The 57,671-nt window shown below is 63.1% G+C and carries 48 protein-coding genes (1 of these 48 running past the window's edge); 35 read left to right on the top strand and 13 right to left on the bottom strand.

What is annotated here, in order from left to right:
* Nucleotides 1-1,460: threonine ammonia-lyase, biosynthetic (ilvA, locus tag BCY88_RS28625; protein ID WP_259461540.1), on the bottom strand; the 1,460-nt coding region annotated here is incomplete at its 3' end.
* A 512-nt stretch (nucleotides 1,461-1,972) separates the two neighbouring features.
* Here ilvA and BCY88_RS28635 point away from each other — a divergent pair.
* The 18 genes from BCY88_RS28635 to BCY88_RS28720 all read left to right on the top strand — a co-directional run bounded on the left by BCY88_RS28635 (nucleotide 1,973) and on the right by BCY88_RS28720 (nucleotide 24,448).
* Nucleotides 1,973-6,028, top strand: a complete 4,056-nt coding sequence (locus BCY88_RS28635; protein WP_120347534.1) for a DUF3683 domain-containing protein — start codon at nucleotides 1,973-1,975, stop codon at nucleotides 6,026-6,028.
* 34 nt (nucleotides 6,029-6,062) lie between these two features.
* The gene (locus tag BCY88_RS28640) at nucleotides 6,063-6,491 is read left to right on the top strand and encodes an HIT family protein (protein ID WP_120347535.1); all 429 of its coding nucleotides are present in this window, start codon (nucleotides 6,063-6,065) and stop codon (nucleotides 6,489-6,491) included.
* A gap of 144 nt (nucleotides 6,492-6,635) precedes the next feature.
* Entirely contained in the window at nucleotides 6,636-7,049 is a 414-nt protein-coding gene (locus tag BCY88_RS28645; RefSeq protein ID WP_120347536.1) for a gamma-butyrobetaine hydroxylase family protein, read from the top strand.
* A 69-nt stretch (nucleotides 7,050-7,118) separates the two neighbouring features.
* The gene (gene ubiE, locus BCY88_RS28650; RefSeq protein WP_120347537.1) at nucleotides 7,119-7,850 is read left to right on the top strand and encodes a bifunctional demethylmenaquinone methyltransferase/2-methoxy-6-polyprenyl-1,4-benzoquinol methylase UbiE; all 732 of its coding nucleotides are present in this window, start codon (nucleotides 7,119-7,121) and stop codon (nucleotides 7,848-7,850) included.
* A gap of 38 nt (nucleotides 7,851-7,888) precedes the next feature.
* On the top strand, nucleotides 7,889-8,881 hold the full coding sequence (locus tag BCY88_RS28655; RefSeq protein WP_120347538.1) for a Tim44 domain-containing protein: 993 nt from the start codon (nucleotides 7,889-7,891) through the stop codon (nucleotides 8,879-8,881).
* A gap of 153 nt (nucleotides 8,882-9,034) precedes the next feature.
* Nucleotides 9,035-9,679 carry a ubiquinone biosynthesis accessory factor UbiJ gene (locus BCY88_RS28660; protein WP_120347539.1) on the top strand — a complete coding sequence of 215 codons (645 nt, stop codon included), beginning with the start codon at nucleotides 9,035-9,037 and terminating at the stop codon, nucleotides 9,677-9,679.
* A 15-nt stretch (nucleotides 9,680-9,694) separates the two neighbouring features.
* The gene (gene ubiB / locus BCY88_RS28665; protein ID WP_120347540.1) at nucleotides 9,695-11,272 is read left to right on the top strand and encodes a ubiquinone biosynthesis regulatory protein kinase UbiB; all 1,578 of its coding nucleotides are present in this window, start codon (nucleotides 9,695-9,697) and stop codon (nucleotides 11,270-11,272) included.
* 23 nt (nucleotides 11,273-11,295) lie between these two features.
* Nucleotides 11,296-11,919 carry a class I SAM-dependent methyltransferase gene (locus BCY88_RS28670; RefSeq protein ID WP_120347541.1) on the top strand — a complete coding sequence of 208 codons (624 nt, stop codon included), beginning with the start codon at nucleotides 11,296-11,298 and terminating at the stop codon, nucleotides 11,917-11,919.
* A gap of 180 nt (nucleotides 11,920-12,099) precedes the next feature.
* Nucleotides 12,100-12,504, top strand: a complete 405-nt coding sequence (locus tag BCY88_RS28675) for an FmdB family zinc ribbon protein (RefSeq protein WP_120347542.1) — start codon at nucleotides 12,100-12,102, stop codon at nucleotides 12,502-12,504.
* A 75-nt stretch (nucleotides 12,505-12,579) separates the two neighbouring features.
* Nucleotides 12,580-13,233, top strand: a complete 654-nt coding sequence (locus BCY88_RS28680) for a DUF502 domain-containing protein (protein ID WP_120347543.1) — start codon at nucleotides 12,580-12,582, stop codon at nucleotides 13,231-13,233.
* Between the two features lie 77 nt (nucleotides 13,234-13,310).
* Nucleotides 13,311-15,110, top strand: a complete 1,800-nt coding sequence (aspS, locus tag BCY88_RS28685) for an aspartate--tRNA ligase (RefSeq protein WP_120347544.1) — start codon at nucleotides 13,311-13,313, stop codon at nucleotides 15,108-15,110.
* Nucleotides 15,111-15,301: 191 nt separating this feature from the next.
* Nucleotides 15,302-15,802 carry a dihydroneopterin triphosphate diphosphatase gene (gene nudB, locus BCY88_RS28690; RefSeq protein WP_120347590.1) on the top strand — a complete coding sequence of 167 codons (501 nt, stop codon included), beginning with the start codon at nucleotides 15,302-15,304 and terminating at the stop codon, nucleotides 15,800-15,802.
* Nucleotides 15,799-17,058 (top strand): cardiolipin synthase ClsB, encoded by a 1,260-nt coding sequence (gene clsB / locus BCY88_RS28695; protein ID WP_120347545.1) that lies wholly within the window; start codon nucleotides 15,799-15,801, stop codon nucleotides 17,056-17,058. The genes nudB and clsB overlap by 4 nt, the downstream gene beginning before the upstream one ends.
* 226 nt (nucleotides 17,059-17,284) lie before the next feature.
* Entirely contained in the window at nucleotides 17,285-17,884 is a 600-nt protein-coding gene (locus BCY88_RS28700) for a TetR/AcrR family transcriptional regulator (protein ID WP_046566835.1), read from the top strand.
* A gap of 96 nt (nucleotides 17,885-17,980) precedes the next feature.
* On the top strand, nucleotides 17,981-19,768 hold the full coding sequence (locus BCY88_RS28705) for an acyl-CoA dehydrogenase C-terminal domain-containing protein (RefSeq protein WP_120347546.1): 1,788 nt from the start codon (nucleotides 17,981-17,983) through the stop codon (nucleotides 19,766-19,768).
* A gap of 123 nt (nucleotides 19,769-19,891) precedes the next feature.
* Nucleotides 19,892-22,327: a 3-hydroxyacyl-CoA dehydrogenase/enoyl-CoA hydratase family protein gene (locus BCY88_RS28710; protein ID WP_120347547.1), complete on the top strand. Its 2,436-nt coding sequence runs from the start codon at nucleotides 19,892-19,894 to the stop codon at nucleotides 22,325-22,327.
* 25 nt (nucleotides 22,328-22,352) lie between these two features.
* Nucleotides 22,353-23,552, top strand: a complete 1,200-nt coding sequence (locus tag BCY88_RS28715; RefSeq protein ID WP_120347548.1) for an acetyl-CoA C-acyltransferase — start codon at nucleotides 22,353-22,355, stop codon at nucleotides 23,550-23,552.
* A gap of 125 nt (nucleotides 23,553-23,677) precedes the next feature.
* Nucleotides 23,678-24,448, top strand: a complete 771-nt coding sequence (locus BCY88_RS28720; protein WP_120347549.1) for an enoyl-CoA hydratase — start codon at nucleotides 23,678-23,680, stop codon at nucleotides 24,446-24,448.
* Nucleotides 24,449-24,506: 58 nt separating this feature from the next.
* On the opposite strand, the gene fdhD is transcribed toward BCY88_RS28720, so the two are convergent.
* The gene (gene fdhD, locus BCY88_RS28725) at nucleotides 24,507-25,346 is read right to left on the bottom strand and encodes a formate dehydrogenase accessory sulfurtransferase FdhD (protein WP_120347550.1); all 840 of its coding nucleotides are present in this window, start codon (nucleotides 25,344-25,346) and stop codon (nucleotides 24,507-24,509) included.
* Between the two features lie 158 nt (nucleotides 25,347-25,504).
* On the opposite strand from fdhD, the gene BCY88_RS28730 reads away from it, so the two are divergent.
* Both BCY88_RS28730 and BCY88_RS28735 read left to right on the top strand, forming a co-directional pair.
* Nucleotides 25,505-25,981 carry a nitrate reductase associated protein gene (locus tag BCY88_RS28730; protein WP_120347551.1) on the top strand — a complete coding sequence of 159 codons (477 nt, stop codon included), beginning with the start codon at nucleotides 25,505-25,507 and terminating at the stop codon, nucleotides 25,979-25,981.
* 218 nt (nucleotides 25,982-26,199) lie between these two features.
* Nucleotides 26,200-29,310 (top strand): sensor domain-containing protein, encoded by a 3,111-nt coding sequence (locus BCY88_RS28735; protein ID WP_120347552.1) that lies wholly within the window; start codon nucleotides 26,200-26,202, stop codon nucleotides 29,308-29,310.
* Nucleotides 29,311-29,337: 27 nt separating this feature from the next.
* Here the strand turns inward: BCY88_RS28735 and BCY88_RS28740 are convergent, their stop codons facing one another.
* Nucleotides 29,338-30,240 (bottom strand): LysR family transcriptional regulator, encoded by a 903-nt coding sequence (locus BCY88_RS28740; protein WP_120347553.1) that lies wholly within the window; start codon nucleotides 30,238-30,240, stop codon nucleotides 29,338-29,340.
* A 111-nt stretch (nucleotides 30,241-30,351) separates the two neighbouring features.
* Here BCY88_RS28740 and BCY88_RS28745 point away from each other — a divergent pair, with 111 nt between their 5' ends.
* Nucleotides 30,352-31,656, top strand: coding sequence for an MFS transporter (locus tag BCY88_RS28745; protein WP_120347554.1), 1,305 nt, complete (start codon nucleotides 30,352-30,354; stop codon nucleotides 31,654-31,656).
* Nucleotides 31,657-31,778: 122 nt separating this feature from the next.
* Here BCY88_RS28745 and BCY88_RS28750 read toward each other — a convergent pair whose 3' ends face one another.
* A complete protein-coding gene (locus BCY88_RS28750) occupies nucleotides 31,779-32,393 on the bottom strand; it encodes a glutathione S-transferase (protein ID WP_120347555.1) in 615 nt (204 codons plus the stop codon).
* 159 nt (nucleotides 32,394-32,552) lie between these two features.
* On the opposite strand from BCY88_RS28750, the gene BCY88_RS28755 reads away from it, so the two are divergent.
* Nucleotides 32,553-33,458: a LysR substrate-binding domain-containing protein gene (locus BCY88_RS28755; RefSeq protein ID WP_120347556.1), complete on the top strand. Its 906-nt coding sequence runs from the start codon at nucleotides 32,553-32,555 to the stop codon at nucleotides 33,456-33,458.
* 223 nt (nucleotides 33,459-33,681) lie between these two features.
* A complete protein-coding gene (locus BCY88_RS28760) occupies nucleotides 33,682-34,008 on the top strand; it encodes a DUF4148 domain-containing protein (protein WP_120347557.1) in 327 nt (108 codons plus the stop codon).
* Nucleotides 34,009-34,183: 175 nt separating this feature from the next.
* Here BCY88_RS28760 and BCY88_RS28765 read toward each other — a convergent pair whose 3' ends face one another.
* Nucleotides 34,184-34,579: an acyl-CoA thioesterase gene (locus tag BCY88_RS28765; protein ID WP_120347558.1), complete on the bottom strand. Its 396-nt coding sequence runs from the start codon at nucleotides 34,577-34,579 to the stop codon at nucleotides 34,184-34,186.
* A 269-nt stretch (nucleotides 34,580-34,848) separates the two neighbouring features.
* Here BCY88_RS28765 and BCY88_RS28770 point away from each other — a divergent pair, with 269 nt between their 5' ends.
* Complete coding sequence (locus BCY88_RS28770; RefSeq protein ID WP_120347559.1) at nucleotides 34,849-36,738, top strand: ABCB family ABC transporter ATP-binding protein/permease; 1,890 nt, start codon at nucleotides 34,849-34,851, stop codon at nucleotides 36,736-36,738.
* A 36-nt stretch (nucleotides 36,739-36,774) separates the two neighbouring features.
* Here BCY88_RS28770 and murU read toward each other — a convergent pair whose 3' ends face one another.
* Both murU and BCY88_RS28780 read right to left on the bottom strand, forming a co-directional pair.
* Entirely contained in the window at nucleotides 36,775-37,488 is a 714-nt protein-coding gene (gene murU, locus BCY88_RS28775) for an N-acetylmuramate alpha-1-phosphate uridylyltransferase MurU (protein ID WP_120347560.1), read from the bottom strand.
* A 3-nt stretch (nucleotides 37,489-37,491) separates the two neighbouring features.
* On the bottom strand, nucleotides 37,492-38,571 hold the full coding sequence (locus BCY88_RS28780) for an aminoglycoside phosphotransferase family protein (protein WP_120347561.1): 1,080 nt from the start codon (nucleotides 38,569-38,571) through the stop codon (nucleotides 37,492-37,494).
* A 222-nt stretch (nucleotides 38,572-38,793) separates the two neighbouring features.
* Here BCY88_RS28780 and BCY88_RS28785 point away from each other — a divergent pair, with 222 nt between their 5' ends.
* The 4 genes from BCY88_RS28785 to rsmA all read left to right on the top strand — a co-directional run bounded on the left by BCY88_RS28785 (nucleotide 38,794) and on the right by rsmA (nucleotide 44,650).
* Entirely contained in the window at nucleotides 38,794-41,160 is a 2,367-nt protein-coding gene (locus BCY88_RS28785) for an LPS-assembly protein LptD (RefSeq protein WP_120347562.1), read from the top strand.
* A 67-nt stretch (nucleotides 41,161-41,227) separates the two neighbouring features.
* Nucleotides 41,228-42,592: a peptidylprolyl isomerase gene (locus BCY88_RS28790; protein ID WP_120347563.1), complete on the top strand. Its 1,365-nt coding sequence runs from the start codon at nucleotides 41,228-41,230 to the stop codon at nucleotides 42,590-42,592.
* A 5-nt stretch (nucleotides 42,593-42,597) separates the two neighbouring features.
* A complete protein-coding gene (pdxA, locus tag BCY88_RS28795) occupies nucleotides 42,598-43,608 on the top strand; it encodes a 4-hydroxythreonine-4-phosphate dehydrogenase PdxA (RefSeq protein ID WP_120347564.1) in 1,011 nt (336 codons plus the stop codon).
* 172 nt (nucleotides 43,609-43,780) lie between these two features.
* A complete protein-coding gene (gene rsmA / locus BCY88_RS28800; RefSeq protein WP_120347565.1) occupies nucleotides 43,781-44,650 on the top strand; it encodes a 16S rRNA (adenine(1518)-N(6)/adenine(1519)-N(6))-dimethyltransferase RsmA in 870 nt (289 codons plus the stop codon).
* 65 nt (nucleotides 44,651-44,715) lie between these two features.
* Here the strand turns inward: rsmA and BCY88_RS28805 are convergent, their stop codons facing one another.
* Nucleotides 44,716-45,654, bottom strand: a complete 939-nt coding sequence (locus BCY88_RS28805; protein WP_120347566.1) for a DMT family transporter — start codon at nucleotides 45,652-45,654, stop codon at nucleotides 44,716-44,718.
* 393 nt (nucleotides 45,655-46,047) lie between these two features.
* Here BCY88_RS28805 and BCY88_RS28810 point away from each other — a divergent pair, with 393 nt between their 5' ends.
* The gene (locus BCY88_RS28810; protein ID WP_120347567.1) at nucleotides 46,048-47,157 is read left to right on the top strand and encodes a porin; all 1,110 of its coding nucleotides are present in this window, start codon (nucleotides 46,048-46,050) and stop codon (nucleotides 47,155-47,157) included.
* Between the two features lie 8 nt (nucleotides 47,158-47,165).
* On the opposite strand, the gene BCY88_RS28815 is transcribed toward BCY88_RS28810, so the two are convergent.
* Complete coding sequence (locus BCY88_RS28815; protein ID WP_183081476.1) at nucleotides 47,166-48,512, bottom strand: MFS transporter; 1,347 nt, start codon at nucleotides 48,510-48,512, stop codon at nucleotides 47,166-47,168.
* Between the two features lie 102 nt (nucleotides 48,513-48,614).
* Between BCY88_RS28815 and BCY88_RS28820 the strand changes: the two genes are divergently transcribed.
* The 6 genes from BCY88_RS28820 (at nucleotide 48,615) to BCY88_RS28845 (ending at nucleotide 55,091) form a co-directional block, all read left to right on the top strand.
* Entirely contained in the window at nucleotides 48,615-49,571 is a 957-nt protein-coding gene (locus BCY88_RS28820; protein WP_120347591.1) for a LysR family transcriptional regulator, read from the top strand.
* Between the two features lie 161 nt (nucleotides 49,572-49,732).
* Nucleotides 49,733-50,422: a TetR/AcrR family transcriptional regulator gene (locus BCY88_RS28825; protein ID WP_120347569.1), complete on the top strand. Its 690-nt coding sequence runs from the start codon at nucleotides 49,733-49,735 to the stop codon at nucleotides 50,420-50,422.
* Between the two features lie 110 nt (nucleotides 50,423-50,532).
* A complete protein-coding gene (locus BCY88_RS28830) occupies nucleotides 50,533-52,353 on the top strand; it encodes an alkyl sulfatase dimerization domain-containing protein (RefSeq protein WP_120347570.1) in 1,821 nt (606 codons plus the stop codon).
* Nucleotides 52,354-52,458: 105 nt separating this feature from the next.
* Nucleotides 52,459-54,120 carry a long-chain-fatty-acid--CoA ligase gene (locus tag BCY88_RS28835; RefSeq protein ID WP_120347571.1) on the top strand — a complete coding sequence of 554 codons (1,662 nt, stop codon included), beginning with the start codon at nucleotides 52,459-52,461 and terminating at the stop codon, nucleotides 54,118-54,120.
* Nucleotides 54,121-54,279: 159 nt separating this feature from the next.
* Nucleotides 54,280-54,666 carry a lactoylglutathione lyase gene (gene gloA / locus BCY88_RS28840; RefSeq protein ID WP_120347592.1) on the top strand — a complete coding sequence of 129 codons (387 nt, stop codon included), beginning with the start codon at nucleotides 54,280-54,282 and terminating at the stop codon, nucleotides 54,664-54,666.
* A gap of 26 nt (nucleotides 54,667-54,692) precedes the next feature.
* Entirely contained in the window at nucleotides 54,693-55,091 is a 399-nt protein-coding gene (locus BCY88_RS28845; RefSeq protein WP_120347572.1) for a hypothetical protein, read from the top strand.
* Nucleotides 55,092-55,231: 140 nt separating this feature from the next.
* Here the strand turns inward: BCY88_RS28845 and BCY88_RS28850 are convergent, their stop codons facing one another.
* The 4 genes in view from BCY88_RS28850 to glyS are tightly spaced (at most 44 nt apart) and all read right to left on the bottom strand, a layout consistent with a single transcriptional unit that may run on beyond the window.
* A complete protein-coding gene (locus BCY88_RS28850; RefSeq protein ID WP_120347573.1) occupies nucleotides 55,232-56,122 on the bottom strand; it encodes a M48 family metallopeptidase in 891 nt (296 codons plus the stop codon).
* A 44-nt stretch (nucleotides 56,123-56,166) separates the two neighbouring features.
* Nucleotides 56,167-56,925 (bottom strand): lysophospholipid acyltransferase family protein, encoded by a 759-nt coding sequence (locus BCY88_RS28855; RefSeq protein WP_120347574.1) that lies wholly within the window; start codon nucleotides 56,923-56,925, stop codon nucleotides 56,167-56,169.
* 40 nt (nucleotides 56,926-56,965) lie between these two features.
* Nucleotides 56,966-57,520, bottom strand: coding sequence for a D-glycero-beta-D-manno-heptose 1,7-bisphosphate 7-phosphatase (gene gmhB, locus BCY88_RS28860; protein ID WP_120347575.1), 555 nt, complete (start codon nucleotides 57,518-57,520; stop codon nucleotides 56,966-56,968).
* 10 nt (nucleotides 57,521-57,530) lie between these two features.
* Nucleotides 57,531-57,671, bottom strand: partial view of a glycine--tRNA ligase subunit beta gene (gene glyS, locus BCY88_RS28865; protein ID WP_120347576.1) — the 3' portion only. 1,959 nt of this gene lie beyond the right edge of the window; 141 of the gene's 2,100 nt are visible here — the last part of the coding sequence; its start codon lies beyond the right edge, outside the window — the gene reads right to left on this strand; it ends in the stop codon at nucleotides 57,531-57,533.

Genomic DNA, 57,671 nt, shown 5'->3' on the forward strand with positions numbered 1-57,671 from the left:
GCGAGAAAGCGCTCGAACTCGCGGTTCTCGCTCTCCGGCACCTGGATGCCGACCAGAATCGAACTGTAGTCCGCGCCCTGGTTGCGGTAGTGGAACAGGCTGATATTCCAGTTCGGCGCCATCGACGAGAGGAACTTCATCAGCGCGCCCGGCCGCTCTGGAAACTCGAAGCGGAACAGGCGTTCGTCATGCGCCAGCGGCGAGCGGCCGCCCACCATGTAGCGGATGTGCTGCTTCGACAGTTCGTCGAAGGTCAGATCGACGGTGGCAAAGCCGTGCGCTTCAAAGGCGCCCGCGATCTGCGCCGATTCGCTGCGATTCCTGATCTGCACGCCGACGAAGATATGCGCTGAATTCGCGTCCGCAATCCGGTAGTTGAACTCGGTGACGCTGCGCGTGCCCACCAGTTCGCAGAAGCGGCGGAAGCTGCCGCGCTCCTCGGGAATCGTCACGGCGAACACCGCCTCACGCGCTTCACCGACTTCGGCGCGCTCGGCCACGAAACGCATGCGGTCGAAGTTCATGTTCGCGCCGGACGTGATCGCAATCAACGTCTGGCCTTCGAGACCTTCGCGCTCGGCATACTGTTTGGCGCCCGCCACGGCCAGCGCGCCGGCCGGCTCCAGCACGCTGCGGGTGTCCTGGAAGACGTCCTTGATCGCCGCGCATAGCGCGTCGGTGTTCACGAGCAGCACGTCGTCGAGATAATCGCTGCACAGGCGGAAGGTTTCCTCGCCCACCAGCTTGACCGCGGTGCCGTCCGAGAACAGCCCGACCTCGTTCAGGGTGACGCGTTCACCCGCCTTCAGCGAGGCGGCCATCGCGCACGAGTCATCGGTCTGCACGCCAATCACCCTGATCTCCGGGCGCACCGATTTCACATACGCCGCCACGCCTGCCGCGAGACCACCGCCGCCGATCGGCACGAAGATCGCATGGATCGGACCCTGATGCTGGCTGAGAATCTCCATCGCGACCGTGCCCTGGCCGGCGATCACGTACGGATCGTCGAACGGGTGCACGAACGTCAGGCCGCGTTCTTCCTGCAGCTTCACGGCATGTCCGTACGCGTCGCTATAGGACTCGCCAAACTGCACGACCTCGACCGTCGCCCCGCCATGCGCGCGCACCGCATCGACCTTCACCTGCGGTGTAGTCACCGGCACGACGATGATCGCCTTCACGCCCATGCGGGCCGCCGAGAGCGCCACGCCCTGCGCGTGATTGCCTGCCGAGGCGGTAATCACGCCCCGCTCCAGCGCGTCCGCCGGGATATGCGCCATCTTGTTGTACGCGCCGCGCACCTTGAACGAGAACACCGGCTGGTTGTCCTCGCGCTTCAGATAGACCGGATTGGACAGCCGCGCCGACAGGTTCGGCGCACGTTCGAGCTCGGTCTCGCGGGCCACGTCGTAGACGCGCGCGGTCAGGATTTTCTTCAGGTAGTCGTGGGAAGCCATGCGGGTGGCGCGGTGCGCTTTGTGAGACGGGAAAGGGTCAATGATAGCGCCAACGGTGCGCGCTCTGGCCTTCATCAAGCCCGTGGCGTGCGCCGGAGCGTTGTCAGCAAGGGGCCGCCCGACCGTTCGGTCGGAGAATCCCTGGCGTGCGCTTGTGGCGCTGCTCCGTCCAAAAACGCGCAAAACCCCGCCACCGTTCCGATTTCGGGCGTCAACGCGCGGCGGGATCATAAGGTAGAATTCCATTTTGGAATAAGGATCGGAAGATGCACTGGCAGCCTCGGATCGCCCATTTGATGCCCGTCCCGCGTGAGTCTTGCCCCGCGGCGGAGCGTCACGTCCGCCACGCGCGATCGTGTAGCTGTCTCTGAGCGCCGTGAAGCGACCGATGTGGGTAAGCCGTCGGTTGCGCTTCGCTCCCCTAGAAGATTTCCAGCATTGCGCCCCACGCGCACCGTCCGCCGACGCCTCACCCGTGAGCGCGCCCGGTTGACCCACCGAGTCGTCCGAACATGAACGCACCTCAAGTTTTCGATCCGCACGGGGCCGCCAACGCGGTGGCCGCCGATCCCGAAGCGCGTCTGCGCGAAATTCCCTACAACTACACGTCGTTCTCCGACCGTGAAATCGTTATCCGTCTGCTCGGCGACGAAGCCTGGGCGGCTTTGGCCGAACTGCGCGCGGAACGCCGCACCGGCCGCTCGGCGCGGATGCTGTACGAAGTGCTCGGCGACATCTGGGTCGTGCGCCGCAATCCTTACCTGCAAGACGACCTGCTCGACAATCCGAAGCGCCGCGCCCTGCTGATCGAGGCGCTGCACCATCGTCTGAGCGAGATCGAAAAGCGCCGGCGTGCCGATCTGGTCGAGCATGGCGACGAAGCGGGCATCGATCGGGCGGCGCGCGTTGAAACGCTGGTGGCGGCTGCACGCCGTGCCGTCGACGATTTCGAGAGCGAGTTCCAGAAGACCTTCGATCTGCGCCGTCGCGCGAACAAGGTGCTGGGCAAGGTCACCGAGAAAGACAACATCAAGTTCGACGGTCTGTCCCGCGTCTCGCACGTGACGGATGCGACGGACTGGCGCGTCGAGTACCCATTCGTCGTGCTGACGCCGGATACCGAGGCCGAGATCGCCGGCATGATCAAGGCGTGTTTCGAACTCGGTTTGACCGTGATCCCGCGCGGAGGCGGCACGGGCTACACGGGCGGCGCGGTGCCGCTTACGCCGTTTTCGGCCGTCATCAATACGGAGAAGCTCGAACAGCTGGGTGCGGTTGAATTGACCGAACTGCCGGGTGTCGATCGCAAGGTTCCGACGATTTTCTCCGGCGCCGGCGTCGTGACGCGTCGCGTGACCGAAGCCGCCGAACAGGCCGGCTATGTGTTCGCGGTGGACCCGACCTCGCTGGACGCGTCCTGCGTCGGCGGCAACGTCGCGATGAACGCGGGCGGCAAGAAAGCGGTGCTGTGGGGCACGGCGCTCGACAACCTCGCCTGGTGGCGCATGGTCGACCCGGAAGGGAACTGGCTCGAAGTCACACGCCTGGACCACAACCTCGGCAAGATTCACGACATTGAAGTCGCGCGTTTCGAGCTGAAATGGTTCGACGGCAGCCACGCGCCGGGCGAAAAATTGCTGCGCACACAGGCGCTCGACATCAAGGGCCGCGTATTCCGTAAGGAAGGTCTGGGCAAGGACGTGACCGACAAATTCCTGGCCGGTCTGCCGGGCGTGCAGAAGGAAGGTTGCGACGGCCTGATCACGTCGGCGCGCTGGGTGTTGCACAAGATGCCGGCGCACACGCGCACGGTTTGTCTCGAGTTCTTCGGTCAGGCCCGCGAAGCGATTCCGAGCATTGTCGAGATCAAGGACTATCTGTTCGAAACGTCGAAACAGGGCGGCGCGATTCTCGCCGGCCTCGAGCATCTGGACGAGCGCTACCTGCGCGCGGTCGGCTACGCGACCAAGAGCAAGCGCAACGCGTTTCCGAAGATGGTGCTGATCGGCGACATCGTCGGCGACGATGCGGATGCGGTGGCGCAAGCGACTTCGGAAGTCGTGCGCATGGCCAACGGCAAGAGCGGCGAAGGTTTCGTCGCCGTCAACGCCGAGGCGCGCAAGCGTTTCTGGCTCGATCGCAGCCGTACCGCGGCGATTGCCAAGCACACCAACGCGTTCAAGATCAACGAAGACGTGGTGATCCCGCTCGACCGCATGGGCGAATACACCGACGGCATCGAACGCATCAATATCGAACTGTCGATCAAGAACAAGCTGCAACTGGTCGACGCGCTCGAAACGTTCTTCAAGGGCGGCAAGCTGCCGCTCGGCAAGAGCGACGACGCCAACGAAATTCCGAGCGCGGAGTTGCTCGAAGATCGCGTGCAACAGGCGCTCGATCTGCTGAAGAAAGTGCGTACGCGCTGGGAATTCCTGCGCGACAAGCTCGATCTGTCCTTGCGCGAGGCACAGCATTATCTGGTTGGCCTTGGCTACGAAGCGCTGGCCGAGAAATTTGCCGATCGCGCCGACGCGCAGCCTGACGCCACCGTGTTCCACATCACGCAGGACCGCACGATTCGCGTGTCCTGGAAGCAGGAAATCCGGGCCGAATTGCGGCAGATCTTCAACGGCGGCGAGTTCAAGCCGATCCTCGAAGAAGCTCAGGCGATTCACAAGAAGGTGCTGCGCGGCCGCGTGTTCGTCGCGCTGCACATGCACGCGGGCGACGGCAACGTCCACACCAACCTGCCGGTCAACTCCGACAACTACGAGATGCTGCAGGACGCCCACACGGCGGTCGCGCGCATCATGAAGCTGGCGCGTTCGCTCGACGGCGTGATTTCCGGCGAGCACGGCATCGGCATTACCAAGCTCGAGTTCCTGACCGACGAAGAGATCGCCGAATTCCGCGCGTACAAGCAGCGCGTCGATCCGCATGGCCGCTTCAACGCGGGCAAGCTGCTCGAAGGCGCCGACCTGCGCAACGCCTACACGCCGAGCTTCGGCCTGATGGGCTACGAATCGCTGATCATGCAGCAGTCCGACATCGGCGCGATTTCCGAGTCGATCAAAGACTGTTTGCGCTGCGGCAAGTGCAAGCCGGTGTGCGCGACCCACGTGCCGCGCGCGAACCTGCTGTATAGCCCGCGCAACAAGATTCTCGCGACCTCCTTGCTGGTCGAGGCGTTCCTGTACGAAGAGCAGACCCGCCGCGGTGTGTCGATCAAGCACTGGGACGAGTTCAACGACGTCGCCGATCACTGCACCGTCTGTCACAAATGCGTAACGCCATGCCCGGTGAAGATCGACTTTGGCGACGTGACGATGAACATGCGCAACCTGCTGCGCAAGATGGGCAAGAAGAAGTTCAACGCGGGCAACGCGGCCGGCATGTTCTTCCTGAACGCGACCAACCCGCAGACCATCAACCTCGCGCGCACCGCGATGATGGGCATCGGCTACAAGGCGCAGCGCCTCGGCAACGACGTGCTGAAGAAGTTCGCGAAGAAGCAGGCTGCGCACCCGCCGGCAACCGTCGGCAAGCCGCCGGTCACGCAGCAGGTGATCCACTTCATGAACAAGAAGATGCCGGGCAACCTGCCGAAGAAGACCGCCCGCGCGCTGCTGGATATCGAGGACAACAAGATCGTCCCGATCATCCGCAATCCGAAGACGACCACGGCCGACACGGAAGCGGTGTTCTACTTCCCGGGCTGCGGCTCCGAGCGGCTGTTCTCGCAAGTGGGGCTGGCGACGCAGGCCATGCTGTGGGAGGCGGGCGTACAAACCGTGCTGCCGCCGGGTTACCTGTGCTGCGGCTATCCGCAGCGCGGTTCGGGCCAGTTCGACAAGGCCGAACAGATCGTCACGGACAACCGCGTGCTGTTCCACCGCGTTGCCAATACGCTGAATTACCTCGACATCAAGACGGTGGTGGTGTCGTGCGGCACGTGTTACGACCAGCTGGCCGGCTACGAATTCGAGAAGATCTTCCCGGGCTGCCGGATCATCGACATCCACGAGTTCCTGCTGGAGAAGGGCATCAAGCTCGAAGGCGTGAACGGCGTGCGCTACATGTACCACGACCCGTGCCACTCGCCGATCAAGACGATGGACCCGGTCAAGCTCGTCAATCAGCTGATGGGTTCGGAGAACGACGGCTACAAGATCGAGAAGAACGATCGTTGCTGTGGCGAATCCGGCACACTCGCGGTGACGCGCCCGGACATTTCGACGCAAGTCCGCTTCCGCAAGGAAGAGGAAATGCGCAAGGGCGCGGCGAAGCTGCGGGGTATTCCTTTGGTGGCTGAGCCAGGCGCGAATGGGATCACTGCGGCCAATGCGCCGGCCGGCGCGGCGGGTGCGCCGAACGGCGCCACCGACGTCAAGATCCTGACGAGCTGCCCGTCCTGCCTGCAAGGCCTGTCGCGCTACAACGAGGACGCGGGCACCGAGGCGGACTACATCGTCGTCGAAATGGCCCGTCACGTGCTCGGTGAAGACTGGATGTCGGACTACGTCCAGCGGGCGAACAATGGCGGAATCGAGCGCGTGCTGGTTTAATGGCACGACTGACGATTCTTGCCTGAGGACGACGATGGACTGCGTTTTTTGCCGTGAAGATGGCGGTGATGTGCTGTGGCAGGACGATACGCTGCGTGTCGTCCTCGCCGACGAACACGATTACCCGGGTTTTTGCCGGGTGATCTGGAACGCGCACATCGCCGAGTTTTCCGATCTCGCCGAAACCGACCGGGATCGCGTGATGCGGGCCGTGTACGCGGTCGAGCGTGCGATCCGGCGCATTCTTCAGCCGGTGAAGGTCAACCTGGCGAGCCTCGGCAACCAGGTGCCGCACGTGCATTGGCACGTGATTCCGCGTTTTTCGAACGACGCTCACTTCCCGTTGCCGATCTGGGCGCCGCGCCAACGCACGGTGTCCGAGGCCATGCTGTCGTCGCGCCGCGCGCAAGCCACCTTGCTGCGCGAGGCGGTGCGACAGGAAATCGAACAAGCTCTAGCCTGAGCGCGTCCGGATCCGCCGCTTCGCGCGAGGCGCGCCGGGGAGGTTGATTCCCCAATCCCCCAAGGGGACTTCCCGCGGGGCGGGAGACCTCCTGCGGAGCCGAAAGCCTGGCGCGGCCCGGCGTTTTCTTATGATGAGGTCAACATGAGTGGACTCACTCCCGACACCCCGGTGCCCACCGGCGTGGTCGTGCATTCCAGATCGCGCGTACTCGAATTGCAATACGCAAACGGCGAGACGTACCGCCTGCCGTTCGAACTGCTGCGCGTGTATTCGCCGTCAGCGGAGGTGATGGGCCACGGGCCGGGGCAGGAGACGCTGCAAACCGGCAAGCGCGACGTCACGATCAAGATGATCGAAGGCGTCGGCAACTATGCGATACAGCCGACTTTCTCCGACGGGCACGCCACCGGCATCTATTCCTGGGACCTGTTGTACGACATGGCCGTTCGTCAGGATGAACTCTGGCGCGACTATCTCGCCAAACTGACAGCGGCCGGCGTTGACCGCGATGCGCCCATGGCGCCGGCCGGTGCTGCGCACGGACACTGTCACTGATACGATTCGCCCTGATCGCCGCACTGATGCGGCGCAACATATTTCAGAATACGCGAAAGGACGAGCGCGATGAGCAAAACCCACTTCGGCTTTCAATCGGTCGACGAACAGGAAAAAGCGCAGAAGGTGGCGGGCGTGTTCCACTCGGTCGCCTCCAACTACGACTTGATGAACGACCTGATGTCGGGCGGGTTGCACCGGGCGTGGAAGATGTTCACGATCGCCCAGGCCAACGTCCGGCCGGGCTTCAAGGTGCTCGACATCGCGGGGGGCACGGGTGATCTGTCGAAGGCATTTGCCAGACAGGCGGGCGAAACCGGCGAAGTATGGCACACCGACATCAACGAATCGATGCTGCGCGTGGGCCGCGACCGCTTGCTGGATAAGGGCGTGATCACGCCGGCGCTGCTCTGCGACGCCGAAAAAATCCCTTTTCCCGACAATTACTTCGACGTGGTGACGGTGGCTTTTGGCCTGCGCAACATGACTCACAAGGACGTGGCGTTGGCCGAAATGCGGCGCGTGCTGAAGCCGGCAGGCCGTCTGCTGGTGCTGGAGTTCTCGAAAGTGTGGGATCCGCTTAAAAAGGTCTACGACGTCTATTCGTTCAAGGTGCTGCCATGGCTTGGCGACCGTTTTGCGAAGGACGCTGAGAGCTACCGCTACCTGGCGGAATCGATCCGGATGCATCCGGACCAGGAAACTTTAAAAACAATGATGGAACAAGCGGGCCTGGACGGCGTCAAATATTACAATTTGTCAGCTGGCGTGGTAGCTTTACATGTGGGGACCAAATACTAGGGTCCCTAACCCATCGATTTTTAAAGGAAAGTACGAAAATGTCCGATTCAGGTGTGTTATCTCCCCGTAAGGTTAAGCGGTCGTTGGTGAGAAGAATCGGACTGATCGCGATGGTCGGTCTGATCATGGCCGGCTCTCTCGCCTCGCTCGATGCGGAAGCTCGCCGCATGGGCGGTGGCCGTAGTATTGGCCGTCAGTCGAACACGGTTCAGCAGCAGTCGACCCCGTCGCAGCCTTCCCAAAGCAACCAGGCCATGCAGCAGCGCGCACAGCCGGCCCCGGCGCCCGCGCCGACGCCGGCCGCCGCGCCTAACCGCTCGCGCTGGCTTGGGCCGATCGCCGGTCTCGCGGCCGGCCTCGGTATCGCGGCGCTGTTGTCGCACTTCGGCCTGGGCGGCGCGTTCGCGGGCGCCATGGCCAACATCATCGTGATCGCGGTCCTCGCGATGATCGGCATCTGGCTGGTCCGCCGTTTCATGGGCCGCAAGCGCGATACGACCCAACCGGCCTACGCGGGCGGCTCGCCGTCGCTGAATGCGGGTGGCACCGGCTATACGCAGGAACCGCGTTACACCGCGCCGCCTGCCGGCTCGTACCTCGAACCGCAAGGCAACCCGCTGAACGCGGCGTCCGTCAACGCTGCCCCGGTCGTGCCGGCAGGCTTCGATTCGGAAGCGTTCCTGCGTAACGCCAAGGTGTACTTCGTGCGCCTGCAAGCCGCGTGGGACGTGGGCAATACGGAAGACATCCGCGAATTCACCACGCCGGAAATGTTCGCCGAAGTGAAGGTCGACCTTTCGTCGCGCGGTGCCGAGTCCAATCAGACGGACGTCGTGCAGCTGAACGCGGAGTTGCTGGGTGTTGAAGAACGCGCGACCGAATACCTCGCCAGCGTGCGCTTCTCCGGCTTGATCCGCGAATCGGCGGGCGCGGCGGCTGAGCCGTTCGTCGAAGTCTGGAACCTGACGAAGTCGAACCGTGCGGGTGAAGGCTGGCTGCTGGCGGGCATTCAGCAGGTGGTGCAGCACTGAGGCTGCCACGAAACAGGGCCGAGGCGACGCTGCGCGCCTTGACTTCGCACACAGCATTGGCCGTTCGGCATAGCAGGCCGCGAAGCGAACGGACGTTACAATAGGAACCCGCGCGGGCACCTCGCCCGCGCGGGTTTTTTCTTGCCACTCTCAATGACCCTCGCCGCCAAGCCTTTCGCTGCTGCCGTCAATCACCTGCTCGCCCGCGAATCGTGGGCCCGAGAGCGCCTCGCCCCGTACGCGGGCAAGACCGCGAGACTGTCCTGTCCACCGGTCACGCTGATGCTGCTGGTGCAACCAGACGGCTATCTGGGTGCGCTCGACGAAACCGATGCGCAGCAGTTCGACGTGACCATCTCGGTGCCGTCCGATGCGCTGCCGGCCTTCGTGCAAGGCGGCCAGGCGGCCGTGATGAAGCATGTGAAGATCGAAGGCGACGCCGAGTTTGCGACCGTGATCGCCAAGCTTGCCGAGCATCTGCGCTGGGAGCCGGAAGAGGATCTGGCGAAGCTGATCGGCGACGGTCCGGCGTGGCGGGTCGCGTCGGTCGTGCGTACGGTCGGTGAACACGCGCGGCGTACCGGGCGCAATCTGCTCGACACCGCCGCCGAATACCTGCTCGACGAGAATCCCCAACTGGTGCGCCGCGTCGCGCTGGAAGACTTCAACGTCGAATTGGCCCGCGCCCGCGATGCTTTGGCGCGCGTGGAAAAGCGCATCGAGCGTCTCGAACAGAAGGTCGAAGCCCACGGCGCCCATGCGCCGGGCGGCGCCGCCACGTCGCGCGGCACGCGCTAGTCACTGGGCACCACTATGCGTTTTCTGCGTTTCCTCAAGATTTTCTTCACGGTCATTCGCTTCGGTCTCGACGAGATGATGCTCAGCCGCGTCAATGACCGGCGTGTGCGTCTGTTGCTGCGTATCACCACCATCGGCCGCAAGTTCGACGCGCCGCCGGGCGTGCGCTTGCGGCTTGCGCTCGAAAGCCTCGGGCCGATCTTCGTCAAATTCGGCCAGGTGCTGTCCACGCGGCGCGATCTGCTGCCGGTCGATATCGCCAATGAACTGGCCAAGCTGCAGGATCAGGTCCCGCCGTTCGATTCGGCGGTGGCGATAGGGCTGGTCGAGAAGTCGCTCGGCGCCCCGGTCGACGTTCTGTTCGACGATTTCGAGCGGGTGCCGGTAGCGAGCGCGTCGATCGCGCAGGTTCACTTTGCGAAGGTGAAAGCGGGGCAGCACGCGGGCAAGGCGGTCGCCGTGAAGGTGCTGCGGCCGAATATGCTGCCGGTGATCGACTCCGACCTGGCCTTGCTGCGCGATATCGCGGTATGGGCCGAACGCCTTTGGGCTGATGGCAAGCGCCTCAAGCCGCGCGAGGTGGTGGCCGAATTCGACAAGTATCTGCACGACGAACTCGATCTGATGCGCGAAGCGGCGAACGGCAGCCAGCTGCGCCGCAACTTCGCCGGGCTCGATCTGCTGCTGGTGCCGGAGATGTACTGGGAATTCTGCACGCCTACGGTGCTGGTGATGGAACGCATGGTTGGCGTGCCGATCAGCCAGGTGGAGACGCTGCGCGCGGCGGGCGTGGATATTCCGAAGCTGGCGCGCGAAGGCGTGGAGATCTTCTTCACGCAGGTGTTCCGCGATGGTTTTTTCCACGCCGACATGCACCCGGGCAACATTCAGGTAAGCCTCGATCCGGCGCATTTCGGCCGCTATATCGCGCTCGACTTCGGCATTATCGGTGCGCTGTCGGACTTCGATAAAAATTACCTCGCGCAGAATTTCCTCGCGTTCTTCAAGCGTGACTACCACCGCGTCGCCACGCTGCATCTGGAGTCCGGCTGGGTGCCGCCCACCACCCGGGTCGAAGAACTGGAAAGCGCGATCCGCGCAGTGTGCGAGCCCTATTTCGACCGCGCGTTGAAGGATATTTCGCTCGGCCAGGTGTTGATGCGCCTGTTCTCGACCTCGCGCCGTTTCAACGTGGAAATCCAGCCGCAACTGGTGTTGCTGCAGAAAACCATGCTGAACGTAGAAGGGCTCGGGCGCTCGCTCGATCCTGAACTGGATTTGTGGAAGACGGCCAAGCCCTATCTCGAACGCTGGATGAATGAACAGATCGGCCTGCGCGGCTGGTACGAGCGGCTGAAGATCGAGGCGCCGCAGTGGAGCAAGACGTTGCCGCAGTTGCCGCGCCTGATTCACCACGTGTTGGCTGAGCGCCACGACAACACGCGCGGCGCGAACGACGAGATGATTCGCCAGATTCTGTTAGAACAGAAACGCACCAACCGGTTGCTGCAAGGGCTGCTGCTGTTCGGCGTGGCGGTCGGTGTCGGCGCGGTGGCGGCGCGGGCGTTTCTGGCGTTCGCCTACGGCGCGTAATCCTGACCCACATTAGGTATCCCATGAGCGACCCGACCCAACCTTCCCCGCCCGACTTTACAAGCCGCGACCCCAATTCGCCGGAGTTCTGGAACGAGCGCTTCGAGCGCCACTACACGCCGTGGGATCAGGCGGGCGTGCCGTCGGCGTTCCAGTCTTTCGCGAGCCGGCACAGCGGCGCCGCCGTGTTGATTCCCGGCTGCGGCAGTGCTCATGAGGCGCTCTGGCTGGCCACGCAGGGCAACCCGGTGCGGGCGATCGATTTCTCTTCAGCCGCCGTCGTGGCGGCGCGCGGGCAATTGGGTGCGCAGCATGCGCAACTGGTCGAGCAGGCTGATTTTTTTACCTATGAACCGTCATTCACGCCGGCATGGATCTACGAGCGTGCGTTCCTCTGCGCGCTGCCGGTGGCGCGCCGTGCAGATTATGCGCAACGGATGGCCGAGTTGTTGCCTGCGGGCGCGTTGCTGGCAGGTTTCTATTTTATCGGCGCGACGCCGAAAGGTCCGCCGTTCGGCATCGAGCGCGCTGAACTCGACGCGTTGCTCATGCCGCACTTCGATCTGATCGAAGATGAAGCCGTGAACGACTCAATTGCTGTTTTTGCCGGCCGCGAACGCTGGATGACATGGCGCCGTCGTGGTTGAGTGCGCCTTCGCCGCGCTTGGCGCGTGCTCGAGGCGCACTTGATTCGATAGCGGCTGCCCCCATATAGGTGGGCGGCGGCTGCGTCCGGCGTTTCGCCCCGAAATTCACGGGCGTCTAGCCATATACGGCTATAATTCAAAGCTTTGCAAGCGTTTACAAGATTTCAGTAGGGAAAGTTCATGCCGATCTACGCTTATCGTTGCGAGTCATGCGGCTTCGGGAAGGACGTGCTTCAGAAGATGAGCGACCCCCAGTTGACGCAGTGCCCCGAGTGCGGAAAAGACACCTTCCGTAAGCAGGTGACTGCAGCCGGTTTCCAGTTGAAGGGCTCCGGCTGGTATGTAACCGATTTCCGCGGCGGTAATGGCGGCACGAGCGCGCCCGCCAAGCCGGACGCGAATGGCAGCTCGAATGCGAATTCGGGCGAAAACGCCGCAGCCGGCAATGACGGCGCAGCGAAATCCGACACGGCTTCGGCCAACGGCACGGCCGCCGCCGCTTCATCGGGCGCAGCCGCAACGCCTGCTGCGCCCGCTGCCGCACCCGCCTCATCGGCGAGTTCGAGCGGTTCCAGCAGCGCCTAGTGGGACTGCCGTCCTCAGGGGCGGCATACACGCCGCGCGCCGAATATCGGCTTGCGCGGCTTTCTGGCGGTACACATGACGACGAAAAAAACGACGCTCAAATCGGTGTTTCTGACTGGCCTGCTGGTGCTGGTGCCTCTGGCTATCACACTGTGGGTGCTCGGCCTGATCATCGGCACGATGGACCAGACGCTGTTGCTGCTGCCGAGCGCCTGGCAGCCGGAGCGCCTGTTCGGTTTCCGTTTGCCGGGCCTCGGCGCGGTGCTGACGCTGGCGTTTATCTTTGTCGTCGGGCTGTTGACGCAAAACTTCATCGGCCAGAAGCTCGTGAAGTGGTGGGAAGTCGTGGTCGCTCACATTCCGGTGGTCGGCCCGATCTACACCAGCGTGAAGCAGGTGTCGGACACCTTGTTGTCGAGCAGCGGCAATGCGTTTCGCAAGGCGCTCCTGATCGAGTACCCGCGCCGCGGTTCCTATACGATTGCGTTTCTGACCGGCATTCCGGGCGGCGACGTGGTCAACCACCTGAAAGAAGATCACGTCAGCGTGTATGTGCCGACTACGCCGAACCCAACGTCCGGCTTCTTCCTGATGGTGCCGAGGAGCGAAGTGATCGAACTGGACATGACGGTCGACGCCGCGCTCAAGTACATCGTCTCGATGGGCGTCGTGGCGCCGTCCGCGCCGCCGGCGCCGGTGCGCCGCACGACAGTCGAGCCTCCGCTGTAATGCCGGTGCGCAGCGTTTCAAGCCATGTTTGATTGCTGCGCGCCTGTTCAACTAATGCAAAACGAAAGACAAACATCATGTCGATGAGATCTGAATACTGTGGTCTGGTGACCGAAGAACTGCTGGGTCAATCTGTCTCGCTGTGCGGCTGGGTAAGCCGCCGCCGCGACCATGGCGGCGTCATCTTCATCGACCTGCGCGATCGCGAAGGCCTCGTTCAGGTCGTCTGCGATCCGGATCGCGCGGAGATGTTCAAGACTGCCGAAGGCGTGCGCAACGAGTTCTGCCTGCAGATCAAGGGCGTGGTGCGCGCTCGCCCGGAAGGCACGACGAACGCGTCGCTCAAGAGCGGCAAGATCGAGGTGCTGTGCCACGAACTTATCGTGCTGAACCCGTCGATCACGCCGCCGTTCCAGCTCGACGACGACAACCTGTCGGAAACCACGCGCCTCACGCATCGCGTGCTCGACCTGCGCCGCCCGCAGATGCAGCACAACCTGCGTCTGCGGTACCGCGTCGCGATCGAAGTGCGCAAGTACCTCGACTCGCTGGGCTTCATCGACATCGAAACGCCGATGCTCACCAAGAGCACGCCGGAAGGCGCGCGCGATTACCTCGTGCCGTCGCGTACCAACCCGGGCCAGTTCTTCGCGTTGCCGCAATCGCCGCAACTGTTCAAGCAGTTGCTGATGGTCGCTAACTTCGATCGCTACTACCAGATCGTCAAGTGCTTCCGCGACGAAGACCTGCGCGCCGACCGTCAGCCGGAATTCACGCAGATCGACTGCGAAACCTCGTTCCTGTCGGAACAGGAAATCCGCGATCTGTTCGAAGCCATGATCCGTCACGTGTTCAAGGAAACGATCGGCGTCGAACTGGCCGAGAAATTCCCGGTCATGGAGTACTCGGAAGCCATGCGCCGCTTCGGTTCGGACAAGCCGGACCTGCGCGTCAAGCTCGAATTCACCGACCTGACGGATGCGGTTAAAGACGTCGACTTCAAGGTATTCAGCACGCCGGCCAACACGAAAGACGGCCGCGTCGCGGCGATCCGCGTGCCGAAGGGCGGCGAGCTTTCGCGTGGCGATATCGACAGCTACACGGAATTCGTGCGCATCTACGGCGCGAAGGGCCTGGCATGGATCAAGGTCAACGAAGTGGCGAAGGGCCGTGACGGTCTGCAAAGCCCGATCGTCAAGAACCTGCACGACGAAGCAGTCAAGGCGATCATCGAGCGTACCGGCGCGCAAGACGGCGACATCATTTTCTTTGCGGCGGATCGCGCGAAGGTGGTGAACGACAGCCTGGGCGCGCTGCGTCTGAAGATCGGCCATTCGGAGTTCGGCAAGGCCAACGGTCTGGTGGAATCGGGCTGGAAGCCGCTGTGGGTGATCGACTTCCCGATGTTCGAGTACGATGAGGAAGACAACCGCTACGTCGCTGCGCATCACCCGTTCACGAGCCCGAAAGACGAGCACCTCGAGTATCTGGAAACGGATCCGGCGCGCTGCCTCGCCAAGGCCTACGACATGGTCCTGAACGGCTGGGAAATCGGTGGCGGTTCGGTGCGTATCCACCGTGAAGAAGTGCAGAGCAAAGTGTTCCGTGCGCTGAAGATCGGTGCGGAAGAAGCGCAGGCCAAGTTCGGCTTCCTGCTCGACGCGCTGCAATATGGCGCGCCGCCGCACGGCGGTATCGCATTCGGTCTGGACCGCATCATCACGATGATGGCAGGTGCCGATTCGATTCGCGACGTGATCGCGTTCCCGAAGACGCAACGCGCGCAGTGTCTGCTCACGCAGGCGCCAAGCGAAGTGGACGAGCGCCAGCTGCGCGAACTGCACATCCGTCTGCGTCAGCCGGAACCGAAGGTCTAAGCTGGATCAGACCGAAGCTGTCTGAAAACGACAGTAGAAAGCAAACGAAAAGGCGCGCGATGCGCCTTTTTCGTTTTTTGCGTTACAGTCGATGCAACCGGTCTCGAGCGCCTACCGGACCGCGCGTCGAACCACTCATCGGACCACTTACCGACATGTACCGCGCAAGCGTTGCGCCCAGTTTTTACGCCATGCCGAAACCGCCGAAGATCCCGCAATCCGTACTCGTCGTCATTCATACGCCAGCACTCGACGTGCTGTTGATCCGGCGCGCCGATCACGCGGATTTCTGGCAATCGGTGACCGGTTCGAAAGACCAGGTCGACGAACCTTTCGTCGAGACGGCGGTTCGCGAAGTGGCTGAGGAAACCGGCATCGTGGTCGGCAGCAAGCTGGTGCCGGAGAGCGCGCTGTTCGACTGGCAGTACTCGATCGAGTATGAGATCTATCCTCAGTTCCGGCATCGCTATGCCGAGGGCGTGATTCACAACACCGAGCACTGGTTCAGCCTGGAAGTGCCCGAGCAGGTCGAAGTGGCGCTCGCGCCTCGCGAGCACACCGCGTTTCTGTGGTTGCCGTATGAAGAGGCGGCGTCGCGCTGCTTTTCGTCATCGAATGCCGACGCGATCCTGCAATTGCCGAAGCGGCTTGCCGGGCGTCGCAAGGATCAGCCCGAGGAGCGTGCCCGGTGAGCGTCGGCGGCGCGCGCCGTTTCGCGCGACTCCGGCAATCGCTGCTCGGCCGCCGCTATTGGCAACGCTACCGATTTACCAGCGGCAACAACGTCAAGCTGCTGCGCTCCGGCGAGGAGTTCTTCGCCGCGCTGATCGAACGTATCGATGCGGCGCAGAGCGACGTGGTTCTCGAAACCTATATCTTCTGCAACGACAGCGCGGGTGAGGCCGTTAGTGCGGCTTTGCTGCGGGCAGCTTCGCGCGGCGTGACGGTGCGCGTGATCACGGACGGAATCGGCACCGCGCGCTTGCCGATGTTCAACGAATGGCCGCTCGCCGGCATCGACCATCGCATCTACAACCCGCATCTGTTCGGCCGCTTCGGCTTCTCGCGCACGCACCGCAAGATCGCGGCGGTGGACGATCAGTTCGGCTATTGCGGCGGCATCAATATCGTCGACGATTACGAGAACAACGGTGAGACGCTGCCTTACCGGCGCTGGGATTTCGCGGTGGAATTGCAGGGCCCCGTAGTCGCCGATATCCGCCAGGCGTTCGAGGTGCAATGGCGGCGGATTCGCCTTGGACATCGGCCGCCGGAGTCTCTCGACGCCGATCTCGCGCCGAAGACCATGGCGTCGCTCGGCACGCTGCGCCGCCGGCGCCGCAATCGCAACGAGGCGCTCTGGGCTGGCGGGCAACCCTGTGTGGCCTTCGTTGCGCGCGACAACCTGATCAACCGCCGTGCCATCGAAAAGGCGTATCTGACCGCGATTGGCCAGGCGCGCAGCGAAGTGCTACTGGCTAACCCGTACTTCATGCCGGGCCGCAAGCTGCGGCGTGCGCTGGTATTCGCGGCGCGGCGCGGCGTGGACGTCAAGCTCATTATCGGGCGCAAGGAGTTCAAGGCGCTCGATTACGCCGTGCCGTTCCTGTATCGCGCGCTGCTCAAGGCCGGCGTGCAGATCGCCGAGTACGAGAAAACCATGCTGCACGGCAAGGTCGCGGTGGTGGATTCGAACTGGGGCACAGTCGGCTCCTCGAACCTCGACGCGTTGAGCCTGATGCTCAACAACGAAGCCAACGTGGTGCTGGTCAACGATCCCTCGATCGACGCGCTGCGCGTTGCGATCCTCGCCGCGTTCAAGGAGTCGCGCCGGATCGACGAGGCGCGCTACGAGGCCCGTCCGGCCAGCGAGCGGCTGCTCAACTGGCTGGCCTACACGGCTTACCGGGCGGCGATGAAGCTGTTGACGGTGGGGGGCTATGACTAGCACGCCCACCTCTCTCACATAAGCGCAAGGGCGCGGTGTCAATGAATGGAAATAAGAGAAGGCAAACGCCTCTAAAAAATCTCCTTCGTCTGATTGACGGATGCCGCAGAATTGAAGCCAGGTTAGAAACCGGTTTCTAATAAAGTCCTTGTTTCGCGGACGGTCGCACACAATAATAGTACGGCCGTTCGATTTTCTTTCGGTCACATTAGAACGGTAAAAAGCTATGCGAAAAGGCGAACAAACACGAGTCGCGATTCTCGAAGCAGCACTTGATCTGGCAAGCCGCGACGGACTGGAAGGTCTGACGATTGGGCTGCTGGCCGAGCGCATGCAGATGAGCAAAAGCGGTGTGTTCGCGCATTTCGGGTCACGCGAGGATTTGCAGGTTGAAGTCGTGCGCGAATATCACCGTCGTTTCGAAGACGAGGTGTTTTTCCCGAGCCTGCGTGAGCCTCGTGGATTGCCGCGCTTGCGCGCGATGATCTCCCGCTGGATTGAGAAGCGCATTCAGGAAGTCACCACTGGGTGCATCTACATCAGCGGCGCGGTCGAGTACGACGACCGCGGGGACAACCCGGTGCGCGAGCAACTGGTGTCGAGCGTGACGATCTGGCGTGCGGCGCTTACTCGTGCAATTTCGCAGGCGATGGAAGAAGGGCATCTGCGCGCCGATACCGATCCGCAACTGATGCTGTTCGAACTGTACAGCTTCACGCTCGGCCTGCATCACGACGCACGCTTCCTGCACTTGCCGGATGCTGTGCGTCTCACGTGGGCCGCGCTGGAAAAATTGATTGTTTCGTATCAGAGCGAAAGCCGTTAGCAAGACCGCCGAAATCAAACAGATTAAGCGGCGCTGAAAGTCCGTCTCGTCGGATGAGCTAATAGCCTGGCTCCTTGTCAAACTTTGGAGAGAGTCATGGGACAGTACGCCGCGCCGCTGCGCGACATGCAATTCGTTTTGCACGAGCTGCTTAACGTCGAAGGCGAGATCAAGCAGATGCCGAAGCACGCGGATCTCGATGCGGACACGATCAACGCCGTGCTCGAAGAGGCCGGCAAGTTCTGTTCCGAAGTACTGTTCCCGCTCAATCACAGCGGCGACCAGGAAGGCTGCACGTACGTCGGCGACGGCGTCGTGACCACGCCGAAGGGCTTCAAGGAAGCCTACAAGCAATATGTGGAAGCCGGCTGGCCGGCACTCGGCTGCGATCCGGAGTACGGTGGCCAGGGCCTGCCCGCATTCGTCAACAACGCGCTGTACGAAATGCTGAACTCGGCAAATCAGGCGTGGACGATGTACCCGGGCCTGTCGCACGGCGCGTACGAATGTCTGCACGCGCATGGCACGCCGGAATTGCAGCAACGCTATCTGCCGAAGCTGGTCGCGGGCGTCTGGACCGGCACGATGTGTCTGACCGAGCCGCATTGCGGCACCGACCTCGGCATTCTGCGCACCAAGGCAGAACCGAACAGCGACGGTTCGTACGCGATCAGCGGCACGAAGATTTTCATCTCCAGCGGCGAACACGATCTCTCGGAGAACATCGTTCACCTGGTGCTGGCGCGTCTGCCGGGCGCACCGAACGGCACCAAGGGCATCTCGCTTTTCATCGTGCCGAAGTTCATCCCGAACGAAGCGGGCGAACCGGGCGAGCGCAACGGCGTGAAGTGCGGTTCCATCGAACACAAGATGGGCATTCACGGCAACGCAACCGCTGTGATCAATCTGGACAACGCGAAGGGCTGGCTGGTCGGTGAGCCGAACAAGGGCTTGAACGCGATGTTCGTGATGATGAACGCCGCGCGTCTGGGCGTCGGCATGCAAAGCCTGGGTCTGACCGAAATCGGCTATCAGAACTCGCTCACGTACGCGAAAGAGCGTCTGCAAATGCGCTCGCTGACGGGCCCGAAAGCGCCGGAAAAAGCCGCTGATCCGATCATCGTCCACCCGGACGTGCGTCGCATGCTGCTCACGCAGAAGGCCTACGCTGAAGGCGCGCGCGCGTTCTCGTACTGGTCCGCGCTGCACATCGACAAGGAACTGTCGCACGCCGACGAATCGGTGCGTAAAGACGCGGCGGATCTGGTCGCGCTGCTCACGCCGATCCTGAAGGCGTTCCTCTCGGACAACGCGTTCGAGAGCACCAATCACGCCATGCAGATTTACGGCGGCCACGGCTTTATCGCCGAGTGGGGCATGGAGCAATACGTGCGCGATGCGCGTATCAACATGATCTACGAAGGCACCAACGCGATTCAGGCGCTCGACCTGCTCGGCCGCAAGATTCTCGGCGACATGGGTGCGAAGATGAAGAAGTTCGGCAAGCTGGTGTCGGATTTCGTCGAAGCTGAAGGCGTGAAGCCGGAAATGCAGGAGTTCATCAACCCGCTCGCCGACATCGGCGAAAAGGTGCAGAAGCTGACGATGGAAATCGGCATGAAAGCCATGCAGAACCCGGACGAGGTTGGCGCCGCTGCCGTGCCGTATCTGCGCACCGTCGGCCACCTGGTGTTCTCGTACTTCTGGGCGCGCATGGCGCGTATCGCGCTGGACAACGAAGCATCGGGCGATCCGTTCTACAAGGCGAAGCTGGCTACCGCACGCTTCTATTTCGCGAAGCTGCTGCCGGAAACGGCGATGACGATCCGTCAGGCACGCGCCGGTTCGAAGTCGATGATGGACGTCGAAGAGTCGCTGTTCTAAGGCACCTACCTTACGGCAAGCGCCACGCCCTCAAGAGGCGTGGCGTCTTCCACCGCCACAAGCCACACATCGCGAACGTAAGAGACACATTCGCGACACCGCATAACTCCCCGGAGGAACGACGTGAGCAATCTGATCATTCGCAAGGTAGCCGTGCTCGGCGCCGGCGTGATGGGCGCGCAGATCGCCGCGCACCTGATCAACGCCAAGGTGCCCGTGCTGCTGTTCGACCTTCCTGCAAAAGAAGGCCCGAAGAACGCGATTGCCCTGAAGGCGATCGAGAATCTGAAGAAGCTGTCGCCCGCGCCGTTCGGCGTGAAGGACGACGCGCAATACATCCAGCCGGCGAATTACGACGACGACATCGAAAAGCTCGCCGAGTGCGACCTCGTGATCGAAGCGATCGCCGAACGCATGGACTGGAAGCACGACCTGTACAAGAAGGTGTCGCCGCACATCGCACCGAATGCGATCTTCGCGACCAACACGTCGGGTCTGTCGATCACCGAACTGTCGAACGGTTTCTCGGATGAGCTGAAGGCGCGCTTCTGCGGCGTGCACTTCTTCAATCCGCCGCGCTACATGCACCTGGTCGAACTGATTCCGACTGCCACGACGCGTCCGGAAATCCTCGACCAACTCGAATCGTTCCTGACGAGCGTGGTCGGCAAGGGCGTCGTGCGCGCGAAAGACACGCCGAACTTCATCGCCAACCGCGTCGGTATTTTCTCGATCCTGGCAGTTATCACCGAAGCTGCGAAGTTCGGCCTGCGTTTCGACGAAGTGGACGATCTGACGGGCTCGCGTCTGGGTCGCGCGAAGTCGGCAACGTTCCGCACGGCTGACGTGGTCGGTCTCGACACGATGGCGCACGTCATCAAGACGATGCAGGACACGTTGAAGGACGACCCGTTCTTTCCGGTTTACGAAACGCCGCCCGTGCTGGCTGAACTCGTGAAGAAGGGCGCGCTCGGTCAGAAGACCGGCGGCGGCTTCTACAAGAAAGAAGGCAAGGCCATCAAGGTGCTCGACCCGAAAACGGGCACATACGTCGACGGCGGCGCGAAAGCCGACGAACTGGTTGGCCGCATTCTGAAGCGCCCGCCGGCAGAGCGTCTGAAGCTCTTGCGCGAATCGGAGCATCCGCAAGCGCAATTCCTGTGGTCGATTTTCCGCGACGTGTATCACTACATCGGCGTGCATCTGGAATCGATCGCCGACAACGCGCGCGACGTCGATCTGGCGATTCGCTGGGGCTTCGGCTGGAACGAAGGCCCGTTCGAAGGCTGGCAGACGGCCGGCTGGAAGCAGGTCGCCGAATGGGTGCAGGAAGACATCGCGGCGGGCAAGGCGCTCTCGAACGTGCCGCTGCCGTCGTGGGTGCTGGAAGGCCCGGTTGCCGAGAAGGGCGGCGTGCATACGAACGAAGGTTCGTGGTCGCCGGCTTCGAAGACGTTTGTGCCGCGTTCCTCGCTGTCGGTCTACGACAAGCAGGTGTTCCGTGCACCGCTGGTCGGCGAAACGTCGGCTGATCCGAAGACCTACGGCAAGACGCTGTTCGAAACCGACGCCGTGCGCGCATGGGTCGACGATCGTGCAGGCGAGAACGACGTCCTGATCGTCTCGTTCAAGAGCAAGATGAACACGATCGGACCGTCGGTGATCGACGGTCTGACGCAGGCGATCGAACTGGCCGAGAAGGACTACAAGGGTCTGGTCGTGTGGCAGCCGACGTCGCTGAAACTCGGCACGCCGGGCGGCCCGTTCTCCGCAGGTGCGAACCTCGAAGAAGCCATGCCTGCGTTCATGATGGGCGGCGCAAAGGGCATTGAGCCGTTCGTGAAGAAATTCCAGCAAGGCATGCTGCGCGTGAAGTACGCGAGCGTGCCGGTCATCTCGGCGGTGTCGGGCATTGCGCTCGGCGGCGGCTGCGAGCTGGCGCTGCATAGCGCGAAGCGTGTCGCACACATCGAGAGCTATATCGGCCTGGTGGAAGTCGGCGTGGGTCTCGTGCCCGCGGGCGGCGGTCTGAAGGAAGCGGCGCTGCGCGCGGCGGAAGCCGCGACTGCAGCCGGCGCGACCAACGACCTGCTCAAGTTCGTGCAGAAGTCATTCGAAAACGCGGCGATGGCGAAGGTCTCGGCCTCGGCACTCGACGCCCGAGCCATGGGCTACCTGAAACCGTCCGACACGATCGTCTTCAACGTGTTCGAACTGCTCGACATTGCGAAGAAAGAAGCGCGCGCGCTGTCCGCCGCGGGTTACCGTCCGCCGCTGCGTGTCACGCAAGTGCCGGTGGCGGGCCGCTCGGCGATTGCGACCATCAAGGCATCGCTCGTCAACATGCGCGACGGCCGTTTCATCAGCGAGCACGATTTCCTGATCGCGAGCCGCATCGCGGAAGCGGTGTGTGGCGGTGACGTGGAAGCCGGCAGTCTCGTCGACGAAGAATGGCTGCTCAAACTCGAGCGTCAGGCGTTCGTCGATCTGCTCGGTACGCAAAAGACGCAGGAACGGATCATGGGCATGCTGCAAACCGGCAAGCCGGTGCGCAACTAAGCGACGAACGAAAACGGAGCTTTAAATGACAAAGCAATTGCAAGACGCATACATCGTCGCCGCGAGCCGCACGCCGATCGGCAAGGCGCCGCGCGGGATGTTCAAGAACACGCGCCCGGACGAACTGCTGGTGCACGCGATCAAGTCGGCCGTGGCGCAAGTGCCCGGCCTCGACACCAAGGTGATCGAAGACGCGATCATCGGCTGCGCGATTCCGGAAGCGGAACAAGGGCTGAACGTCGCGCGCATGGGCGCACTGCTGGCCGGCCTGCCGAACACGGTGGGCGGCGTCACGGTGAACCGTTTCTGTGCTTCGGGCCTGACCGCGCTCGCCATGGCGGCTGACCGGATTCGCGTCGGCGAATCGGACGCGATGATCGCGGGCGGCTGCGAATCGATGAGCATGGTGCCGATGATGGGCAACAAGCCGTCGATGTCGCCGCATATCTTCGACCGTAACGAAGACATCGGCATCGCCTACGGCATGGGTCTGACGGCGGAGAAGGTCGCCGAGCGCTGGAAGATCAGCCGCGAAGCACAAGACGCGTTCTCGGTCGAGTCGCATCGCCGTGCCATCGCCGCGCAGCAGGCCGGCGAGTTCAACGACGAAATCGCGGCGTACACGATTACCGAGCGTTTCCCCGACCTCGCTACCGGCGAAGTGCGTATCAAGACGCGTGAAGTCGCGCTCGACGAAGGCCCGCGTGCGGAAACGTCGCTGGAAGGTCTGGCGAAACTGCGCGCGGTGTTCGCGAACAAGGGTTCGGTGACGGCGGGCAACAGCTCGCAGACATCGGACGGCGCGGGCGCGTTGATCGTCGTGTCGGAAAAGATGCTGAAGGAATTCAACCTGACGCCGCTCGCCCGTTTCGTCAGCTTCGCCGTGCGCGGCGTGCCGCCGGAAATCATGGGTATCGGCCCGAAGGAAGCGATTCCGGCCGCGTTGAAGGCCGCCGGTCTGAAGATCGAGGACATGGACTGGATCGAGCTGAACGAGGCGTTCGCCGCGCAATCGCTGGCGGTGATTCAGGACCTCGGCCTCGATCCGTCGAAGATCAACCCGCTTGGCGGCGCGATCGCACTCGGCCACCCGCTGGGCGCGACGGGCGCAATCCGTGCGTCGACGGTTGTGCACGGCCTGCGCCGCCGCAACTTCAAGTACGGCATGGTGACGATGTGCGTGGGCACCGGCATGGGTGCGGCGGGCATCATCGAACGTCTGTAAGCGTGTTTGCCCAGGTCCTGACAGTGATCCTTGCAGCGCCCCCCTAAGGACCGCGGAAACGGTTCGCAGGCCAACCGGCTTGCGAACCGTTTTTTCCATTCAGCAGCAAAGAGGAATACGAGGAGATGACAATGGATATTCTGGTCGAGCGCGCCGACGGCGTGCTGACGATTGCCTTCAACCGCCCCGACAAGAAAAACGCGATCACGGCCGCGATGTATCAGACGATGGCCGACGCACTGGTCGAAGCGCAGGGCGATGCATCGGTCCGGGCGATTCTGATTCGTGGCAGCGTCGGCATCTTCAGCGCCGGCAACGATCTCGAAGACTTCATGAAGACGCCCCCCGGTAGCGAAAATTCGCCGGTGTTCCAGTTCCTGCGCGCCATCAGTTCGGCGGAAAAGCCGGTGGTGGTGTCGGTAGCGGGGCCGGCAGTCGGCATCGGCACGACGCTGCTGCTGCACTGCGATCTGGTGTATGCGGCGAATACGGCGAGCTTTTCGCTGCCGTTCACGCAGCTCGGGCTGTGTCCGGAAGCGGCGTCGAGTTTGCTGTTGCAACGCGTGGCCGGTTATCAGGCCGCGGCGGAAAAACTGCTGCTCGGCGAAGCATTCGACGCCGCGGAAGCGCAGCGCATGGGCTTCGTGAATCGCGTGTTGCCGGTGGCTGAGGTCGATGCGTTCGCCGCCGCGCAAGCGGCGAAGCTGGCGGCGCTGCCGGCTTCGTCGCTGCGGGTGACGAAGAGTCTGATGAAGCGCGCGAGCCAGCAGGAGCTGCAAACGCAGATGGCCGAGGAGGCGGTGCACTTCGGCAAGATGCTGCTCGCGCCGGAAGCGCGTGAGGCGTTCAAGGCGTTCTTCGAGAAGCGCAAGCCGAACTTCCGGCAGTTCGATTGAGCCAGTTGCGGTGCGGGTGGGTTCAGACACCTGAAAATAATTCAGGCGTCTGGAACGCTCAGGGTTGCGCCGGCTGCAAGGTGTCGTAATCGACGTAGCTGGTTTCCCGGCAGAAGCTGACAAGCCGCACGCCCGCTTTGCGGGCAATCGCAATCGCCAGCGACGACGGAGCCGAAATCGTCGCGACCATCGGCACGTCGACACGCGCTGCCTTGCGCACCAGCTCGTAGCTGGCACGGCTCGACAGAAACACAAAACCTTCACGGGTGTCCGCGCGATCGAGCACCAACTGGCCGATCAGCTTGTCGAGCGCGTTGTGACGGCCGACGTCTTCGAACGCGTAGCGGATCGCGCCTGCCGCGTCGCACCATGCGGCGGCGTGCAGGCCGCCGGTCAGACGCGTCAGCGCCTGGTGTTCGGGCAATTCGCGCGCGGCACGAGCGATCGCATCCGGCGCAAGCCGTTGCAGAAAGCCTGTGTCAGGCACGCGTTCCGGTTTCAGATCCAGCAGATCGATGCTTTCGATGCCGCATACGCCGCAGCCGGTGCGCCCGGCGAGCGCGCGGCGCTTTTCCTTCAGCGCGACGAAAGCCTGTTGCACGACCTTCAATTGCACTTCGGCGTGCGGCAATTCGTCGTCGTCGTGCAGTTCGACCTCGATATCCTGAATGTCGCTGCCGCGTTCCACGATCCCTTCCGAAATCGCAAAACCGACCGCGAACGCTTCCAGATCGCGTGGCGTGCACATCATCACCGCATGCGAGATGCCGTTGAAGACGAGCGCCACCGGCCACTCCTGACCGACGTGATCGGTGACGGTTTCGACCGCCGCGCCGCGATGCCGGTGCACCTCGCGCTCCACGGCGCCGGGCTGTCCGGCTGTTTCCAGTTCGTTCAAGCGATTTCACTCCTTTCATGCCGCGCGCGTTTGAGCCGCGTGCAGCCTTGCCCGGCGGCGCGAAGCGGCGCCAGACCACACCGCTATCGCGCGAATAAGGTTCTAAAATACCTCAAGCTGGGCTTGCGTGTTGCCCGCCACCAAAGGGGAATACTGTCATGGCACTCAACGAAGCACCGCTTCTGTTCAACTTCGAAGTTGCGTCTTCGGAGAATTTCACCTTCATTCCGATGTCGGTGCGTTTCAATCTCGATCGCTTCGGGTTGCGCATCACGCTTGAGCAGTGGCAGTTGTTGCCGCTCGAAGACCGCAAGCTGCTGGCACGGTTTCCGGTCGAGGAAGACACGGAAATCGAGCCGAATTTCGACCATGCGCTGTTCGAAATGCTGCGCACGCACGCGAATGTCGAGCCGGAGTGGTTCACACCCGAGGCAGCGCCTGTCTGGCGCCGTACCGATGCCGTACCCGAGGGTGTCGCGCATCAGGCAGGACTTGCCGGTATGGCCGTGCCGGGCGTTGCTCAGTGGGCCGAACTCGAGCCGTTCAAGCGCTATGTACTGGCTAAATTGTCGCGTAAGCCGGAAAGCAACCACGACTTCGTTCCCGCGATGAAGGAATTTGGCGCGGCCGGCTAGGTACGGCCGGTTAGGTGCGGCCGGCTAGGTACGGCCGGTTAGGCGCGGCCGGCTAGCTGCTGCCGGCCAGGCAAATTATTTCGCCTCCACCCCTCAATCTGTTCCGAGCCCTGCCGTTATCCATGGGTTGGCGCGTAAAAAGATTCGACTCGCTGTGATCCGACACAGCGAAAGCGGCCCCGCGCTCCCGCCCTCAGAACGATTGACGTTCGGAACCCATGACTCCTTTTTTATCGAAACGGCTGCTGATCAATCTGGCGGTCGTCGCCGCGGCGGTCGGCGCGAACGCGTTCGTCGCCTATACGCAGATTTGCGGCCAGCGCGACGCCGACGCGCGCATGCTGCGTTCGACGAACGTGCGCCAGAATCTCGACGCCTACCATACCGCGCTGGACAGCGGGCTGGCGGCGCTCGGCCGTTTCGAAGCCTCGGGTGAGGCTGCGCCTGTCACCGAGGCTGCCGCCATGGCGAGTTCGCTGGCCAACGTGGAGCGCGAGCTGCGCAAAGAACTCGCCGGTGAACCGGCCCTGCTCGATACGCTTGCCAAACTCAGCACGGACAGCCACGCGCTGCAGCACGATATCGACGATGCGCTGTTGAAGAGCGCCCACGCTACGCCAAACGAGTCGCGCGCGTGGGCGGCGTCGACCTATACGCATCTCGGGCTGGGGCTCGGCCGTGTGGAATCCAGCCTGTCCGCGCTGCGCAAGCAGGAAAACGACCTGTTGCAGGCGTCGCTCGCGGCGTCCGCGAACGAAACCCAGCGCGCCATGTTCCTGCTGATCGTGACGATGCTGGCCGGCAGCGCGCTCCTGATCTTCACGTTCGGCGCGCGCGAAAGCCGCGCTCGCGAAAAACTGCGCACCGTCCGCGCGCTTAGCCGCAACGACGAACGTTTTCGCGGCCTGTTCGATGATCATCCTGTGCCGATGTACATTTTCGATCGCGAGACGCTGCGCTTTCTCGCCGTCAACGCGGCCGCGATCCAGCAATACGGCTACACGGAAAGCGAATTTCTCGGTATGACGATTCGCGCGATCCGGCCGCAGGCCGAAATCTCGCGCCTCGAATCGCACCTGCAGCGCAGCGACGTCCTGCATCACGGCCGCACGATGGCGGGTGTCTGGCATCACCGGCGCAAGGACGGGTCGATGATCAGCGCCGACATTTCGTATCACGCGCTCAACTTCGTGGGCCGTGCCGCTTTCTTCGTGCTGGCCGACGACGTCACCGACCAGATCAATGCCGAAGCCGAGGCGCAGCGTTCGAACCAGATGCTCGAAACGGTGATCGACAACATTCCGCAGCGGATTTTCTGGAAGGATCAGGAGTCGCGCTATCTCGGCTGCAACATGGCGTTCGCGCGCGACGCGGGGCTCTCTTACCCCGAGCAGGTGGTCGGCAAGAGCGACAACGACATGCCATGGCGCGCCTTTGCCAGTCTGCTGAGCGAGCACGATAAGGAGGTGGTGACCACCGGCGTGCCGAAAATGAATTTCGAGGTCGACCTGGTGATCGACGGCGTGCATCGCACCACGGTCACTAGCAAGCTGCCGTTCACCGACGGCGACGGGCGAGTGATCGGCGTGCTCGGCTCTTACACGGACATTACCGAACGCAAGCGCGCCGATCTGGCCTTGCGTTTGCAAAGCCGCGCGCTCGATGCCAGCGTCAACGCGATTCTGATTACCGCGCCGTCGCCGTCGGGCAATCTGATCGAATACGTGAACCCCGCGTTCATGCGCATCACCGGTTACGATCCCGCCGAAGTGATCGGCCACGATTGCCGCGTGCTGCAGCGCGACGATCGCGACCAGGAGGGCGTGGCCTTGATCCGCCAGGCGCTTGCCGCGAACCGCGAGGTGAGCGCCGTGGTGCGCAACTATCGCAAGGACGGCGCGCTATTCTGGAATCAGCTGTTTATTGCGCCCGTACCGAACGCGGAAGGCGTGATCACGCATCACATCGGCGTGATCAACGACGTGACCGATCTGATCCGCTATCAGGAACAGCTCGAATACCAGGCCAACTACGACAGTCTGACGCGGCTGCCGAATCGCAACCTGCTGCGCGATCGCCTGCAGCATGCGTTGATCGTCGCGCATCGGCATCACAAGGGTGTCGCGGTCGTGTTCATCGATCTGGACGGCTTCAAGAACGTCAACGACAGCCTCGGCCATAGCGTCGGCGACCGCCTGTTGAGCGTGGTGGCGGAGCGGCTCGCGCGTTGCACGCGCACGAGCGACACGGTCGCACGGCATGGCGGCGACGAGTTCGTGATCGTGATGACCGACACCGTCGACGAGCAGTCTCTGATCGCGTGGATGGAGCGGGTGCGCGCGTCGATTTCCGAGCCGGTGTGGCTCGACGGCACCGAGTTGTACGTGGGTTGCAGCATGGGCGCGAGCCTCTTTCCGCAGGACGGCGAAGACGCGGAAACGCTGATGAAAAAGGCCGACCTCGCGATGTATCGCGCGAAGGACATGGGGCGCAATACGTTCCAGTTCTATCAGCCGGAGATGAATGCGAGCGCCGGCGCGCGCCTGAATCTCGAACGGCGTTTGCGCCGCGCCTTGCGCGACAACGAGTTCCTGCTGCACTACCAGCCGCAGGTGGATATCGGGAGCGGGCAGATCGTCGGCACCGAGGCGCTGGTGCGCTGGCACGATCCGGAAGTCGGCCTGGTGCTGCCCTCACTGTTCATTCCGGTCGCGGAAGAGAGCGGCCTGATCGGACCGCTGTCGGAATGGGTGTTGCGCGAAGCGTGCCGCCAGAACAAGGCATGGCAAGACGAGGGCTTACCGCCGGCACGGGTGTCGGTGAATCTGTCGGCGCGTGTTTTTCAGCAGCGCGATATCGCCAAGCTCGTCATGCAGGTGCTGGCCGAAACGGGGCTCGAGCCGCAGTACCTCGAACTCGAACTCACGGAGAGCACCATCATGCGCAATGCCGAAGAGGCGGTGTCGATGCTCAACGAACTGCACGCGCTCGGCATCGGTCTTGCCATCGACGACTTCGGCACCGGCTATTCGAGCCTCAGTTATCTGAAGCGCTTCCCGGTGGACCGTTTGAAGATCGACCGCTCGTTCGTGTCGGATATCGGTGTATCGGGCGACGACGAAACGATCACCTCGGCGATCATCGCCCTCGCGCATTCGCTGAAATTGCAGGTGATTGCGGAAGGGGTGGAGACGTTGGCGCAACTCGACTTCCTCAAAGAGCGCGCGTGCGACGAAATGCAGGGCTTCTATTTTGCGAAGCCCTTGTCGACGGATGCAATTTCCGCGCTATTCCAGGGTGGCGCCACGCACGAGCCCGTGGCCGTGTAATTTGCTCACGCGCTACGCGAGACCTGTTCAGCGTGACGGCTCGTTGTCCGCAAGAATCCGCGCGGCCATGAAATCGATGAACACTCGCAGGCGGGGCGGCACGCTCCGTCCGGCCGGCCAGACGATGCTCAGATCGATCACCCGCTCAACGTAGTCGTCGAGCACGGTGCAAAGCACACCGTCTTTCAGCGCCTGCCGCACCGAAAAATCCGGCATGCAGGCGATTCCCAAGCCGCGCATTGCGAAGCACACGCGCGTTTCGACGTTGTTGCAAACCATCGAGATCGGCAAGCGCACCTCGCGCTCACCCGCTTCGCGCCGCAGCGGCCAGACTTCCAGCTTGCCGTTCGTCGGATAGCGGTAATGCAGACAAACATGATCCGCCAGATCGGCAGGCTTTTGCGGCGTGCCGTGCCGGGCAAAATAGGCCGGTGCCCCGACCAGCGCTACGCCGAACGAACCAATTTGCCGCGCGGCGAGGCGTGAATCCGCCAAGGCGCCGGTGCGCACAACCACGTCGAAACCTTCGTCGATTACGTCGACCACGCGGTCGCTGAAATCCAGATCCAGTTCGATCTCCGGATACGCCACCATGAAATCGGCGAGCACCGGCAGCACCAGCGAACCGACCATCGGCAGACTCACGCGCAAGCGGCCGCGCGGCGAGCCGGCGCTTTGCGACATTTCCAGTTGCGCCGCTTCGATCTCGGCGAGGATGCGCCGGCTGCGTTCGAGAAATTGCATGCCGTCGGTGGTGAGCGTGATGCTGCGCGTGCTGCGATGAAAAAGCCGCACGCCGAGCCGTTCTTCGAGACGCGCGATGCGCTTGCCGACCGCCGACGCCGACACGCCGAGCAGCCGCCCGGCGGTGACGAAGCTGCGTGTTTCGGCCACCTGCACGAATACCAGGAACCCGCTCAGACTTTCCACCGTTGCCTCCGATTCCGGACATAAATGTCCGCAGACCGAGGAACTCTATCCCAGTTTTTCTCCGGTTGCCGGATTCGTATGATGGCTGTATCCCCCTTTGTTGGAGCCGCCATGTCCGAATTATCCGAGCCGTCCCGGTCTTCTCGCCGTGCGGCACCGCGTGCCGCGCACTCGACGTCATCGGCACCGTCTGCGCAAACCGCCGACCGCTTGCCGCTGTCTGGTTTGCTCGCGCTCGCCACAGCCGGTTTTATCACCGTCCTCACCGAGGCGTTGCCCGCCGGTCTGCTGCGCGAAATGAGCGGTGACTTCGGGGTGTCGGCGGCGCTGATCGGGCAGCTCGTCACCGTGTACGCGGCGGGGTCGCTGCTGGCGGCGATTCCACTCGCAATCGCGACGCGCGGCTGGCGCCGTCGTCCGCTGCTGCTGATGGCGATCGCGGGTTTCATCGTCGTCAATACGGTGACGACACTGTCGACGAACTACACGCTCACACTGGTCGCGCGATTCTTTGCCGGCGTGTCGGCCGGTCTGTTGTGGGCGCTGCTCGCCGGTTACGCGGCGCGCATGGCGCCGGCGCATCTGCAAGGGCGGGCCATTGCCGTGGCGATGACGGGTGTGCCGCTGGCCTTGTCGCTGGGCATTCCGCTTGGAACGCTGATGGGCGCTTCGATCGGCTGGCGTTATACCTTTGGCGCGATGAGCGTGCTGACGGCCGTGCTGCTCGGCTGGGTACGCTGGCAGGTGCCTGATTTCGCCGGTCAGCCGGCCGGACAGCGCACGACCTTGAGCGGCGTGCTCGCCTCGCGCGGCCTCAAGGCGGTACTCGCGGTGATGTTCGCTTATGTGCTCGCGCACAACATCCTTTACACCTATATCTCGCCGTTCCTCGCGCTCGCGCATTTGCAGCAGCGTGTGGATGCCGTGTTACTCGTGTTCGGCGTGATGGCGCTCGTGAGCATCGCGATCGTCGGCGTGCTGGTGGACCGGCATCTGCGCCGGCTGACGCTGATCAGCGTCGCGCTGTTCGCCGTGGCGGTCGTGGCGCTCGGTCTGGCGAGCGAGTTGCCGACGGTCGTCTATCTCGGCGTGGCGGCGTGGGGGCTCGCGTTCGGCGGCGCCGCCACGCTCTTTCAAACGGCGTCGGCGCGGGCTGCGGGCGAGGGCGCCGACGTCGCGCAATCGATGATCGTGACGACCTGGAATCTCGCGATCGCGGGCGGTGGGGCGTTCGGCGGCATTGCGATCGACCGGTACGGCGCGGTCTCGTTGCCGTGGGTGGCCGCGGTGCTGTTGATCGGCACGCTGCTGTGTATCGGTACCAATGCGGGCGTCAAGGCGCTGCGCGGCAGTCGTACGCGCCGGGCGGCGGCCACGACCGCCGACGCGCGTCTCGATCTGTGCAGCCGCCAATGAAAGTGTGAACCGGTGGCTGGGTCGCTGTGCGTGGCGTGCTGTTCCTGCACGGTTGCAGGAACAGCACGCGATGTACCGCACCATCATTGGCTGATCGATATCCGGTCTGCCCGGCGGATAACTCAGACGGCAGGCGTGTCGAGGAAAACCGGCAGTTGTTCCGCCACCTCGGAAAATGCCTGCAAGTGGGGATGCGCTGCCTTGGTGACGATCTCCGGCAAGTACATCTGCGTGAAGTTCCACGCGACGGCCACCGTCACGTCTACTGCACCGAAATGGTACGGTTCGACCGGCAGCGGTGCCGACGCGAGTTCCTCTTCGAGTTCGCGGTAAGCCGCATGCAACTGCTCGGTCACCCGCTCGACCCACGGTTCATGCTGCTTCTCCGCCGGACGCAGATTGCGCTCATAGACGATCTGCACGGTCTTTTCAGAAGCGGCCAGCGCGAGGCCCGTCAGGCGCGCCGCGCGCAGACAGTGTTCCGGTTGTGTCGGGAAGATTCGTTGATCTGGCGCGGCGAGCGTGGTGACGTACTGCAAGATCACGGTCGAATCCATCACGCTCTGGCCGTTGTCGAGGATCAGCGTCGGCGCTTTCACGACCGGGTTGATCTTCGCGAACGCGTCATACGTGCTGAACACGGAAATCGCCTGATGCTCGAAGTCGAGCTTCAGCAACTTCAGGCAGATGGCGACGCGCCGCACGTAGGGCGAATCCAGCATTCCGATCAGTTTCATCTCAATCCCGTTAGAAGATCTATATGGCGGCCCCGTGCGGGCGGTATGTGGCTATTTGCTTGTCAGGCGGCGCTTATGGAGCACAAGGCTCATAGCCTAACTGTCTTTTCATGGCAAAAAAAGCGACATTATTCGACGGTTTACGTCAGAATTTCTTACATGAAGCCCATTCCACCGCTCACCGCCTTACGCTGCTTCGAAGCCGTCGCCCGGCTCGGCGGCGTCACGCCGGCCGCGCGGGAGCTGCACGTCACGCATTCGGCGGTCAGTCAGCAGATCAAGGTGCTGGAAGAGTCGATGGGCGTCGCGCTGTTCGTGCGCGAAGCACGTGGCTTGCGGCTCACCGACGACGGCCGGCTCTACGCGCTCGAAATACGCTCGGCGCTGCGCGACATCACCCAGGCAACCCGCCGCGCGCAGGCGCGCCCGCACGAAAGCGAACTGGTGATCGCGACCTTGCCGTCGTTCGCGCAGCATTGGCTCATGCCGCGTCTTGCGAGCTTCCGCGAGGCCCATCCGTACTATCGCGTGCGCCTGCTGACGAACCTGCAGATCGAGGATTTCCGCCAGGGCACGAGTGACATCGGGATTCGCATGGGGCAGGGACATTGGCCCGACGTCGCGCAACAAAAGCTATTCGACGACGACATGCTGGTGGTCGCGGCGCCGCATTTCGCGCTCGGGCCGCAGGGCCGTTTTCCACGCACGGCCGAGGACGTGCTCGCATGTCCGCTGATATCGAGCCCTGACGCACCATGGAGCGACTGGTGCCAGGCCGCGCAGGTGGGCGAACCGGCCGCCGAAGCGGCGGTGTTGTCGGCGAACGATTCGAACATCGTGATCGGTGCCGTGTTGCTTGGACAGGGCGTCGCGCTCGAACGGCGCAGCCTCGTCGCGCATGCGCTCGCGCGGGGCGAACTGGTGCAGATCACGGACATTTGCGTGCCGTATCGCTATCCGTACTGGCTGGTCTGGCAGCAACGCGAGATTCTGAACGCAAAACAGGCGCATTTCGCCCAGTGGATCGATGCCCAGGTCAGCGCCTATTTGCGCAGTGGTGCCTGAAGCGGTGCGTGAGATTGCGCGCCGATTGGTCCCCACGCGGCGCCACTCGCGGGGGATTACCGGTTTGCGCTCGGGTGACAGTCGTATATATTCGGGATTCCCGTTTCAGACTTCGGGAACCACGAAGCATCGATTCACGTGGCGTTGCGCCCGCCTTTCGCTGCTCGCACTCCGTCAAGGGCGTTTCGCCGTCGAATATCTTCCAATACGACTGGAGAGAACAATGACTTCTTCACCTGCAAAGAAATGGGCTGTGCTGCTGGCATCGGTTGTACTGAGCGTGGCTTCGGTTGCACCGGCGTTCGCGCAAACCGACGCAAGCGCGCCGGCGGCCGATGCCACCAATGCCGCCAAGCCGTCGGCTGCCTCCAAGGCGGCCGCCAGGGCGCAACGCAAGGCCGCCCGCAAGGAAGCACGCGCGAAGAAAAACGCAGAGTTGAAGCAATTGGAGAGCAACGGGTACAACCCGTCGCGCAACGATCCGAACTATCCGACGAATTTGCAGAACGCGCAGAAGAAGGCGGCGGCGGGCGCGGCGGCGAGCCAGTAAGCGGCTGCGGACCGGATGGAGGTTACGGTCTTGCCGTGTTCGCGCTGGAGATCTGTGTGAATGCTGGCGGGTCAATGAGGCTTGAAAGTGCGGCCTGAAACCGCGGCCTGACAGGCACGGCATATGAAGCTCAACGAGGCGCCCAGGCGCCTCGTTTTCGTTCAATGGCCGAGGCTCACTCCAGCACCGGCAGCGCGCGCGGGCGCCGGTCGCTATCGGTTGCGACGTAGGTCAGGGTTGCTTCGGTGACCTTCACGACGTCTTCGGTCAGGCTCATACGCTGTGCGTAGACCTCGACCGCCACGGTGACCGATGTATTGCCGGTCTTGACGATGTCCGCATAAAAGCTCAACAGATCGCCGACGAACACCGGCTGCTTGAAGACGAACGAGTTGACCGCGATGGTCGCCACCCGGCCGTTGGCGCGGCGGCTTGCCGGGATCGAACCGGCGATATCCACTTGCGCCATGATCCAGCCGCCGAACACGTCGCCATGGACATTCGCGTCCGACGGCTGCGGCACGACGCGCAGCGCGCAATGCTTTTGCGGAAGTTGAAGGAGGTTAGTCATCGGGGCACCCTTGAATTTCGTAATGGCTCGGTCGGCTCGACAGGCAGGCGGGGGATTTCACGACAACTGCACTGCACAGTACAGCCGGCCGCCGCACAGCCCATGAAAAGCGGCGCCAGCCAGCTTCTGCGACAATAGAGAGATCAGGAATTGTACGGGAAAGCGCCCAGCCGGGTCGCGCGACATCAAGCAGAGTGCCGGGTTTGCGCGCTGCCGGTCGGCGCGCCGCTGCGAACTCCGTCGTTTCCATACTCTCCCCAGCCGATCCCATGCGCCGTACGCCCTCGTCCGAACCTTCCCCGATCTCGACCCAGCCGCGCAATGACTGGCAGACGATCCTCTCGCTGCTGCCTTACCTCGCCACCTATAAATGGCGGGTCGGCTTCGCGCTGAGCTGCCTGATCGGCGCGAAGGTCGCCAACCTCGGCGTGCCGATCGTGATGAAACGGATCATCGACGGCCTCTCCTCGGTGAAGCATCTGACCGCCCTCGGCCGTGCGCACGATTCGCCTGGCATTGTGCTGCTGGGCGGCGTTGGTCTGATGGTGGTCGCCTATGCCGTGGTGCGGCTGTCCACCTCGTTGTTTACCGAGCTGCGCGAGATCCTGTTTGCGAAGGTGACCGAAAGCGCGGTGCGGCAGCTTGCGCTGAAAGTGTTCCGCCATTTGCATGCGCTGTCGCTGCGCTTTCATCTCGATCGGCAGACGGGTGGCATGTCGCGCGATATCGAACGCGGCACGCGCGGCATCACACAGCTGATTTCGTATTCGCTCTACAGCATCCTGCCCACGCTTGTCGAAGTCGGTCTCGTGCTCGGCTTTTTTCTCATCAAGTACGAGGCGTATTACGCGATCGTCACGTTTATCGCGCTCGCCGCGTACATCGTATTCACCGTGAAAGTCACCGAATGGCGCACGCATTTTCGCCGCACGATGAACGATCTCGATTCGAAGGCGAATTCGCGTGCGATCGATTCGCTGCTCAACTACGAGACGGTGAAGTACTTCGGCAACGAAGAGTGGGAAGCGCAGCGTTACGACGAAAACCTCAAACGCTATCGCACGGCCGCGATCAAATCGCAGCGCTCGTTGTCGGCGCTGAACTTCGGGCAGCAGGCGATCATCGGCACGGGTCTTGTGTTCATCCTGTGGCGCGCGACCGAAGGCGTGATGGCCGGGCGCCTCACGCTCGGCGATCTGGTGCTGATCAACACCTTCATGCTGCAGCTCTATATACCGCTGAATTTTCTGGGCGTCGTGTATCGGGAATTGAAGCAGAGCCTCACCGATATGGACCGCATGTTCACGCTGCTTGGCGCGACTCGGGAGGTGCCGGACGTGCCGGAGGCGCCGGCGTTGCGGGTGGCCGGAGCGCAGGTGCGCTTCGAACACGTGAACTTCTCGTATGAGCCGGCGCGGCAGATTCTGCACGACGTGAGTTTCACGATTCCGGCGGGCAGCACCACGGCGGTGGTCGGCCATAGCGGCTCGGGCAAATCGACGCTCGCGCGGCTGATGTTCCGTTTCTACGATCTGGATCGCGCAACGGGCGGTGCGATCACCATCGACGGGCAGGATATTCGCGACGTCACGCAGGATTCGCTGCGCGCTTCGATCGGTATCGTGCCGCAGGATACGGTGCTGTTCAACGATTCGATCTACTACAACATTGCTTATGGCCGTCCGTCGGCCACGCGCGAGGAAGTGATCGCGGCGGCGCGCGCGGCGCATATTCACGACTTTATCGAAGGACTGCCGAAGGGCTACGAGACGCCGGTCGGCGAGCGCGGTCTGAAGTTGTCCGGCGGGGAAAAGCAGCGCGTCGCGATTGCGCGGACCATCCTCAAGAATCCGCCCATCCTGCTGTTCGACGAAGCAACTTCAGCCCTCGACTCACGCTCGGAGCGCGCGATCCAACATGAGCTCGATCAGATCGCCCGCGAGCGCACGACGCTGATCATCGCGCACCGGTTGTCGACGGTGGTGCACGCGCAGCAGATCATCGTGATGGACAAGGGGCGCATTGTCGAGCGCGGCACGCATGCTGAATTGCTGAGTGCGAACGGGTTGTTCGCGCAGATGTGGGCGTTGCAGCAGCAGCGTGCCGGTGAGACGCCGGAGTCGGCGGAAACAGTCGGGGAGGGGGAAAGCGGACGGTGAGCAGGCGGCGGCGTGCGCCGCGTTTGCCTGCTTTATTTAGCGTGCGCTCAGGTGCTGATCCAACGCTTCCAGCTGCGCCGGTGTGCCGACGTTTTCCCACAAGCCCTCATACAACTCCCCGCTCGCGAGACCGCGCGCAATCGTCTCGCGGTAGTACGGCGTGAGCGCGCGCCGCGTGCCGCGCGGCAGATCGCGAAACATGCGCGTGTCGTACAGACCGATGCTGCCGAACGTCAGGTGTGGTTGCGCGTCGAGCGACAGCAAGCCGTCGACCAGCGCAAAATCGCCCTGCGGATGAAACGCCGGATTGGGCACCATCACCAGATGCATGCCCGGCTCGGGCAGCGCCTTTAGTGCGCCGGCATGCGCATTCAACGTGGCGTAGTCGAAATCGGCGTACACGTCGCCGGCGATTGCGGCGAACACCTCGCTCGCGCCGTCGTCCTCCAGCAGCGGCAGCGCCTGCGCGATACCGCCCGCCGTCTCCAGCGCTTCATGCTCGGCCGAGTAGCGCAGTTGCACGCCCCAGCGCGAACCGTCACCGAGCGCGGCTTCGATCCGCTCGCCGAGCCACGCGTGGTTGATCACAATGGTTCGGAAGCCGGCGCGCGCGAGGCGCTCGATCTGCCACACGATCAACGGCTTGCCGCCCACTTCGAGCAAAGGCTTGGGGCACGCGTCGGTCAACGGACGCATGCGCTCGCCGCGCCCGGCGGCGAAAATCATGGCTTTCTTCAGAGACATCGTCATCGGTCAGAACGTGTAGCCGACTTCATTCGCGCGGCCTTCGAGATCGTCGAGCAGCTTCGCGAACGGACGCAGCGGTGCATAGCGTTCGGCAACCTTGCGGGCATAACCGATGAAACGCGGCAGATCTTTCATGTAGTGCGGTTTGCCGTCGCGATAGTTGATCCGGCAGAACAGTCCCAGCACCTTGATGTGCCGTTGCAGCCCCATCCATTCGAGCTGACGGTAGAACTCGCCGAAATCCGGATCGACCGGCAGGCCGGCCTTTTTTGCGCGCTCCCAGTAGTACACGAAGCAATCCAGCTCGAATTCTTCGTCCCAGCCGAGGAAGGCGTCGCGCAGCAACGAGGCGACGTCGTAGGTGATCGGGCCATACACCGCGTCCTGGAAATCCAGCACGCCGGGATTCACGGGGTTGGGCGCGGCGGCGATCATCAGATTGCGCGGCATGAAATCGCGCAACATGAACACCTGCGGCTGCGCCCGCGCGCTCGCGATCAACAGCGCGAAGGTGCGATCGAGGACCCCGCGGGTCTTTTCGTCGACCTCACGGCTCAGATGGCGGCCGAGGAACCACTCCGGCATCAATTCCATCTCGCGGCGCAGGAAGGCTTCGTCGAACGGCGGCAGCACGCCTTCACGCGAGGTGAGCTGCCAGCGGATCAGCGCGTCGAGCGCGTCGCGCATCAGCGAGCGGGCACGGCGGGGGTCATCCGCGCTTTGTGCCTCGGTCAGCGCGCCGAGGTACGAATCGGTGCCCAGATCGGTGACCAGCATGAAGCCGGCGTCGAAGTCGACCTCCAGCACGCGCGGCACATGCACGTTGGCGGCCTCGAGCAACTGCGCGACCTGCACAAATTCGCGGCACTTTTCGGGCGGCGGGGCGTCGACGGCGATCAGGGTGCCGGCGCTTTCGCCTTGCGCCGCCTTACCGGCAAGCCGGAAATAGCGGCGAAAACTGGCGTCGGAAGAAGCCGGGGCCAGCGTGTCGAGTTCGAGCGCATAGCTTGCCGCGTGGGCTTTCAGCCAGGCCTCGAGCAGTTCGAGGCGGGTATCTGTGGAGTCTTTGGAATGGGGCAGCGTCATGAAAACCGGCGGCAAATTCAGAGGGGCAACGTCTTGCCATATAATACCCCACGACTTTTTTGACGCGACTCACGCCGGCTTTCGCGTGTTCCGCTTTACCGCCCGCCTCATCGTTCGACAGATTGTAAATATTGATGTGCAGCCGACTGTCACGGTCGGGGTGTGCAGGCGGTGGATCGTGACTGCAGAAGCTGACGGACGGGCCGATTCGCCAAACGATACATGCCGCCTAGACAGCTTTCCCAAACGACTCCCTCTTGTGCCGTAGTGCCGCGCAAAAGGCGGCTCGTAGCGGCGTTGATCGCCGTTCCGGGCCTGATGCCCGCGCTCGCGCACGCCCAGCTGGTGGGGGAAGCCGCGCAGCCGCAGCCTATCGACGCGCCATGGGGCATGCAACTCGCCCCGCAGCTTGAAGAACATTCGTTGCAGGCCGGCCAGAAGCCGGCCACTTTCGTGCTCGGCGACACGACGAGCGGCACCACCGATCAGGACCTGGCCGCCAAAGGCTCGGCCGAGGTGCGGCGTAACACCTTCGTGATCAAGGCCGACGCGCTGCACTACGATCAGGACACGGACATGGCCGATGCCTATGGCCGGGTTCACCTGAACAACAACGGCGCTGTCTTCGCCGGTCCGGAAGCGCATATGCGGGTGGACTCGAGCGAAGGCTACATGTCGGCGCCGAAGTACCACTTCAACGTGACGGGCGGCTCGGGCAGCGCGGAGCGCGTCGACCTGCTCGACAGCGAGCGCTCGGTGTTCACGAAGGGTACCTACACGGCTTGCTCGTGCACGGACAACCCGGCCTGGTATCTCAAGGGCACCGAGTTCGATTTCGATACCGGCGCGGACGAAGGCGTCGTGTACAACAGCGTGCTGTTTTTCCAGGGCGTACCGATCTTCGCTTCGCCGTGGATGTCGTTCCCGTTGTCGGGTGAGCGGCGCAGCGGCATTCTGCCGCCCACGTTCTCACTGAGTTCGTCGAACGGCTTCGAACTGTCGTTGCCGTACTACTTCAACATCGCGCCGAATCGCGATCTGACGCTCACGCCGCGTCTGATCTCGAAGCGCGGCGTGCAGTTGCAGGCGAACTTCCGTTATCTGTCGCCCACGTATTCGGGCTCGATCACCGGCGAATACCTGCCGGACGACCACCTGACCCACACCAACCGCTACGCGCTGTATATCCAGCACAACCAGAACTTCGGCAACGGGTTCGGCGGTTACATCTACTACAACAAGGTCTCGGACAATACGTATCCGGAAGACCTGTCGTCGTCGGTCAGTCAGTTCATGAACGGCACCCAGCTCCTGTATCAACAGGAAGCAGGGTTGACCTATAACAATGGCCCGTGGTCGGTCCTCGCGCGCGAACAGCACTGGCAGACGCTGACGCCTTCCATCGCGCCGTACGGCCGCGAGCCGCAGTTGAACGTGAAGTACGCGAAGTACAACGTCGGCGGTTTCGACTACGGCGCGGAAGCCGACTACACGAACTTCCGCATCACCACCGCGGACCTGACCCAGGGCCAGCGGGTGATGTTCAACCCGTACCTGTCGTATTCGGCGGTCGGGCCCGGTTACTTCGTGACGCCGAAGGTGCAGTTGCACCTCGCGTCGTACAACCTGAACAACATCAGCAGCGACGTGCCGGTCGGCACGCCGAAGAATTTCACCGAATCGATCCCGACGTTCAGCTTCGACACCGGGCTGATTTTCGACCGTTCGGTGCGGCTCTTCGGCCAGGATTACATCCAGACGCTGGAACCGCGGATTTACTACGTCTACACGCCGTACCGCAACCAGGCGTTCGCGCCGCTGTTCGATACGGCCGAGTCCGACTTCGGGCTCGCGGAAATCTTCACGCCGAACACGTTCGTCGGCAACGACCGGATCGCCGACGCGAACCGTCTGACCGCGGCCATCACCACGCGCTTCATCAACCCGGCAACGGGTGACGAACGCGCGCGCTTCGTGATCGCGCAGCAGTATTACTTCCAGGATCAGCGCGTCACGCTGACGCCGAACCAGACCAGCGCGCAGGCCACGCATTCGGACCTGATCCTGGGGGCGTCGCTCAAGCTCGGCGCCGGTTTCGCTTCGGAAACGGCGTTCCAATATAATGCCGACAACAACCAGTTGGTGAAGACGAGCGTCGGCTTCGGCTTCAGCCCGGCCTCCGGCAAGGTGATCAACGTCGCATATCGCTATACGCGCGCGAACACCACGCTGGACAACACGCCGATCAATCAGGTGCTGATCTCGGGGCAGTGGCCGCTGTCGCACCACGTGTACGGGGTGGGCCGTTTCAATTACGACCTGGGTGGGCATCGGATTGTCGACGGCCTGATCGGACTGCAATACGACGCCGACTGCTGGACGCTCGGTGCCGGGATCCAGCGCTATGCGAACGGTCTGAATACGTCGGGGCAGAATCAGTCGAGCACGCGGTTTCTCGCGCAGCTGACGCTCAAAGGCTTGTCGACCGTCGACAACGGGCTGATTCCGGCGTTCCGCGCCGGCGTGGCGGGCTACACCCCGTTGCCGCCGCCGCCGCCGCCGGAAGCGCGTTTCACCAATTACGAATGACGCTCGCCCGATCATTTATTGCATGCGAAAAGACGGGCCAGGCGCGCCCGACATCATTGGAGTATCTGTGGCAATCATGAAAAAGCTTCGCTTGGCAACACTTGCGGCCGGTCTTGTCGCCGCAGCGTCGTTCCTGTCGGCTGTGCCCGTTCAGGCGCAGGCACTGTCGTCCGGCAATAGCGGCCAGACGGTCGACACCATCGCCGCAGTGGTCAACAACGGTGTCATCACACGGCGCGAGCTCGACGATCGCATCGGCCTGATCACCCGCCGGCTGAACCAGCAGAACGCGCCGGTGCCTCCGATGGACCAGTTGCGCCAGCAGGTGCTCAACCAGATGGTGCTGGAGCGCATCCAGCTGCAGAAGGCCAAGGAAGACAACATCAATATCGACGACGCCGCCGTGCAGAAAACGCTCGAGCGGCTCGCGCAGGCGAACAACATGTCGCTCGACATGTATCGCTCGCGTATCGAGGCGCAAGGCGTGCCTTGGGCCACCTTCACCAAAGACGCGCGCACCGAGCTCACGCTCTCGCGTCTGCGTGAGAAGGAAGTGGACAGCAAGGTCACGGTGTCGGACGCCGAGGTCGCGAACTACATCGCCAGCCAGCGCGGCCCGAACGCCGGCCTCGCGAGCGATCTGCACCTTCAGCACATCTTCGTGAAGGCGCCGCTGAATGCCTCGGAAACCGACATCGAAACCGCGCAGAAAAAGGCTCAGGCGCTGTTGGCCGAAGCCAGGGGCGGCGCCAACTTCGAAAAGCTGGCGAAGTCGAATTCGCAGGCAGCGGATGCGTCGAAAGGCGGCGACACGGGTTTCGTGACGCCGTCCAAGCTGCCGCCTGAGTTCGTCAAGGCCGCTTCGGCGCTGCGCCCGGGCGAGGTCAATCCGGATCTGATCCGCACCAACGACGGTTTCGAAATCGTGCGCCTGGTCGATCGCCGTGCCGGCCAGGGCACCAGCTCCGATGCGCCGAAGCTCGTGCAAACGCACGTTCGCCACATTCTGCTGCGCGTCGGCGACGGTATGTCCGAGCCGCAAGCGCGTCAGAAGCTGCTCGAAATCAAGAACGAGATCGCCGCGGGCGGCGACTTCGCGAAGTTCGCCCATACCTACTCGCAAGACGGTTCGTCGTCGCAAGGCGGCGACCTCGGCTGGATCAGCCCGGGCGAGACGGTGCCGGAGTTCGAGCGCGCCATGAACAGTTTGCAGGACGGTCAGATCAGCGACCCGGTGCGCAGCGAATACGGTTACCACCTGATTCAGGTGCTGGGCCGCCGCGAATCGGAAGGCTCGGTTTCGCAGCAGATGGATCTGGCGCGTCAGGCGATCGGTCAGCGCAAGGCGGAACAGGCCTACGCCGACTGGCTGCGCGAACTGCGCGACACCGCCTACGTGGAAGTGAAGCCGTCTGTGGCGAGCATGCAATAAACACCATGACAACCGCCGCGCAGCCTACCAGCCTTCCGTTGCAGATCGCGATCACGACCGGCGAGCCCGCCGGCGTCGGCCCCGAGCTGACCGCGCAGGCGCTGGCGGGGGCGGCGGCGCATTGGCCTCACGCACAGTTCACCGTGCTGGGCGATGCGGACTTGCTGGCGGACCGCGCGCGCGCGGTGGGTGTCGATTGGGCCGCGCTGCTGGCTGACGGCAAGCGCGTGCGGGTGCAGCATCGGCCGCTCGGCACGCCTGCGCTGGCTGGCAAGCTGAACGCCGCCAATGGCCGCTACGTGCTCGATCTGCTCGACAGGGCGATCGACGGCGCCGTGGCCGGCACGTTCGACGCGATCGTTACCGCGCCGCTGCAAAAAAGCACCATCAACGACGCTGGCGTGCCGTTCACCGGCCACACGGAATATCTGGCCGAACGCACGCATACGCCGCGCGTGGTGATGATGCTGGCCGGCACCGGCAAGCGCCCGTTGCGCGTTGCGCTCGCTACCACGCACCTGCCGCTCAAAGACGTCTCCGCCGCGCTGACGGTCGAAGGTATCGTCGAGACCTTGCGCATCATCGATCACGATTTGCGCCACCACTTTGGCTTGCCCGCGCCGCGTATTCTCGTGACGGGTTTGAACCCGCACGCAGGCGAAAACGGCTATCTGGGCCGCGAGGAAATCGAGGTGATTTCTCCGGCACTGAAGCTGGCGAACGCGCAAGGCATCGACGCGCCCGGCCCCTACCCGGCGGACACCTTGTTCCAGCCGCGTTATCTGGAGCAAGCCGACTGCGTACTGGCCATGTTCCACGACCAGGGGCTGCCGGTGTTGAAATATGCGACCTTCGGCGAGGGCATCAACATCACGCTCGGCCTGCCGATCATTCGTACCTCGGTCGATCACGGCACCGCACTCGATCTGGCCGGTACCGGCCGTGCCGACGCGGGCAGTCTGATCGCCGCGATCGATACGGCGGTTTCGATGGCGCAGCACCGCCGCGCGGGCTGATCCAGCAGCCGCGCAGAAGGGGCGTACGCACGTCTCGCCGTTTGCTGTTCGCGCGCTCGTTGCGGCTGGTCCAGGTTCGTTCCCGGCTTGTGCCCGGCTTGTGCCCGATTTGTTGCCGGGTCGTTCCCGGTACTCCTATTCTTAAGCAGTTCTCTTTCAAAGCGTTTCTTCGATGTCCACCAGCAGACAGCAGCAGGGCCGGCACCAGGGCCATATCGCGCGCAAGCGTTTCGGGCAGAATTTTCTGGTCGACATGGGCGTGATCGATTCGATCGTCGACGTGATCCGGCCGCAGCGCGGCGAGCGCATGGTCGAGATCGGGCCGGGGCTTGGTGCGCTGACCGAGCCGTTGATCGAGCGCCTGGCGACGCCCGAAGCGCCGTTGCACGCGGTTGAACTGGATCGGGATCTGATTGGCCGTCTCAAGACAAAATTCGGCGACCTGCTTGAGTTGCATGCGGGCGACGCGCTCGCCTTCGACTTCGGCACGCTGGCAGCACCCGGTGAGAAGGCGTCGCTGCGCATTGTCGGCAATCTGCCGTACAACATTTCGAGCCCCTTGCTGTTTCATCTGACCGCGTTCGCGGATCGCGTGATCGATCAGCATTTCATGCTGCAGAACGAAGTGGTCGACCGCATGGTGGCGGAGCCGGGCACCAAGGCGTTCAGCCGCCTCTCGGTGATGCTGCAATACCGCTACGTGATCGACAAGCAACTCGATGTGCCGCCTGAAGCGTTCAATCCGCCGCCGAAAGTCGATTCGGCGATCGTACGGATGATCCCGTACGAACTGCATGAGCTGCCTGCCGTGGACGCGCGCGTGCTCGGTGAAGTGGTGACCGCGGCCTTCTCGCAGCGGCGCAAGATGCTGCGCAACACGTTGGCCGCGTTTCGCGATTCGGTGGATTTCGAGGCGCTAGGTTTCGATCTGCAACGCCGCGCCGAAGATGTGCCGGTGGCCGAATATGTGCGTGTGGCGCAGATCGTCGAGACTTCGCCGACGCGCGGCGCCGCCGCGGAAACCGGGACCGACGACGCTTAAGTCGCGTTGCACGGTCTTGAAAGAAGCGCGCTGCGCCCTGCAGCGCGTGCGAAACACGCCACGCTTTAAGCCGCAGCCCGCTGCTTTGCCGGTGCGTTGACCAGCGCAATGCCGATCAGCACCAGCGCCGCGGCCATCAGAAAGCGCGAACTGAACGACTCGCCGAGCAGCAGCACGCCGAAGGTCACGCCGAACAATGGCGTCAGGAACGAGAACACCGACAGGCGCGACGCGATGTAACGCGTCAACAGCCAGAACCACACCAGATAGCTGACGAACGCCACGATCACCGCCTGATACGCGAGGCTCATCACTGCCAGCGGCGTGACGGCGTCTACCCGTGCCTCGCCGAGTCCTGCGGCGAGCACGAGCAGCACGACAGCCGACACCGCCAATTGATAAAACAGCGTCTTGCTGGCGCTCGAGTGGGCGAGACGCGTGGCGCGCACCACCACGGTGGTCGCGGCCCAGGCGGCGCCGGCCAGCACGCCGAGCGCGTCGCCGACGAGGCTCTTCAGGGGCGAGTCCTGAGCCGTGTGGCCGTGCAGGAAGCCGTCCGCAAACGCCAGCCCCATGCCCGCGAACGCCACCAGGATGCCGAGCCATTGAATGCGGCGCATCCGCTCGCCGTCGGCGAACCAGTGCAGCCCGAGTGCCGTGAAACACGGCGCGGTGTAGAGAAAGACCGCCATGCGCGAGGCGCTGGTCAGCGTCAGGCCGAGAAAAATGCACACGAATTCCCCGGCGAACAGCATGCCCGCGAGTAGGCCCGCGCCTAGCGTGCCGTCGTCGCGAAACAGCGGGGTGCCGCGCGAGCGCGCCCAGCCCCAGACCAGCAGCGCCGCGATCGCCGAGCGCAGACCCGCCTGGAATACCGGCGGCAGGGCTGCGTTGGTGGTCTTGATTGCGACTTGCTGGAATCCCCAGATGGCGCACAAGCCAATCATCAGCAGAATGGCGAAGCTATCCGGGGTGCGGCGCGTAGGCAGGGCGGTGGCGCTCATGGGTCTCGTGGGGTGGCGGTTATAGGTCATACGATATCAAATCCGCCCGCGCCGCCATGCGATGACCCCACCGCCTACGCGTGCTTCTTACAAGCTGCAAGCGTTTCGATGACAGAACAACACTTATGTCAGTCTATTTTCTTACAGCCCTGATTTCGCGCTAAGGTTCATCCACGCGCATTTCGTCAGCTTATTCAAACAGTCTGTGTTAGCCGTCATGCACGGTTCTGCAATGGAACCGGCTGCGGACCTGCCGATTTGCGTGGCCTTGAGCGAGCAGCGTGCCGGACCTTTGCAGCAAGGGTGACGGCGGCGAATACCCGTGAGTACCTGTAATGCCTGGCAGGACCTGGTAGAACCTGGTGCAAGCGGGAACCTGTACGAGGAGACGAAATGAAGAACATAAGCAGGTGGGCGATGGCGGCCATGCCCGCGGCCTTGGCGTGTCAAATGGCGCAGGCCCAATCGAGTGTGACGCTTTACGGCGTGATCGACGAGAGCGTGCGATATCTGACCCATGCGAACCAGGCCGGTGATTCGTCGGTTGCGCTCGGCAATGGCGGCATGACGGAGAGCCGCTGGGGTATCAGGGGCACCGAGGATCTGGGTGGCGGCTGGTCGACGTTCTTCAAACTCGAAAACCGCTTCTACATGAATACCGGCCAAAGCGATCCCACCTTGCCGTTCTTCAATGAAGCACAAGTGGGTGTGCGTTCGGATTCCTATGGTCAGGTGATCTTCGGCCGTCAGTACAACGTGATGATCGAGGGCGTGACCATCGGCGGCTACGGCAGCAATCTCTGGATTCCATACGATTTCAGCTTCCAGCCTGAAGTGACGATGACCGGCGGTATCTGGACCAGCAACCAGGTGCAGTACCAGGCCAAATATAACGGCTTCCATCTTGCCGCAGGCTACGCATTCGGCGGCAATGCGGGCAACTCATACGGCAGCCAGGTCGGCGCGGCGCTCGCTTACGCGCCGGGTGGCCCTTTCACCTTCGGCGGCGCGTATCAGGAGTCGAAAGATTCGGTCAACGGCGCCGCCGCGAAAGCGTGGACCTTTGGCGGGTCGTACACGTGGAACATGACCCGCTTCTCCGCCGGCTATATCGTCAATCAGAATGACGCCGGCTTTTCGAATTTTGCCAATGGGCCGTTCACCGCACCCGCGTTGGCCGCGCTCAAGTACACCGACTTTTCGCGGCGCCGCATGATCATGGGTGGCATCACGCAGCAGGTCGGCCGTGCGTGGCACTTCGCGGCGAACGTCTGGCGCACCCTGCAGGACGGCAAAACCGCCGCGCAGGACGGCTCGGCATGGCAGTATCAACTGGTCGCCGACTACAACCTTTCCTTGCGCACCGATATCTATCTGGAAGGCGACTACTCGCTGTATCGGGGTGGCCTGATCGGCGCGCAATTGCAAGGCGTCAATGGTGTCGGGCTCGCACAGAAGGGGAGCCAGATCGGCCTGATGGCCGGCATGCGGCATCAGTTCTGAGCGCCGGCTCAACGCGGCGTGCCTTCCATGCGCAGCTTCGAGCGTTGCGGATCGATTAACGCGAAACCCGCTGTGCCGACGATCAGCAGCAACGCGCCGGTTACTGCAAAGCCGATCTCGTAACCGCGCGCGTCGCCTGCCGCGCCGAGCAGCTTGCCCATCGCGACCGGTCCGATCAGTCCTGCGGTAGTGACGATCGAATTGGTGATCGCGAGCAGGGCCCCGCGCCGTGCCGCCGGCGCGACTTCGGCAACCAGCATCGGACCGAAGGTGAACGTCTGGATTGCCAGCGCACTGGCAAGCCCCATCAAGGCGACTTTGACGAACGGCGGGGCACCGAACAGCAATGAGCCGTACGCGAACCCGCTCACCACGCAGGCCGCGCTGATCAGCTTGCCGCGTGCCACCCTGGAGGACACACCGCGCTTGAGCATGCGATGCGAAGCCATCGCGAGCGCGATGCCGAGCGGGATCTGCGCCGCGACTTGCAGCGCGAATAGCCAGCCGGCCTGGGTCGCGCCAAAGCCGAGGCCGAGCCGGAAATACGCCGGTACCCAGGTAAAGCCGATCGCAATCACCGCATAGCCGACAAAGCATTGCAGCATCACGCCGATGACAGTGCGGTCGCTCAGCATGCGCCGAAAGCGCGGTGACGCCGTGCGCGGACCCGCCGCCACGAGCACCAACGCAGGTGTCGAGTTGTGCTGACGATTGCCTGTCTTGCCCAGGCACAGCCACAAGACCGTCCAGGCGACGCCAACCGCACCGAGCGTGAGAAACGTTGTATGCCAGTGCCACCGCTGCGAAATATAGGTGAGCACCGGCCCCGCGATGATGACGCCCGCCGTCGCCCCTTGTTGCACGATGACGGTGGGGAGATTGCGCTCGTGGTCGTCGAACCAGGTGTAGACCACATGCAGCGCGAGCGGCGAGGCCGGTCCTTCGCCCGCCCCCAGCAGCACGCGGCACAGCAGCAACACGGCAAAGCTGGTCGGCCATGCGAGCGGCAACTGCGCTATCGCCCAGATCAGCGCGAGCGCGGCGAGCAGCCATTTCATATTGACGCGGTCGGCGAACAGGCCGACGGCGATACCCGAAATCGAGAACAACACAAAAAACGCGCTGCCGACGAGGCCGAATTGAGCATGCGTCAGTTGCATGTCATGCATCATTGGGATCGCGACCAGACCGAGCACGGCTTTGTCGGCGAAATTGATCAGCATGAACAGGAACAGCGAGGCGACGATTATCCAGCGGCGGCCCTGTGCGGCCTCGTGCGCGTGGGTGGGCTGGACCGGCGCTGTGTCGCCGGTAAGCGCCGTGCAGCGTTTCGTGCTGCTGAGGATGGTGGGCAAGGCGTGTCTCCGTTTCTTGCGCGGGGCGCTGGGTTTTCGCCCATTTGAGGTGGTATAAGTGAATTGTTCAAGTGCATTCTCGTTATCGGGAGCTTGCAAATCATGCATGAGGTCAATTCCCGCCGCCTTGGCCATCTGATCGCGCTGGCCGAGGAAGGCAGTTTTGCGCGCGCGGCTGAGCGCGTTCATTTGAGCCAGCCTGCGTTGAGCCGCAGCATCCAGGCGCTGGAAGAAGAAGTCGGCATGAAGCTGTTCGACCGTGCCGCGCGCGGCGTTGCGATGACGGCGGCCGGGCGGCTGCTGGTCGAACGCGCGCGGCGTGTGCTGTTCGAAACGCGCTGTCTGTTTCGCGACGTCGAACTGCTGAAGGCGCATGAACTCGGCGAGGTGCGTATTGGCCTCGGACCCTATGCGGCTGTCATTCTGCTGCCGGACCTGCTGGTGGAATTCGCGCGGCGCTTTCCGAAGATCAAGGTGTCGATCGAACTCGGCGAAGGCGATGGGCTGCTTGCGAAGCTGCGTGCCGAGCAGATCGATTTTCTCGTCACCGACCGCCGGGTGCCGCCCGTCACGCCCGATGTCACGTTGCAGCGCCTGCCGCGTCACGAGGGCGGCTGGTTCGCGCGGCCGGACCATCCCCTGTTTGCACGCGACACCGTGCCGCTAGCGGCGTTGCGCGAGTTCCCGCTCGTCTCGGTGAGCTTGCCCGCGTTCATGAAGGACGCCCTGCATCGCCTGCTCAAATATCGCGCTCACGAGCAGATTCCGTTGCAGATCGAATGCAATGACGTGGCGGTGCTCAAGGACGTCGTCGCCCAGACCGATGCCGTGCTGTTCGCCACGGCGTCTGCCGTGCGGCGCGATCTGGAAATGCGGCGGCTCGCGCGCATCCCGCTCATCAATCCTCCGCGTCTCGCACTTGAATTCGCGCTGGTCTATCTGGCCGAGCGCACGCCTTCGCCCGCTGCGTATTCCGCGCTGGGACTTGCTGAGCAGGTGATGGAGGACGCCAACCGCGCCGCGCAGGGTCTGCTGCACCCAGGCGCCGTGATGACGTAGCGGGCGGGTGAACGGCCGGCCGCGCGCTCGCATGATTGCTCCGTGATTACCCTGGATGCGGTTGACACAGTGGCCTCAATCACGGACGATCCGGAATCAAGATTCCGGTTTTCCGTGAGTCCTCCTTTTTATCAAAGCAGCGAACCGAGGCTGAACAACGCATGACGACGACTTCACCGCGCGGCCGCGAAACTCCGTCCAGCACTATCGCGGCGCCGCGTCAGACGCGCAGTCAGCAAGGGCTCGTTCGCATGCTGCAAGCCGGGCGTGAACTGATTGAAGCGAGCGGCAATCTCGACGATCTGTCGATCAACGACATCGTCGAGCGTGCGGGTACGTCGATCGGCGCGTTCTATCGGCGCTTCGATAACAAAGACGCCTTCTTCGATGTCGTGCAGGATGCGGCGATGGAAGAAGGGCTCGCGCATGTACGCGAAACCGTCGAGCGTGACCCGGCCTGGCGTTCGAACGATGCGGGCACGCTTGCCGATGCGGTCATTTCGTTTTACATCGCAACGTTCCGGCGCAATCGCGGGCTCTATCACGCGTCATTGCTGCGGGCGTCACAGCGCAAAGCGAGTTGGGACGTCGTGAAATCGGCCAATCACGATGTTCTGGCCATGATCGTGCCGCGTCTCGTCAGCGCGCTGGCGCAGTCGCGCGGCATCAAGGCCGATCACGACACGGCCCAGGCGCTCGAATTCGAGGTGCGCGCCACCTTGCAGATGATCCTCGGCATGCTGGTCAACAGCGTGCTGAACGACCCCGGCCCTTTGTCGCTGTCCAGCCGGCAATTGCGCCCCTGGCTGCAGATTCGGCTGCGGCGCTGCCTCGGGCTGGCGGACGGCTGATTTTTTTTGCCTAAAAATCGGAATCCAAATTCCGGTTACAAACAACAGAAACCTATCCCGATGCCGCGCGCTTTCCGTTACGCGCCGTCGAACATTCAAGGAGACACCGCATGAGTTCATGTTGCCCGGAACGGGTCCGCAACCCTGCCTTCGACGCGCCGCATATCGGCGAACCGCTCGATGTCGCGTTCGACGCCGGCGTGAATCTCGCGTTCGCCGTCGCCGCACCGACTGTGCCGCCGCGCCTCACCGAACACTCGCGGCGCATGGCGCAGCGCATCTATCGCGTTGCCGGGCGCGTGTATTGCGCGGTCGGCTATGCGATCGCGAACATCATCTTCGTGGTGGGCGACGACGGCATCGTGGTCATCGATGCAACCGAGGCGGTGTCCGCCGCCAAACGCATCTATGAGGACTTCTGCGCGATCGATCCGCGCCACGCCGGACTGCCGGTCAAGGCGGTGGTCTACACGCACAACCACACGGATCACACCGGCGGTGTGCGTGCTTTCGTCGACGAAGCCGCGCTCGAGGCGGGCAGCGTCGAGATCATCGCGCACCGCTCTCTGATGGACACGGTAATCAACAACGCGAACCTCGTGGCGCCGATTCTCGCCACGCGTTCGGCCTACAGCTTCGGCACGCTGCTGCCGGCCGGCGCGACCGGCAAGGTCAATGCGGGTATCGGGCCGGTGCTGATCGCGGAGCCGGCGAGCTTCTTCGCGCCGACCCGCGTGTTCGACGACCGGCTCGATATCGTGCTGGCGGGCGTGCGCTTCGAGTTTCGCTACGCGCCTTCCGAAGCCGACGACGAAATCGTCATGTGGCTGCCCGAACTCGGTGTGCTGCTGTCGGCGGAAGTCATCCAGGGCGAATGCCTCGCAAACGTGCATACGCTGCGCGGCACGCGTTACCGCGATCCGGTGCGCTGGTATCAGACGATCGACATGATGCGCGGTTTCAATGCGTCTCACATGGTGCCGGCGCATGGCCGGCCGGTATCGGGCGCGCAGTATGTCGCCGAAGTGCTGTGCGTCTATCGCGACGCCATCCAGTTCATCCACGACCAGACCATTCGCCACATGAACTTCGGTCTGAGTCCGGACGAACTCGCCGAGGCGATTCCCGCGCTGCCGCCTCATCTCGCGGAGCATGCGTGGCTCGGCGAGTACTACGGCACGGTCAAGCACTCGGTGCGTCAGGTGTACAGCGGTCAGCTAGGCTGGTTCGATGGCGATCCGGCGTCGCTCGATCCGCTGCCACGCGCCGAACGTGCGCAGCGCATGGTGAAGATGATGGGCGGTGTGGAGCCGGTGCGCGCTGCAGCGCGCATCGCTTTGGGCGACGGCGACTGGCGCTGGGCCGCGGAACTGGCCACGCTGCTGGTGCGGCTCGATACAAGCGACACCGACGCCCGCAACATTAAAGCGAGCGCGTTGCGCGAACTGGGCTACCGCACGGTGAACACCAACTGGCGCAACTGGTATCTGAGCGCGGCACGCGAACTCGAACATGCCTACGACGAACTGCCGTTCGCCGGCAGTTCGAGTCTCGCCTCGGTGGATGTCTTGCGCGCCCAGCCGTTGCGCAACGTGTTCCAGCGCTTCAGCGTGAACGTCGATCCGCAACGTTGCGCCGATGTGCAGATGACGCTCGCGTTCCGCGTGACGGATCGCAATGAAACGCATGCGCTCGAGCTGCGGCGTGGCGTATTGCAGATTCACGAGCGCACCCCCGCGGTGATCGACGTTCAGCTCGCGCTGGAAACCGGCACCTTGTACGGCATGCTGCGCGACATGGCGACGCAGTTGCCGATGGGGCTCGAGAACGGCACAGTAAAGCTCGAGCGCGGCACGACCGGGCAGCTGCGTGGCTTCTTCGATTGCTTCGACCGGCCGGCACGGCGGATGCCCGCCCTGGCTACGCGATAGAGGCGGGATAGACCCAGGAAAGACGCCGCGCGGTGCACGTCAGCGCGCAGACGCAGCGGCACATCGTGCATTGGCGCATCGCGATGCGAAACTCAGGGAAGAGACATGGAAAGAATCTGGTTGAAGTCCTATCCGCCGGGCGTCCCGGCAGAGATCGACGCTACGCAGTTCAGCTCTGTTGGCGACTTGCTGGAGCGGAGTTTCGTGGCGCACGCGGCCGAGCGCGCGTTCGTCTGCCTGGGGCGCGCGCTGACCTACGGCGAGCTCGATGCGAAGTCGCGTCATCTCGCGGCCTGGTTTCAATGGCTGGGTCTTGCGCGCGGTGCGCGTATCGCCGTGATGCTGCCGAACGTGTTGCAGTATCCGGTGGTCATGGCGGCCATCCTGCGGGCCGGCTACGTGGTGGTGAACGTCAATCCGCTGTACACGCCGCGTGAACTGGAACATCAGTTGAACGACAGCGGCGCGGAAGCGATCGTGCTGCTCGACCCCTTCACGAAGACGCTCGAGGCCGTGCAGGCGCATACGTCGATCAGGCATGTCGTACTGACATCGATCGGCGAAATGCTCGGCGCGGGGAGTCCCGCGATTGCGGACAATGTGCCGCCAACGTCATGTATCGCGCTGGACGATGCGATCGCGCGTGGCGCGCACACCGGCTTCACACCTGTCACGCTCACTCAAGGCGACGTCGCGGTGCTCCAGTACACCGGCGGCACCACCGGCGTTTCGAAGGGCGCCACCTTGCTGCACGGCAATCTGATCGCCAACGTCCTGCAATCGGAGCTGTGGCGCGAACCGGTTTATCGTGAGCGCAGCGATATCAAGCAGTACATCACAGTCGTCGCGCTGCCGCTCTATCACATCTTCGGGCTGACGATCTGCGGCTTGCTGACGATGCGTTGCGGCGGTCTGGGCATCCTGATTCCGAATCCGCGCGATCTGCCGGGGATGATCAAAGCGCTGCAGGGCTTCGCGATCAACTCGTTCCCCGGCGTGAACACGATGTATAACGCGCTGCTGAACGAACCCGATTTCAAAACGCTCGACTTCTCGAAGCTGGTGCAATCGAACGGCGGCGGCATGGCGGTGCAACAAGCCGTCGCGCAACGCTGGCAGGCGCTGACCGGCGTGCCGATCGTCGAAGGTTATGGGCTTTCGGAAACCTCGCCGTGCGCCACCACCAATCTGCCCACGGCCACCGCGTTCACCGGGACGGTCGGCTTGCCGTTGCCGTCCACGGACATCTCGATTCGCGATGACGCCGGCCACGAAGTGCCGCTCGGCGAGCGCGGCGAAATCTGCATTCGCGGGCCGCAGGTCATGGCCGGCTACTGGAATCGTCCCGATGAAACCGCGAAGGTGATGACGCCGGATCGCTTCTTCAAATCCGGCGATATCGGTGTGATGACGGAACAGGGTTTCGTGAAAATCGTCGATCGCAAGAAAGACATGATTCTGGTGTCGGGTTTCAACGTCTATCCGAACGAGATCGAGGACGTGGTGGCGAAGCACCCGGGCGTGTTCGAGGTGGTGGCGGTTGGCGTGCCGGACGCGGAGGCGGGAGAAGTAGTGAAGCTTTACGTGGTCAAGAAAGACCCGGCGCTCACCGAAGCGGATCTTCTCGTCTTCTGCAAGGAACAGCTAACGGGTTACAAGCGCCCCAAGATCATCGAGTTCCGCAGCGAACTGCCGAAGACCAATGTCGGCAAGATTTTGCGGCGCGTATTGCGCGACGAGCTGACCGAGATGAAGGGCGCGAGTTGAAAACGGGCGTGGCGCGCTTTTTACCGCACCGCCTGTCACGTTTCTTGCCACGCGTTTGCTGTGCGTTCGCGCCATGCCATGACGTTTGGCGCGCCGCTGCAGCGCGGCGTGATTCGGGGTACATTCTCGTTCTCGACATCACGCACTAGGGAGTACACGATGCGCCTGCTTCACACCATGCTCCGGGTCGGCGACCTGGACCGCTCGATCGCGTTTTATACCGGGCTGCTCGGCATGAAATTGCTGCGCAGGGACGATTACCCGGAAGGCAAATTCACGCTGGCGTTTGTCGGCTATGAAGACGAACGCAACGGCACCGTCCTCGAATTGACGCACAACTGGGATACGCCGTCGTATGACCTCGGCAGCGGCTTCGGGCACCTCGCGGTCGAAGTCGAAGACGCGTACGCGGCATGCGACAAGATCAAGGCTCAAGGCGGCAAGGTCGTGCGCGAAGCCGGCCCGATGAAACACGGCACGACCGTGATCGCTTTCGTCGAAGATCCGGACGGCTACAAAATCGAGTTCATCCAGAAGAAAAAGTGACGTAAGCGGCAGGGCGAGGACAAGCAATGAATAAAAGTAATCCCTATTTCGAAGAACTTGCCGAGATCCACGTCGAAATTCAGGCGTTGTTCGACGGCTCCGCCGATCACGGCGCGCTGGAGCGCATCATGGCGCGCTTCGCGCCGCAATTCACACTGGTCATGCCGTCTGGTCTCGCCCTCGACCACGCGGGTCTGCGGGCGATTTTCACGAAGCTGAACGGCGCGCGTCCCGGCTCGCAGATCACGATCCGCGATATGGAGATCGTGTCCGAGTATGCGTCGGGCGCAGTGGTGAAATATCGTGAGTACCAGCGCGACAGCGCGGGCAATGCGAACGTGCGGCGCTCAACAGCGGTGCTGGAACTCGACGCGCATGGCAAGGTGATGTGGCGTCACCTGCAGGAAACTTTCTGCACGGAGTAAGTGGCGGGTTTCAGAAGGCCGGCGCTTCGGGTTGAGGCGCCGGCCTGGTGACTGCAAGACTTGACGGCTTCAAGGCCTGATGGTCGAGTCGAAGAGGCTGAAGACCGAAGCCTCGTAGAGTCGCAGAAGACCCGAAGGCGCTAAAGCGTCGGCAGCAATTCCGGCGGATGCGACTTCAGCGTCTGCCGCGCTTCGCGGAATTCCGGAAAAATCGACTCGACCGTCTGCCAGAAGCGCGGACTGTGATTCATCTCACGCAGATGCGCAAGTTCGTGCGCAACGACGTAATCGATGATCGACAGCGGGAAGTGAATCAGCCGCCAGTTCAGGCGGATTTTGCCGTCGCTCGAACAGCTGCCCCAACGCGTGGCCGCGGAAGAGAGCGCGTACGCGCGATAGTTCACGCCCAGCTTCTCCGCATAGATCGCGAGGCGCTCGCCGAACAGACGTTTTGCTTCGCCTTGCAGCCAGCCTTGCACGCGATCCTTGATCTGCTGCGGGTCTGCCTGCAGCGGCAGCGGCACCTGCAATTCGCCTTCATCCGCATTGAACGCAAGCGTGCCTTGCGGCGAACCGAGCCTCACACGCACCGGGTGGCCGAGGTACGGCACTTGCGCGCCATCTTTCCAGTCGACCTTGGGCAGCGCGCGCTGTTCGACACGCGTTTGCCATTCGATCAACTTCGTGAAAATCCAGCGCTGCTTTTCGGTGATCGCGGTCTCGATATCGGCGAGCGTGACCCAACGTGGTGCGGTAATCATCAGCCCGGTGCTGTCGATCGCAAAGCCGATCGAGCGGCGTGCCGAGCGCTTGAGCACATAGTGCAGCGTGCGTGAGCCGATGGTGAGGCTGCGCAGCTTGGTGCCATCCGGCGCGAGCGGCACGGCCGGCTGCTGCCCGCTCTGCGAGCCGGCCAGGGGAGCGGACGGTGTTGGGGACGACGAGGTCGACCCCGGCTCGGCGAAGAGCGGGAGATCGAGCTGCCGGTTATCGAGCGCCGCAGCGGGCTGCGACGTAGGAGACTTCTGCATCGGATTCGGCTTCGCGCAAATGCGCCTTCGAGGGCGCGGGCGCGTCAGATTGGTGCGGCGGCGGAGGTGCTATCCGCCGCGCGGTACGCAGTAGGATCGATGCGACGCATTTCAGCTTCGATCCACTGTTCGACGCGCGTGTTCACTTCATCGGGCGTGAGCCCCGTCGTCTCGATCGGCTTGCCGATCGACACTGTGACTATACCCGCATATTTGAGAAACGAGTTGCGCGGCCACACGCGCCCGGCGTTGTGCGCGATCGGCACGACCGGCGCGCCGGTGGCAATCGCGAAACGCGCGCCGCCGGTTTTGTACTTGCCTTGCTTGCCGGTCGGCGTGCGCGTGCCTTCCGGAAACATGATCACCCAGGCGCCTTCCGCCATGCGCTGCTTGCCTTGCTTGATGACCGATTCGAACGCGTACTTGCCTTCCTTGCGGTCAATGTGAACCATCTTCAGCATGCCCAGCGCCCAGCCGAAAAACGGCACATACAGCAGTTCGCGCTTGAACACGTAGCACAGCGGCCGCGGCATCAGCGCCGGGAAAGCCAGTGTTTCCCATGCCGATTGATGCTTGGACAGCAGCACGGCCGGACCGTCGGGCAGATTCTCGAAACCCTCGATCCTGTAGCGGATGCCATTCAGCCAGCGTACCGTGTGCAGCGTGGCCTTGCACCAGCCGGCCGCCATCCAGTAGCGGTTGTCGGCGCGCATGAACGGAAACGCGATGAAGCACGCGGTTGCGTACGGCACCGTGAAGAGCACGAAGTAGATCAGCAGCAGCAGGGAACGAATGAAGCGCATCGGCGTGGTCTGTGAGGGTTGGTGACGCGCGTGGCGCGTGTCACTCTTGAGCGTCGGAAAGGAAGTCGAGTGCGAACGCGCGCAGGTCGTCGTGCACCCGCGTACCTTCGGGCAGGCCGCCGGCCTGGAGCGTTTTGCGGCCCTTGCCGGTCAGCACCAGATGAGTCGGATGTCCGAGCGACGCACCCGCTTGCAGGTCGCGCATCGCGTCGCCGACCACCGGCGTATGCGCCGGATCGACTTCGAAACGCTCGGCGATCATCTTCAGCATGCCGGGCTTCGGCTTGCGGCATTCGCAGTGATCTTGCGCCGTATGCGGGCAGAAGAACACCGCGTCGATGCGCCCGCCGACTGCTGCCGCCATGCGATGCATTTTCAGATGCATCGCGTTGAGCGCGTTCATGTCGAAGAGACCGCGGCCAATGCCAGACTGGTTGGTCGCAACCGCGATGCGATAACCGGCCTGGTTCAGCCGCGCGATCGCTTCGAGCGAACCGGGCAGGGCGACCCATTCGTCCGGCGACTTGATGAATGCGTCGGAATCGACGTTGATCACGCCGTCGCGGTCGAGGATCACCACTTTTTTGGTCGGCATGGCGGCGGGCTCAGGCGGCGAGTCGGGAAATGTCAGCGACGCAATTCATCTGCTGATGCAGCGCGCCGAGCAAAGCCAGACGGTTGGCCCGCAACGCCGGATCTTCGGCGTTGACCATCACGTCGTTGAAGAACGTGTCGACCGGTTCGCG

The organism is Paraburkholderia fungorum, from assembly GCF_003610895.1.
GTDB lineage: Bacteria > Pseudomonadota > Gammaproteobacteria > Burkholderiales > Burkholderiaceae > Paraburkholderia > Paraburkholderia fungorum_B.

Excerpts from the sequence above, each read along its gene's own strand:
- BCY88_RS28660 (WP_120347539.1), top strand. The coding sequence starts at position 9,035 with ATGACCCTCGCCGCCAAGCCTTTCGCTGCTGCCGTCAATCACCTGCTC.
- gmhB (WP_120347575.1), bottom strand. The coding sequence starts at position 57,520 with ATGCCGACCAAAAAAGTGGTGATCCTCGACCGCGACGGCGTGATCAAC.
- BCY88_RS28820 (WP_120347591.1), top strand. The coding sequence starts at position 48,615 with ATGCATGAGGTCAATTCCCGCCGCCTTGGCCATCTGATCGCGCTGGCC.
- BCY88_RS28835 (WP_120347571.1), top strand. The coding sequence starts at position 52,459 with ATGGAAAGAATCTGGTTGAAGTCCTATCCGCCGGGCGTCCCGGCAGAG.
- BCY88_RS28750 (WP_120347555.1), bottom strand. The coding sequence starts at position 32,393 with ATGAAACTGATCGGAATGCTGGATTCGCCCTACGTGCGGCGCGTCGCC.
- BCY88_RS28845 (WP_120347572.1), top strand. The coding sequence starts at position 54,693 with ATGAATAAAAGTAATCCCTATTTCGAAGAACTTGCCGAGATCCACGTC.
- BCY88_RS28730 (WP_120347551.1), top strand. The coding sequence starts at position 25,505 with ATGGCACTCAACGAAGCACCGCTTCTGTTCAACTTCGAAGTTGCGTCT.
- pdxA (WP_120347564.1), top strand. The coding sequence starts at position 42,598 with ATGACAACCGCCGCGCAGCCTACCAGCCTTCCGTTGCAGATCGCGATC.
- BCY88_RS28645 (WP_120347536.1), top strand. The coding sequence starts at position 6,636 with ATGAGTGGACTCACTCCCGACACCCCGGTGCCCACCGGCGTGGTCGTG.
- rsmA (WP_120347565.1), top strand. The coding sequence starts at position 43,781 with ATGTCCACCAGCAGACAGCAGCAGGGCCGGCACCAGGGCCATATCGCG.
- BCY88_RS28770 (WP_120347559.1), top strand. The coding sequence starts at position 34,849 with ATGCGCCGTACGCCCTCGTCCGAACCTTCCCCGATCTCGACCCAGCCG.
- BCY88_RS28715 (WP_120347548.1), top strand. The coding sequence starts at position 22,353 with ATGACAAAGCAATTGCAAGACGCATACATCGTCGCCGCGAGCCGCACG.
- BCY88_RS28635 (WP_120347534.1), top strand. The coding sequence starts at position 1,973 with ATGAACGCACCTCAAGTTTTCGATCCGCACGGGGCCGCCAACGCGGTG.
- ubiE (WP_120347537.1), top strand. The coding sequence starts at position 7,119 with ATGAGCAAAACCCACTTCGGCTTTCAATCGGTCGACGAACAGGAAAAA.
- BCY88_RS28640 (WP_120347535.1), top strand. The coding sequence starts at position 6,063 with ATGGACTGCGTTTTTTGCCGTGAAGATGGCGGTGATGTGCTGTGGCAG.
- BCY88_RS28825 (WP_120347569.1), top strand. The coding sequence starts at position 49,733 with ATGACGACGACTTCACCGCGCGGCCGCGAAACTCCGTCCAGCACTATC.
- ubiB (WP_120347540.1), top strand. The coding sequence starts at position 9,695 with ATGCGTTTTCTGCGTTTCCTCAAGATTTTCTTCACGGTCATTCGCTTC.
- BCY88_RS28855 (WP_120347574.1), bottom strand. The coding sequence starts at position 56,925 with ATGCGCTTCATTCGTTCCCTGCTGCTGCTGATCTACTTCGTGCTCTTC.
- BCY88_RS28745 (WP_120347554.1), top strand. The coding sequence starts at position 30,352 with ATGTCCGAATTATCCGAGCCGTCCCGGTCTTCTCGCCGTGCGGCACCG.
- BCY88_RS28720 (WP_120347549.1), top strand. The coding sequence starts at position 23,678 with ATGACAATGGATATTCTGGTCGAGCGCGCCGACGGCGTGCTGACGATT.
- BCY88_RS28805 (WP_120347566.1), bottom strand. The coding sequence starts at position 45,654 with ATGAGCGCCACCGCCCTGCCTACGCGCCGCACCCCGGATAGCTTCGCC.
- BCY88_RS28755 (WP_120347556.1), top strand. The coding sequence starts at position 32,553 with ATGAAGCCCATTCCACCGCTCACCGCCTTACGCTGCTTCGAAGCCGTC.
- BCY88_RS28680 (WP_120347543.1), top strand. The coding sequence starts at position 12,580 with ATGACGACGAAAAAAACGACGCTCAAATCGGTGTTTCTGACTGGCCTG.
- BCY88_RS28830 (WP_120347570.1), top strand. The coding sequence starts at position 50,533 with ATGAGTTCATGTTGCCCGGAACGGGTCCGCAACCCTGCCTTCGACGCG.
- aspS (WP_120347544.1), top strand. The coding sequence starts at position 13,311 with ATGTCGATGAGATCTGAATACTGTGGTCTGGTGACCGAAGAACTGCTG.
- BCY88_RS28655 (WP_120347538.1), top strand. The coding sequence starts at position 7,889 with ATGTCCGATTCAGGTGTGTTATCTCCCCGTAAGGTTAAGCGGTCGTTG.
- BCY88_RS28765 (WP_120347558.1), bottom strand. The coding sequence starts at position 34,579 with ATGACTAACCTCCTTCAACTTCCGCAAAAGCATTGCGCGCTGCGCGTC.
- BCY88_RS28810 (WP_120347567.1), top strand. The coding sequence starts at position 46,048 with ATGAAGAACATAAGCAGGTGGGCGATGGCGGCCATGCCCGCGGCCTTG.
- nudB (WP_120347590.1), top strand. The coding sequence starts at position 15,302 with ATGCCGAAACCGCCGAAGATCCCGCAATCCGTACTCGTCGTCATTCAT.
- BCY88_RS28850 (WP_120347573.1), bottom strand. The coding sequence starts at position 56,122 with ATGCAGAAGTCTCCTACGTCGCAGCCCGCTGCGGCGCTCGATAACCGG.
- BCY88_RS28785 (WP_120347562.1), top strand. The coding sequence starts at position 38,794 with ATGCCGCCTAGACAGCTTTCCCAAACGACTCCCTCTTGTGCCGTAGTG.
- BCY88_RS28735 (WP_120347552.1), top strand. The coding sequence starts at position 26,200 with ATGACTCCTTTTTTATCGAAACGGCTGCTGATCAATCTGGCGGTCGTC.
- BCY88_RS28670 (WP_120347541.1), top strand. The coding sequence starts at position 11,296 with ATGAGCGACCCGACCCAACCTTCCCCGCCCGACTTTACAAGCCGCGAC.
- gloA (WP_120347592.1), top strand. The coding sequence starts at position 54,280 with ATGCGCCTGCTTCACACCATGCTCCGGGTCGGCGACCTGGACCGCTCG.
- murU (WP_120347560.1), bottom strand. The coding sequence starts at position 37,488 with ATGACGATGTCTCTGAAGAAAGCCATGATTTTCGCCGCCGGGCGCGGC.
- BCY88_RS28705 (WP_120347546.1), top strand. The coding sequence starts at position 17,981 with ATGGGACAGTACGCCGCGCCGCTGCGCGACATGCAATTCGTTTTGCAC.
- BCY88_RS28700 (WP_046566835.1), top strand. The coding sequence starts at position 17,285 with ATGCGAAAAGGCGAACAAACACGAGTCGCGATTCTCGAAGCAGCACTT.
- BCY88_RS28780 (WP_120347561.1), bottom strand. The coding sequence starts at position 38,571 with ATGACGCTGCCCCATTCCAAAGACTCCACAGATACCCGCCTCGAACTG.
- BCY88_RS28675 (WP_120347542.1), top strand. The coding sequence starts at position 12,100 with ATGCCGATCTACGCTTATCGTTGCGAGTCATGCGGCTTCGGGAAGGAC.
- BCY88_RS28760 (WP_120347557.1), top strand. The coding sequence starts at position 33,682 with ATGACTTCTTCACCTGCAAAGAAATGGGCTGTGCTGCTGGCATCGGTT.